This window comes from Stenotrophomonas sp., from assembly GCF_032099025.1.
Classification (GTDB): Bacteria; Pseudomonadota; Gammaproteobacteria; order Xanthomonadales; family Xanthomonadaceae; genus Stenotrophomonas.
This window is the reverse complement of the sequence record NZ_DAMCID010000009.1, coordinates 1,699-57,105: the sequence shown is the minus strand read 5'-3', so window position 1 is coordinate 57,105 and position 55,407 is coordinate 1,699. Positions and strand designations below refer to the sequence as shown.

50 protein-coding genes are annotated in these 55,407 nt (G+C 69.1%); 28 read left to right on the top strand and 22 right to left on the bottom strand.

Annotation, left to right across the window (positions count from 1 at the left end; translation table 11 throughout):
* The first annotated feature begins 421 nt into the window (after positions 1 to 421).
* Positions 422 to 1,471, top strand: a complete 1,050-nt coding sequence (locus tag RT456_RS08360; RefSeq protein ID WP_313345257.1) for a glycerophosphodiester phosphodiesterase — start codon at positions 422 to 424, stop codon at positions 1,469 to 1,471.
* A gap of 179 nt (positions 1,472 to 1,650) precedes the next feature.
* Here RT456_RS08360 and RT456_RS08355 read toward each other — a convergent pair whose 3' ends face one another.
* Both RT456_RS08355 and RT456_RS08350 read right to left on the bottom strand, forming a co-directional pair.
* Positions 1,651 to 2,421 carry a rhomboid family intramembrane serine protease gene (locus RT456_RS08355; RefSeq protein WP_313345031.1) on the bottom strand — a complete coding sequence of 257 codons (771 nt, stop codon included), beginning with the start codon at positions 2,419 to 2,421 and terminating at the stop codon, positions 1,651 to 1,653.
* 97 nt (positions 2,422 to 2,518) lie between these two features.
* Complete coding sequence (locus RT456_RS08350) at positions 2,519 to 3,478, bottom strand: TerC family protein (RefSeq protein WP_313345028.1); 960 nt, start codon at positions 3,476 to 3,478, stop codon at positions 2,519 to 2,521.
* Between the two features lie 277 nt (positions 3,479 to 3,755).
* Between RT456_RS08350 and RT456_RS08345 the strand changes: the two genes are divergently transcribed.
* Both RT456_RS08345 and RT456_RS08340 read left to right on the top strand, forming a co-directional pair.
* Entirely contained in the window at positions 3,756 to 4,928 is a 1,173-nt protein-coding gene (locus RT456_RS08345) for a class I SAM-dependent rRNA methyltransferase (RefSeq protein ID WP_313345025.1), read from the top strand.
* A gap of 136 nt (positions 4,929 to 5,064) precedes the next feature.
* Positions 5,065 to 6,297, top strand: a complete 1,233-nt coding sequence (locus RT456_RS08340) for a dipeptidase (RefSeq protein ID WP_313345022.1) — start codon at positions 5,065 to 5,067, stop codon at positions 6,295 to 6,297.
* Between the two features lie 130 nt (positions 6,298 to 6,427).
* Here RT456_RS08340 and RT456_RS08335 read toward each other — a convergent pair whose 3' ends face one another.
* The 3 genes from RT456_RS08335 to RT456_RS08325 all read right to left on the bottom strand — a co-directional run bounded on the left by RT456_RS08335 (position 6,428) and on the right by RT456_RS08325 (position 9,710).
* The gene (locus RT456_RS08335) at positions 6,428 to 7,840 is read right to left on the bottom strand and encodes an amino acid permease (protein ID WP_313345020.1); all 1,413 of its coding nucleotides are present in this window, start codon (positions 7,838 to 7,840) and stop codon (positions 6,428 to 6,430) included.
* A gap of 259 nt (positions 7,841 to 8,099) precedes the next feature.
* Positions 8,100 to 8,726 (bottom strand): leucine efflux protein LeuE, encoded by a 627-nt coding sequence (gene leuE, locus RT456_RS08330; protein WP_313345254.1) that lies wholly within the window; start codon positions 8,724 to 8,726, stop codon positions 8,100 to 8,102.
* A 60-nt stretch (positions 8,727 to 8,786) separates the two neighbouring features.
* On the bottom strand, positions 8,787 to 9,710 hold the full coding sequence (locus RT456_RS08325; protein ID WP_313345018.1) for a LysR family transcriptional regulator: 924 nt from the start codon (positions 9,708 to 9,710) through the stop codon (positions 8,787 to 8,789).
* An 87-nt stretch (positions 9,711 to 9,797) separates the two neighbouring features.
* On the opposite strand from RT456_RS08325, the gene RT456_RS08320 reads away from it, so the two are divergent.
* From RT456_RS08320 to RT456_RS08295, 6 genes are all read left to right on the top strand, one after another.
* Positions 9,798 to 10,805 (top strand): zinc-binding alcohol dehydrogenase family protein, encoded by a 1,008-nt coding sequence (locus tag RT456_RS08320; RefSeq protein ID WP_313345015.1) that lies wholly within the window; start codon positions 9,798 to 9,800, stop codon positions 10,803 to 10,805.
* Between the two features lie 72 nt (positions 10,806 to 10,877).
* A complete protein-coding gene (gene rmuC, locus RT456_RS08315; protein WP_313345013.1) occupies positions 10,878 to 12,428 on the top strand; it encodes a DNA recombination protein RmuC in 1,551 nt (516 codons plus the stop codon).
* Positions 12,429 to 12,520: 92 nt separating this feature from the next.
* The gene (locus RT456_RS08310) at positions 12,521 to 12,904 is read left to right on the top strand and encodes a hypothetical protein (protein ID WP_313345011.1); all 384 of its coding nucleotides are present in this window, start codon (positions 12,521 to 12,523) and stop codon (positions 12,902 to 12,904) included.
* Positions 12,905 to 12,962: 58 nt separating this feature from the next.
* A complete protein-coding gene (locus tag RT456_RS08305) occupies positions 12,963 to 13,523 on the top strand; it encodes a glutathione peroxidase (protein WP_313345009.1) in 561 nt (186 codons plus the stop codon).
* A gap of 160 nt (positions 13,524 to 13,683) precedes the next feature.
* On the top strand, positions 13,684 to 14,070 hold the full coding sequence (locus tag RT456_RS08300) for a type II toxin-antitoxin system RelE/ParE family toxin (protein ID WP_313345007.1): 387 nt from the start codon (positions 13,684 to 13,686) through the stop codon (positions 14,068 to 14,070).
* Positions 14,051 to 14,383, top strand: a complete 333-nt coding sequence (locus RT456_RS08295) for a helix-turn-helix domain-containing protein (RefSeq protein ID WP_313345004.1) — start codon at positions 14,051 to 14,053, stop codon at positions 14,381 to 14,383. The genes RT456_RS08300 and RT456_RS08295 overlap by 20 nt, the downstream gene beginning before the upstream one ends.
* 107 nt (positions 14,384 to 14,490) lie before the next feature.
* On the opposite strand, the gene RT456_RS08290 is transcribed toward RT456_RS08295, so the two are convergent.
* The 6 genes from RT456_RS08290 to RT456_RS08265 form a co-directional block, all read right to left on the bottom strand.
* Positions 14,491 to 15,489 carry a VacJ family lipoprotein gene (locus RT456_RS08290; protein WP_313345001.1) on the bottom strand — a complete coding sequence of 333 codons (999 nt, stop codon included), beginning with the start codon at positions 15,487 to 15,489 and terminating at the stop codon, positions 14,491 to 14,493.
* Position 15,490: 1 nt separating this feature from the next.
* Positions 15,491 to 15,802, bottom strand: coding sequence for an STAS domain-containing protein (locus tag RT456_RS08285; protein ID WP_313344998.1), 312 nt, complete (start codon positions 15,800 to 15,802; stop codon positions 15,491 to 15,493).
* Positions 15,792 to 16,457 carry an ABC transporter substrate-binding protein gene (locus tag RT456_RS08280; protein ID WP_313344996.1) on the bottom strand — a complete coding sequence of 222 codons (666 nt, stop codon included), beginning with the start codon at positions 16,455 to 16,457 and terminating at the stop codon, positions 15,792 to 15,794. The genes RT456_RS08285 and RT456_RS08280 overlap by 11 nt, the downstream gene beginning before the upstream one ends.
* Positions 16,454 to 16,978: an outer membrane lipid asymmetry maintenance protein MlaD gene (gene mlaD, locus RT456_RS08275; RefSeq protein ID WP_313344993.1), complete on the bottom strand. Its 525-nt coding sequence runs from the start codon at positions 16,976 to 16,978 to the stop codon at positions 16,454 to 16,456. Before mlaD ends, RT456_RS08280 begins: the two co-directional genes overlap by 4 nt.
* Positions 16,979 to 17,065: 87 nt before the next feature.
* On the bottom strand, positions 17,066 to 17,815 hold the full coding sequence (locus RT456_RS08270; RefSeq protein ID WP_313344990.1) for an MlaE family lipid ABC transporter permease subunit: 750 nt from the start codon (positions 17,813 to 17,815) through the stop codon (positions 17,066 to 17,068).
* Positions 17,815 to 18,603 (bottom strand): ATP-binding cassette domain-containing protein, encoded by a 789-nt coding sequence (locus RT456_RS08265; protein WP_313344987.1) that lies wholly within the window; start codon positions 18,601 to 18,603, stop codon positions 17,815 to 17,817. Before RT456_RS08265 ends, RT456_RS08270 begins: the two co-directional genes overlap by 1 nt.
* Positions 18,604 to 18,826: 223 nt before the next feature.
* Here RT456_RS08265 and recC point away from each other — a divergent pair, with 223 nt between their 5' ends.
* The 3 genes from recC to recD are packed head-to-tail and all read left to right on the top strand — an operon-like array spanning position 18,827 to position 27,728.
* A complete protein-coding gene (gene recC, locus RT456_RS08260) occupies positions 18,827 to 22,174 on the top strand; it encodes an exodeoxyribonuclease V subunit gamma (protein WP_313344986.1) in 3,348 nt (1,115 codons plus the stop codon).
* Entirely contained in the window at positions 22,171 to 25,824 is a 3,654-nt protein-coding gene (gene recB / locus RT456_RS08255) for an exodeoxyribonuclease V subunit beta (RefSeq protein ID WP_313344983.1), read from the top strand. The genes recC and recB overlap by 4 nt, the downstream gene beginning before the upstream one ends.
* The gene (recD, locus tag RT456_RS08250; protein ID WP_313344981.1) at positions 25,821 to 27,728 is read left to right on the top strand and encodes an exodeoxyribonuclease V subunit alpha; all 1,908 of its coding nucleotides are present in this window, start codon (positions 25,821 to 25,823) and stop codon (positions 27,726 to 27,728) included. The genes recB and recD overlap by 4 nt, the downstream gene beginning before the upstream one ends.
* A 13-nt stretch (positions 27,729 to 27,741) precedes the next feature.
* Here recD and RT456_RS08245 read toward each other — a convergent pair whose 3' ends face one another.
* The gene (locus RT456_RS08245; protein WP_313344979.1) at positions 27,742 to 28,137 is read right to left on the bottom strand and encodes a hypothetical protein; all 396 of its coding nucleotides are present in this window, start codon (positions 28,135 to 28,137) and stop codon (positions 27,742 to 27,744) included.
* 404 nt (positions 28,138 to 28,541) lie between these two features.
* Here RT456_RS08245 and RT456_RS08240 point away from each other — a divergent pair, with 404 nt between their 5' ends.
* From RT456_RS08240 to RT456_RS08210, 7 genes are all read left to right on the top strand, one after another.
* Positions 28,542 to 29,129, top strand: coding sequence for an AraC family transcriptional regulator (locus tag RT456_RS08240; RefSeq protein WP_313344976.1), 588 nt, complete (start codon positions 28,542 to 28,544; stop codon positions 29,127 to 29,129).
* A 135-nt stretch (positions 29,130 to 29,264) separates the two neighbouring features.
* A complete protein-coding gene (locus RT456_RS08235) occupies positions 29,265 to 29,759 on the top strand; it encodes a DUF2589 domain-containing protein (protein WP_313344973.1) in 495 nt (164 codons plus the stop codon).
* A gap of 74 nt (positions 29,760 to 29,833) precedes the next feature.
* Complete coding sequence (locus RT456_RS08230) at positions 29,834 to 30,478, top strand: DUF2589 domain-containing protein (RefSeq protein WP_313344971.1); 645 nt, start codon at positions 29,834 to 29,836, stop codon at positions 30,476 to 30,478.
* A gap of 99 nt (positions 30,479 to 30,577) precedes the next feature.
* Positions 30,578 to 30,835 carry a hypothetical protein gene (locus RT456_RS08225; RefSeq protein ID WP_313345251.1) on the top strand — a complete coding sequence of 86 codons (258 nt, stop codon included), beginning with the start codon at positions 30,578 to 30,580 and terminating at the stop codon, positions 30,833 to 30,835.
* A gap of 35 nt (positions 30,836 to 30,870) precedes the next feature.
* Positions 30,871 to 31,296, top strand: a complete 426-nt coding sequence (locus RT456_RS08220; RefSeq protein WP_313344968.1) for a hypothetical protein — start codon at positions 30,871 to 30,873, stop codon at positions 31,294 to 31,296.
* A 1-nt stretch (position 31,297) separates the two neighbouring features.
* A complete protein-coding gene (locus RT456_RS08215) occupies positions 31,298 to 31,489 on the top strand; it encodes a hypothetical protein (RefSeq protein ID WP_313344966.1) in 192 nt (63 codons plus the stop codon).
* A 54-nt stretch (positions 31,490 to 31,543) separates the two neighbouring features.
* Positions 31,544 to 32,302 (top strand): hypothetical protein, encoded by a 759-nt coding sequence (locus RT456_RS08210; RefSeq protein ID WP_313344963.1) that lies wholly within the window; start codon positions 31,544 to 31,546, stop codon positions 32,300 to 32,302.
* 57 nt (positions 32,303 to 32,359) lie between these two features.
* On the opposite strand, the gene RT456_RS08205 is transcribed toward RT456_RS08210, so the two are convergent.
* From RT456_RS08205 to RT456_RS08165, 9 genes are all read right to left on the bottom strand, one after another.
* Entirely contained in the window at positions 32,360 to 32,860 is a 501-nt protein-coding gene (locus tag RT456_RS08205) for a lysozyme (RefSeq protein ID WP_313344961.1), read from the bottom strand.
* Between the two features lie 65 nt (positions 32,861 to 32,925).
* Positions 32,926 to 34,146, bottom strand: coding sequence for a hypothetical protein (locus RT456_RS08200; protein WP_313344958.1), 1,221 nt, complete (start codon positions 34,144 to 34,146; stop codon positions 32,926 to 32,928).
* An 83-nt stretch (positions 34,147 to 34,229) separates the two neighbouring features.
* On the bottom strand, positions 34,230 to 34,967 hold the full coding sequence (locus RT456_RS08195; protein WP_313344956.1) for a hypothetical protein: 738 nt from the start codon (positions 34,965 to 34,967) through the stop codon (positions 34,230 to 34,232).
* Positions 34,968 to 35,041: 74 nt separating this feature from the next.
* Entirely contained in the window at positions 35,042 to 35,992 is a 951-nt protein-coding gene (locus RT456_RS08190; protein ID WP_313344953.1) for a 2OG-Fe dioxygenase family protein, read from the bottom strand.
* A gap of 141 nt (positions 35,993 to 36,133) precedes the next feature.
* Complete coding sequence (locus RT456_RS08185) at positions 36,134 to 38,179, bottom strand: FUSC family protein (protein ID WP_313344950.1); 2,046 nt, start codon at positions 38,177 to 38,179, stop codon at positions 36,134 to 36,136.
* Positions 38,180 to 38,182: 3 nt separating this feature from the next.
* The gene (locus RT456_RS08180) at positions 38,183 to 39,637 is read right to left on the bottom strand and encodes an efflux transporter outer membrane subunit (RefSeq protein WP_313345248.1); all 1,455 of its coding nucleotides are present in this window, start codon (positions 39,635 to 39,637) and stop codon (positions 38,183 to 38,185) included.
* Positions 39,638 to 39,648: 11 nt separating this feature from the next.
* Positions 39,649 to 40,557, bottom strand: coding sequence for an HlyD family secretion protein (locus RT456_RS08175; RefSeq protein ID WP_313344947.1), 909 nt, complete (start codon positions 40,555 to 40,557; stop codon positions 39,649 to 39,651).
* Positions 40,554 to 40,763 (bottom strand): DUF1656 domain-containing protein, encoded by a 210-nt coding sequence (locus RT456_RS08170; RefSeq protein WP_313344944.1) that lies wholly within the window; start codon positions 40,761 to 40,763, stop codon positions 40,554 to 40,556. Before RT456_RS08170 ends, RT456_RS08175 begins: the two co-directional genes overlap by 4 nt.
* An 83-nt stretch (positions 40,764 to 40,846) precedes the next feature.
* A complete protein-coding gene (locus tag RT456_RS08165; RefSeq protein ID WP_313344942.1) occupies positions 40,847 to 41,302 on the bottom strand; it encodes a MarR family transcriptional regulator in 456 nt (151 codons plus the stop codon).
* A gap of 159 nt (positions 41,303 to 41,461) precedes the next feature.
* On the opposite strand from RT456_RS08165, the gene folE reads away from it, so the two are divergent.
* From folE to RT456_RS08145, 4 genes are read left to right on the top strand one after another with little or no spacing between them, the layout of a single operon-like run.
* Complete coding sequence (gene folE / locus RT456_RS08160) at positions 41,462 to 42,064, top strand: GTP cyclohydrolase I FolE (protein ID WP_038691614.1); 603 nt, start codon at positions 41,462 to 41,464, stop codon at positions 42,062 to 42,064.
* Positions 42,065 to 42,077: 13 nt separating this feature from the next.
* The gene (locus tag RT456_RS08155; protein ID WP_313344939.1) at positions 42,078 to 43,547 is read left to right on the top strand and encodes a DUF3375 domain-containing protein; all 1,470 of its coding nucleotides are present in this window, start codon (positions 42,078 to 42,080) and stop codon (positions 43,545 to 43,547) included.
* On the top strand, positions 43,534 to 44,235 hold the full coding sequence (locus RT456_RS08150; protein ID WP_313344936.1) for a DUF4194 domain-containing protein: 702 nt from the start codon (positions 43,534 to 43,536) through the stop codon (positions 44,233 to 44,235). Before RT456_RS08155 ends, RT456_RS08150 begins: the two co-directional genes overlap by 14 nt.
* Positions 44,236 to 44,279: 44 nt before the next feature.
* Positions 44,280 to 47,897, top strand: a complete 3,618-nt coding sequence (locus RT456_RS08145) for an SbcC/MukB-like Walker B domain-containing protein (protein ID WP_313344934.1) — start codon at positions 44,280 to 44,282, stop codon at positions 47,895 to 47,897.
* Between the two features lie 37 nt (positions 47,898 to 47,934).
* Here the strand turns inward: RT456_RS08145 and RT456_RS08140 are convergent, their stop codons facing one another.
* Complete coding sequence (locus RT456_RS08140; protein WP_313344932.1) at positions 47,935 to 48,711, bottom strand: TSUP family transporter; 777 nt, start codon at positions 48,709 to 48,711, stop codon at positions 47,935 to 47,937.
* A 341-nt stretch (positions 48,712 to 49,052) separates the two neighbouring features.
* Between RT456_RS08140 and RT456_RS08135 the strand changes: the two genes are divergently transcribed.
* The 5 genes from RT456_RS08135 to RT456_RS08115 all read left to right on the top strand — a co-directional run bounded on the left by RT456_RS08135 (position 49,053) and on the right by RT456_RS08115 (position 55,310).
* Positions 49,053 to 49,442: a YchJ family metal-binding protein gene (locus tag RT456_RS08135; RefSeq protein WP_313344929.1), complete on the top strand. Its 390-nt coding sequence runs from the start codon at positions 49,053 to 49,055 to the stop codon at positions 49,440 to 49,442.
* A 242-nt stretch (positions 49,443 to 49,684) separates the two neighbouring features.
* A complete protein-coding gene (gene egtD / locus RT456_RS08130) occupies positions 49,685 to 50,659 on the top strand; it encodes an L-histidine N(alpha)-methyltransferase (protein ID WP_313344926.1) in 975 nt (324 codons plus the stop codon).
* Between the two features lie 151 nt (positions 50,660 to 50,810).
* Entirely contained in the window at positions 50,811 to 52,106 is a 1,296-nt protein-coding gene (gene egtB, locus RT456_RS08125; protein ID WP_313344923.1) for an ergothioneine biosynthesis protein EgtB, read from the top strand.
* Complete coding sequence (gene egtD, locus RT456_RS08120) at positions 52,103 to 53,077, top strand: L-histidine N(alpha)-methyltransferase (RefSeq protein ID WP_313344921.1); 975 nt, start codon at positions 52,103 to 52,105, stop codon at positions 53,075 to 53,077. The genes egtB and egtD (RT456_RS08120) overlap by 4 nt, the downstream gene beginning before the upstream one ends.
* 55 nt (positions 53,078 to 53,132) lie before the next feature.
* Entirely contained in the window at positions 53,133 to 55,310 is a 2,178-nt protein-coding gene (locus RT456_RS08115) for a lytic murein transglycosylase (RefSeq protein ID WP_313344919.1), read from the top strand.
* Positions 55,311 to 55,407 lie beyond the last annotated feature (97 nt).

The window sequence follows — 55,407 nt, the reverse complement described above, 5'->3', positions numbered from 1 at the left end:
AGGGACACGCCATGCGTGTCCAGGCCACCGGCGCAGGCGACCAGCGTAGGGACACACCATGCGTGTCCAGGCCACCGGCGCAGGCGACCAGCGTAGGGACACGCCATGCGTGTCCAGGCCACCGGCGCAGGCGACCAGCGTAGGGACACACCATGCGTGTCCAGGCCACCGGCGCAGGCGACCAGCGTAGGGACACGCCATGCGTGTCCAAGCTTCCCGCCTGCCGATGCCGTCACCTGAAAGACTGTGACACCGGTCTTCGTTTCTTGCCGCTGTAACACGGCAGCACCACAATACGCCCGTTCATTCCACGCCCCCGCCGCGTTGGCGCGGGCCGCCGTACCAACAGGGGTTTGCAGTGTCGAAGTCGTTGTGGGGTTGTGCGTTGCTGTTGTCGCTGGCCGTGGCACCATCGGTGGCCATGAGTGCCGAATCTTCCCCTCCCGCGCCGCGCAAGGCGGCGGTGTATGGCCATCGCGGGGCCAGCGCGCTGCTGCCCGAGCACACCCTGGCCGCCTACGCGCAAGCCATTGCCGATGGCGCCGACTACATCGAACCCGACCTGGTGATGACCAGGGATGGGGTGATGGTGTCGCGGCACGAGAACGAGATCAGTGGCACCACCGACGTCGCCGCCCACCCCGAGTTCGCCAGCCGCAAGACCACCAAAACCATTGATGGCGAGCGCGTCGAGGGCTGGTTCACCGAAGACTTCACCCTGGCCGAGCTGAAGACGCTGTACGCCCGCGAGCGCCTGCCACAGCTGCGCAGCACCGCCTATGACGGCCAGTTCCGCATCGCCACGCTCGACGAGATCATCGCCTTCGTCGTGCAGCAGGCCGGCCGCGCCAACCGCGGCATCGGGCTGGTGCCGGAGATCAAGCACGGCACCTACTTCAAGAGCATCGGCCTGCCGATGGAGGACGTGCTGGTCACGGCCCTGCAGGCCAACCCGTATACCAAGGTGGCCCCGGTGACCATCCAGTCCTTCGAGGTGGGCAACCTGCGCTACCTGCGCGCCAAGCTCGGCCGTGACAGCAACATCCGCCTGCTGCAGCTGCTGGGTGACCCGAAGCAGCAGCCGGGCGACGTGCTCGCGGCCAAGGGCAGCCAACGCTACGCGGACATGATCACTCCGGCCGGGCTGGACCAGATTGCCGGGTATGCCGACGGTATCGGTCCCAGCCTGCGCATGGTGATCCCCTTGGATGCCAATGGCCGCCTCGGCACGCCGACGTCGCTGGTGCGCGATGCGCATGCGGTCGGCTTGATGGTGGTGCCCTATACGTTCCGTCCGGAAAATCCGTTCCAGGCCGCTGAGTTCCGCAAGGGCGAGGCCAATGCGCGCAATGCCGAGGGCTCGGTGGCCGAGATGCGCGCCTACCTGGCAACCGGGATCGATGCGTTCTTCACCGACGATCCGGCGTTGGGGCGGCAGGCGGTGGATGGGCCGGCGACTGCCGGCAACTGATGCGTGGGCCGGCCAGCAGGTCAGCGTTGATGGGGGGTGCCGGTTTGGCGGTCAGGTCCACGGGGTAAGTGGGACACGCATGGGGTACGTGGGACACGTACGGGGTACGTGGGACACGCATGGCGTGTCGCTACGATGTCGGCCGCGTAGGGACACGCCATGCGTGTCTGCGCGGTGAGTCAGCGTTCGTCCGGCCTGCGGAACGGCAACACCACGAAGTCCTGCCCCTCTCGTGGCTGCCACAACACCGGCACGCGGGTGGGTGAGGGCGGTTCCAGGTCGCCGTCGCGCTGCAGTTCGAACTCTTCTTCGTCCTCATCCTCCCAGCTGTAGCGTTTGCGCGGTGCCATCGGGTCCGAGAGGCGGAACAGCAGCGCACTGACGATACCGGCCAGCGCGCCGCCCATGTGCGACTGCCAGGACACGCCCGGCTCGTGCGGGAGGATGGTGATCAGCATGCTGCCGTAGAACAGGAACCCGATCAGCCCGGCCGCGATGGCGGCACGGTCGCGTCGCAGCAGGCCGAGCACGAACACCAGGAACATCAGGCCATGGGTGATGCCGCTGGCACCCAGGTGACGGCTGCCGATGTCGCCCAGCAACCACGCGCCCAACCCGGACCCGATCCACAACAAGGGAAGCGCGCGCGCGGTGGCCTTCGGATAGACGCTGCCGGCCAGGGTGCCGAGGATCAGCAGGGCAATGCTGTTCGCGCCCAGATGCTGGACCGAACCGTGCAGCAGCGGCGCGCCGAGAATGCCGAGCAGGCCGGCCTTGTCCAGCGGCGCCACGGCCCATGGCCGCCAATCGAAGTGACCCTGGGCGGTGAAGATCGCCACCAGCACCAGCACGAAGGCCAGGCTCAGGTTGAACGCCCGCATCACACGACCACGGTCGGTACGGGGAGAGACCGGCGGCTCGCCGGCAGGCAGGGGCAGGTTGGCGTTCATACCCAAAGGAATTGCGTCGCGTCAGCCTGAACACAAGGGCAACGCGGCGGGAGAGAGTAGTGCCGCCGGCGGGACAATCCCGCCGGCGGCATGCAGGTCAGGCGTGACCGCCTTCTTTCGGCGGGTTCTTCAGGCTCAGCACCACGGTGGCCGCAATGATCAGCGCCACCACACCCAGCGAGATCGGGGTGGGGATCTTGAAGATGTCGATCAGCATCATCTTGGCGCCGATGAAGGCCAGCACCAGGGCCAGGCCGTACGGCAGCAGGTGGAAGCGGTCGGCCATGCCGGCCAGCAGGAAGAACATGGCACGCAGGCCCAGCACCGCGAACACGTTCGAGGTGAGCACGATGAACGGGTCGGTGGTGATGGCGAAGATGGCCGGGATGCTGTCCACCGCGAAGATCACGTCGGTCACCGCGATCAGGATCAGCACCACGAACAGCGGGGTGTACCAGCGCTTGCCGTCGCGCATCACGCTCATGGCATTGCCGGCGTAATCCGGCAGCAGGCGCAGGTGCTTACGCATCCAGCGCAGGGCAGGGTTGGCTTCCAGGTCCGGCTCCTGGCCGGCCGAGAACCACATCTTCCAGCCGGTGAAGAGCAGGAACGCACCGAACACGTAGAGCAGCCAGTGGAACTTGGTCAGCAGCACGCTGCCGGCGAAGATCATGATCGTACGCAGCACGATCGCACCCAGGATGCCGATGATCAGCACCTTCTGCCGCTGTTCCTCGGGCACCGCGAAGTAGCCCATGATCATCAGGAACACGAAGATGTTGTCCACCGCCAGGGCCTTCTCGACCAGGTAACCGGTCAGGAACTCCAGGCCCACCTTGTTGGCCACCACCTGGCCGGCGGTCTCGTTCAGGTAGTACCAGAGGCCACCGTTGAAGGCCAGGGCCAGGGCGACCCAGCCGATCGACCACCACAGGGCCTCCTTGAAGGTCACCTTGTGCGGGCCGCCGTGGCGCATCAATACCAGGTCGACCAGCAGCGCGATGATCACCACCGCGCCGAAGCCGCCCCACAACCATAAATTACCGATCGTCTGCATGAGTTTGTCCGTTGAATGAATGAAATGCCTCAAGCCGGACGGCGAGGATCTGCAACGGAGGATCGGAGGGGATCCGGGGACAGAGCTTCGCCATACGGCGAAGGTCTCGCTCGCAGTCCCACCGGGTGGGACTGCCGTTGCACCGGAGCCTGCGGGCTCGAATTGACGGCGACAACGTCTGGGAGCTACTCCCCTTCTGCGGCCGATTCTGCGGGCTGAATGGGCTGGCGTCAAATCCCCGGTCTGCCGGGCCGCGGCGCCCGTTTACAATAGGCAGATGAATACTGTCCCCACTCCCGTAGTCCGCCTCAAGAATGCCTGGCGCTCCAGCCACCCGTGGATCTTCCAGAAACTGGTCGAAAAGCCTGCCGTGCGGCCCAAGCCCGGTGCCATCGTCGACGTGATCGGCGTGGATGGGGAGTGGATCGGTCGTGGTTTCTACAATGGCCATTCGCGCATTGCCGTCCGCATCCTGGAAACCGATCAGAGCGTCCCCGTGGACGCCGGCTGGTTCTCGCGGAAGATCGCCCAGGCGGTGTCGCTGCGCCGTGACGTGCTGAAGCTGGACACCGTGTCCGATGCCTGGCGCGTGGTGCACAGCGAAGGCGACGGCCTGTCCGGCCTGGTGGTGGACCGCTATGCGGACCTGGTGGTGGTCGAGTTCTTCGCCGCCGGCATGTTCCGCCACCGCGAATGGATCTACGAGGCGCTGCGCGAGCAGTTCCCGGGCTGCCGTTTCCACAGCTTCGCCGACGAACACGTGCAGAAGCAGGAAAGCTTCGACTTCCACGGCAACACCACCACCGAAGCGGCGGTGATCACCGAGTACGGCGTGAAGTTCCGCGCCGACCCGGCCGGTGCGCACAAGACCGGCTTCTTCGCCGACCAGCGCGAAAACCGCGAGTGGCTCAGCCAGCAGGTGGAAGGCAAGAGCGTGCTCGACCTGTGCTGCAACACCGGTGGCTTCGCGGTGTATGCCGCCGTGCGCGGTGCGTCGGAGGTGGTCGGCATCGACATCGACGAAGACGTGATCAACATCGCCAAGGGCAACTCGCGCCTCAACAACGTGCGCCCGAAGTACATCCAGTCCGACGTCTTCCCGTGGCTGCGCGATGCGGCCAACCGCGGCGAGCAGTACGACGTGGTGATCCTGGATCCGGCCAAGATGACCCGCGACCGCGACCAGGTGATCAGCGCGTTGAAGAAGTACCTGGACATGAACAAGCTGGCGCTGGGCGTGGTCAAGCCGGGCGGCCTGTTCGCCACGTTCTCGTGCACCGGCCTGGTGGCCGAGGACCAGTTCCTGGACATGCTGCGTCGGGCGTCGTTCTATTCCGGCCGCACCATCCAGATCCTCAAGGTCTCCGGTGCCGGTCCGGATCACCCGTTCATGGCCCACGTGCAGGAATCGCGTTACCTCAAGGCCGTGTTCTGCCGCGTTCTGGATTGACCGCGTACCGGGCTTCGCCCGGCACGCGTGACCCGCCGTAGAGCCACGCCCTGCGTGGCTGCACGGAACGCATCGAAGCCCAGCCACGCAGGGCGTGGCTCTACGACGAACGACAACCCAACCAAAGAGAGGCGTCATGACGTTGCGCAGTCTGTCCCTGCTGGTGTCGCTGGCGCTCTGCGCGCCGTTGTCCGCCCATGCCATCGAGTTCACCGCGCAGGAGCTGGCGCGCGCGACCACGCTGCAGAAGAAGCTGCTCACCCTCGACAGCCACCTGGATACGCCGGCCAACTTCCATCGCGAAGGGTTCGACATCCTCCAGCGGCACGACCACAACGCGTTGTCGCAGGTGGATCTGCCGCGCATGCGCGAGGGCGCGCTGGACGGCGGCTTCTGGGCGATCTACACCGACCAGGGCGACCGCAGTCCCGGCGCGCACCAGCACGACCGCGATGCAGGCCTGCTGCGCTTGATGGAGATCCGCGAGATGCTGGCCGCGCATCCGGACACCTTCCAGCTTGCGCTGACCGCGGCCGATGCCGCGAAGATCAAGGCCGCCGGCAAGCGCGTGGTCTACATCAGCATGGAGAACGCCAGCCCGCTGGTGGACGATCCGTCGCTGCTCAGCTTCTACCACCTGGCCGGATTGCGGCTGCTCAGCACCGTGCACTTCGCCAACAACGAGTTCGCCGATTCGGCCACCGACAAGAAGGGCGCCGAGTGGAAGGGCCTGAGCCCGGCCGGCAAGGCGCTGGTGGATGAGGCCGTGCGGCTGGGCATCGTGATCGACCAGTCACATGCATCCGACGCGGTCTTCGATGACCTGATCAAGCGCATGCCGGTGCCGTTCGTGCTGTCGCACAGCTCGGCCAAGGCGATCTACAACCATCCGCGCAATCTGGACGATGCACGCCTGAAGCAGCTGGCGAAGGCCGGCGGCGTGATCCAGGTCAACGCTTACGGTGGCTACCTGATCGACATCGGCGAGACCGACGCGCGCAGGCAGGCCGAAGAGGCGCTGATGAAGCAGATCGGCGCCGACTACGATGACCTGAGCATCGCCCAGGGCGCGGCGCTGAAGCAGGGGCTGGCGGAGCTCGATACGCGTCTGCCGCTGCGCCGCGCCACCTTGGATGACTTCCTGGCGCACTTCGACCACATCCTGGCCGTGGTCGGCCCCGAGCACGTGGGCATCGGCCTGGACTGGGACGGGGGTGGCGGCCTGACCGACCTGGAGGATGTCAGCCAGTTGCCGAAGATCACCGCGTGGCTGCTGCGCAAGGGCTACAGCGAACAGCAGATCGCCAACATCTGGGGTGGCAACCTGCTGCGGGTCATGCAGCAGGCGCAGGCCTACGCCGATCGGTGAACCCGCACGACCAACGGTCGTGCGCTACCGGTTCCCGCATCGGTTTGCCGGCACACGACAGAGGCAGGTACCGACCGTTGGCCGGCACATGCCAGAGGTAGGTACCGACCGTTGGTCGGTACCACGCACCTCAGCGGCCCAGCACCGCGTTGCGACGGCCGTACGCGAAGTACGCGATCAGGCCCAGGATGTTCCAGCCCAGGAAGTACAACTGGGTCTTGCTCGGCAGGCTGAAGAACAGATACACGCAGCCGATGGCCGCCAACGGGCCGACGATGTAGGCCAGCGGCGTGCGGAACTTGCGCACCCGGTTCGGCTCGCGCTTGCGCAGCACCACCAGGCACAGGCCCACGGCCGTGAACGCGGCCAGCGTGCCGGCGTTGGCCAGGGCTGCAATCTCGTCCAGGCGTGCCACGCCGGCGAGTGCGGCCACCAGCACGGCGGTGAACAGGGTGGTGACCACCGGGGTACCGGTACGCGCGCTGACCTTGGACAGGCCACGCGGCAACAGGCCGTCGCGCGACATGACGAAGAAGATGCGGCTCTGCCCGTACAGGAAGGCCAGCAGCACGGTCGGCAGGGCGATCACCGCCGCCGCGCCGATCCACTTGGCCGCGCCGGGGCTGCCCAGCTCGCGCAGGATCAGCGCCAGCGGCTCGGCGCTCTGGCCGAAGATGGTGTAGCTCATCGCGCCGACAGCGGCCAGCGCCACCAGCACATAGATGATGGTGCAGCCCACCATCGAACCGATGATGCCGATCGCCAGGTCGCGGTCCGGCTTCTTGGTTTCCTCGGCCGCGGTGGAGATCGCATCGAAGCCGTAGAACGCGAAGAAGATGATCGCCGCCGCGGCCATGACGCCGCGTTCAACGCCATCGGCGCCCAGTGTCTTGGCGAAGCCGAACGGCATGAACGGGTCCATGTGCGCGGTATCGAAGTGGGGCAGGGCGATGACCACGAACACGGTCAGGGCGACGATCTTGACTATCACCAATACCGCGTTGAGGGTCGCGCTTTCCTTGGTGCCGGCCATCAGCATGGCGGCAACCACGAAGGTGATGATCACGGCGGGCAGGTTGATGAAGCCGCCGGCCACGTGCGGCCCGGCGGTCAGCATCAACGGCAGCTCCACGCCCCAGCCCTGCAGGAAGCCGACCGCGTAGCCGGACCACCCCACGGCCACCGTGCTGACCACCAGCGAGTACTCCAGGATCAGGCTCCAGCCCACCACCCAGGCCACCATCTCGCCGAGTGCGGCGTAACTGTAGGTGTAGGCACTGCCGGCGGCCGGCATCATCGTGGCCAGTTCGGCATAGGACAGCGCCGCGCAGGCACACACCGCGCCGGCGATGGCGAAGGAGATCAGCACCGCCGGACCGGCCAGGTTCGCGCCCACGCCAATCAGCGTGTAGATGCCGGTACCGACGATGGCACCGATGCCCAGGGCGATCAGGTGCGGCCAGCTCAGCGTGCGTACCAGCTGCCTGCCGGCTTCATGGACAGTGACGGAATCCAGCGACTTGCGCCGTAGCAACGATGACATGGGACCTCACGTGATGACTGGTATCGACAAGGTCCGGAGTGTGACCGAACGCGGCGCAGCAATACTACTGCCGGGCGTCGTGAATCCCCTGAAGATCATTTCAAACAATCGGGTTTGACGAATCCGGCACACATTGACCGCACCGGTTGTTCAGCCACGCAGGGCGTAGCTCTACCGCCGATGCATTCCATCCGGTTGAATGCCACCCCCACCCGCGCAGTCCCCCCAGTAGAGCCACGCCCTGCGTGGCTGCGCGACATCAGCCGCTCAACCCCAGCCTCACCCCGAAACCGATCAGGAAGACGCCCGCCACGCGCTTCAGCCAGAGGCCGACACGCGGATGCTGGATGATCCGGCGGCGCAGCAGGTTGCCCGCCCCGATCAGCATCGAGCAGTAGGCCAGGCTGAGCACGAAGATCAGCACCGCCATGGTCGCGAAGGTCACCACGCCCTGGTGGCGCGCCGGGTCGATGAACAGCGGCAGGAAGGCCATGTAGAAGATGATGGCCTTGGGATTGAGCAGGCTGATCAGCACGGCCTGGCGGAAGTAGTGCCCCGGCGCGAGGCGGATGCCGCCTTCCTCGCCCGGAGCGCGCGGCGGGCGCAACAGGCCGATGCCCACCCAGACCAGGTAGGCCGCACCCAGGTACTGCACCGCGTGGAAGACCAGCGGGTTGGCCTTGAGCAGGGCGGCCACGCCGGCCACCGCCAGCCACATCAGGATCTGGTCGCCGAGCAGCAGCCCGAACAGAGCGGTATAGCCGCCGCGTACCCCGCCGCGTCCCGTCGCGGTGAGCAGGGTGAACGTGCCGGGACCCGGCAGCGCCAGGAACACCAGCACGGCAGCGACAAAGGTCCACAGGTCCTGGATGCCCATCCACGGCATGGCGCTCACTCGAATACGGGGGGCCGCCATTGTCGGCTACCCGGCCCGGTGCCGACAGCGCTACAGCGCACGTCCCGGCAGATCGGCCAGCATGGGGTGCAGCCGCTGGACGCACAGCGCATGCAGCTGGCGGATCGCCGGCGAGAACTGCTTGCGGTGCGGGCACACCAGGTTCAACGGCAGGCTGTCGCCGGCGCCATCCAGCAGCACCTGCAGGCGGCCGTCGCGCACGTCCTCGCAGACGTCCAGCCACGACTTGAACACGATGCCTTCGCCGGCCACCGCCCAGCGCCGCACCACGTCGGCGTCATCGCAGACCAGCGGGCCGCGCACCGGCACCACCACGCGCCGGCCGTCCTGCTCGAAGCTCCAGCGGTCGTAGGGCCGCCCGGCCAGCTGGTAGAGCAGGCACGGGTGGTCCTTCAGCGCCTCCAGATGGTCAGGGGCGCCATGCCGGGCCAGGTACGACGGTGCGGCCACCAGCACCCGGCGGTTGCCCGGCAGCAGCGGCAGGGCCACATAGCTGGCGGTGTCGAAGCGGCCCAGCCGGAAGGCGACGTCCACCGGGTCGCGGAACACATCGGCCACCTGGTCCGACAGCAGCAGGCGCAGCTGCAGCCTGGGATGGGCGGCGCGGAACTCCGTCAGCCACGGCAGCAGCACGTTGCGGCCCAGGTCCGACGGCGCCGCCACCTGCAGCACCCCGCGCAGCTCGGCGTCTTCGCCGCGGACGCGCGCCTCGCCTTCGTGCAGGGTGGCCAGCATGTCCTGCGCGTAAGGCAGGTAGAGCACGCCCTCGGCGGTCAGGCGCAGGCTGCGGGTGGAGCGCACGAACAGGCGCAGGTCCAGCTCGCGTTCCAACCGGGCCACCGCCGCCGCCACCTGGCCGGGCAGCAGGTCGGCCTCGCGCGCGGCACTGGAGAAGCTGCCCAGCGCGGCCGTGCGGACGAACAGGACCAGATCCTCGAAGCGGACCATCTTCATTCCCGGAGTGAAAGTGCTGTTGCATTCTGCGCCTTTCCGGCAGGGAGCGGGCAGGCGACCCTGAGCGCCTCCCTAAAGGACTTCGCCATGAAAGCCATCGCCTATACCCAGCACGGCCTGCCGATCACCGATCCGACCGCCCTGGTCGACATCACCCTGCCGGTGCCCACCCCGGGCCCGCGCGACCTGCGGGTGCAGGTGCGGGCGATCTCGGTCAATCCGGTCGATACCAAGGTGCGCCGTGGCGCGGCCGTCGACGCCCCGCGCGTGCTGGGCTGGGACGCGGTGGGCATTGTCGATGCGGTGGGCAGCGACGTGAGCCTGTTCCAGCCCGGCGACGCGGTCTTCTACGCCGGCGACATCAACCGCCCGGGCAGCAATGCCGAGTACCAGCTGGTGGACGAGCGCATCGTCGGGCGCAAACCGGCCAGCCTGGACGATGCCGCCGCCGCGGCGCTGCCGCTGACCGCCATCACCGCGTGGGAACTGCTGTTCGACCGCCTGCGCATCGCCGAGGGCGGTGGCGAAGGCCAGACCCTGCTGGTGATCGGCGCGGCCGGTGGGGTGGGCTCGATCCTGGTGCAGCTGGCGCGCCAGCTGACCCGACTGACCGTAATCGGCACCGCCTCGCGTCCGGATACCCAGGACTGGGTGTATGCGTTGGGCGCCCACCACGTCATCGACCACAGCCAGCCGCTGACCGAGGGCCTGGCCCGGATCGGGATCGAGAGCGTGGACCACGTGGCCAGCCTCACCCACACCGACCAGCACTACACGCAGATCGTTGCCGCGCTGGCGCCGCAGGGCCAGCTCGCGCTGATCGACGACCTGGGCGCGCTGGATGTCATGGCGCTCAAGCGCAAGAGTCTGTCGCTGCATTGGGAATCGATGTTCACCCGCTCCAGCTTCAACACGCACGACCTGCAGCGGCAGCACGCGCTGCTCGACCGGGTGGCCGAGCTGGTTGACGCAGGCGTGCTGCGCACCACGCTGGGCGAAAACTTCGGCCGGATCGACGCCGCCAACCTGCGCCGCGCCCACGCCCACATCGAAAGCCACCGCGCGATGGGCAAGGTGGTGCTGGAAGGCTTCTGAGGGCGCGCGGTTCTGCATGCAGGGTCACACCGGGACGCAGCCAATGAGACCCGGGCGGCCTACACTTGCACCATGCAAACCGAATTCCTGATCTTCGGCGGCCTGCTGCTGGCCGTCCTTGTCCTGCAGCTGGTCGCCCTGCTGCGGCGTTCCGGCCATGGCGGCCTTGAACAGACCCTGCGCGAGGAAGCGCGCGTGGGGCGCAGCGAACTGCGCGAACAGCTCGAAGGACTCGGCCGCCAGCAGGACGCGCGGCTGGAGACCTTCGCGCGCGCGCTGACCGATCTCTCCACCCGCACCGACCAGCGCCTGGACCTGCTGCGCGATGCGCTGGGCGAAGACGCGCGCAAGTCGCGCGAGGAAAGCGCACTGGCCCAGCAGCGCACCGGCGAGCTGCTTGGGCAGCGCCTGCACGATATGCGCGCGCAGCTCGACGCCTTCGGCCAGCAGCAGCAGGACCTCGCTACCCGCACCGACGCGCACATGGCCGCACTGCGCCAGGCGTTGGCCGAAGACGCACGCCTGGGCCGCGAGGAAACCGGCCAATCGCAGCAGCGCCTCGGCGAATCGCTGGGCCTGCGCCTGCAGGAGCTGACCCAGCGCAACGAACAGCGCATCGGCGAGATGCGCGCCACGCTCGAGCAGCAGCTGCAGAACCTGCAGGCCGACAACGCACAGAAGCTCGACCAGATGCGGGTCACCGTGGACGAAAAGCTGCAGACCACCCTGGAAGCGCGCCTGGGTGCGTCGTTCCAGCTGGTCTCCGACCGCCTGGAACAGGTGCAGCGCGGCCTCGGCGAAATGCAGCAGCTGGCCACCGGCGTGGGCGACCTCAAGCGCGTGCTGACCAACGTCAAGAACCGCGGCAGCTGGGGCGAAGTGCAGCTGGACAACATTCTCGAACAGACCCTCACCCAGGAGCAGTACGCGCGTGGGGTGAAGGTGCGGCCCGACAGCGGCGAGATGGTCGATATCGCAGTGCGTCTGCCGGGTCGCGGTCATGAGGACACCCCGGTGTGGTTGCCGATCGACTCCAAGTTCCCGCGCGAAGATTACGAGCGCCTGCTCGACGCGCAGGAGCAGGGTGATGCGGACGGCGTTCGCGTGCAGGGCGCGCAGCTGGAGCGCGCGATCCGGATCCAGGCCAGGTCGATCAGCGACAAGTACATCGCGCCGCCACATACCACCGATTTCGCGGTGATGTTCCTGCCTACCGAGGGCCTGTATGCCGAAGTGATCCGGCGCCCCGGCCTGGTTGATGTGCTGCAGCGCGAGCACCGCGTGGTGGTGGCCGGACCGACCACGGTCACCGCGCTGCTCAACAGCCTGCAGATGGGCTTCCGCACCCTGGCCATCGAGCAGCGCTCCAGCGAAGTGTGGAGCCTGCTGGGCGCGGTGAAGAGCGAGTTCGGCAAGTTCGCCGGCATCCTGGAGAAGGCCGAAAAGCAGATCAGCACGGTCGGCCGCAGCCTGGGCGAGGCCAGCCGCAAGACGCGCACCATCGAGCGCCGCCTGCGTGGCGTGGAGACGCTGGGCAGCGAGCAGACCGATCTGCTGCTGGCCGACGCGGCTGGCGACGATGACGACACGAGCGCGGAAGAGACCCCGTCCGCGCAGGATTGAAATGTGCTGACGACACACTGCATGCATGCGATCGGCGATGCTTCATCGCGGCCGCGTGCCTGCTCCATGTTTCCTTCTCCAGGATTGAACCGATGCGTCTTACTTTGATGTTGTCCCTGTTGCTGGCGCTTGCCGGCTGCAGCACCGCCCCCACTGGGGCCGATGCCACCTCGACCGTGCCAGCCACGGGTTCGACCCAGGCCGACGCGGACGCAGCAGCCTGCACCGCCGCAGGCGGCGAACTGAAGCCGCTGGGCCGCCTGCAGCGCGTGCAGTGCGTGGTGCCCTATGCCGACGCCGGCAAGGTGTGCGGCGCCAAGGCCGACTGCACCGGGCAGTGCCTGGCCCAGGGTGAGGCCGAGCTGGTCCCCGGTGCCAAGGCGAGCGGTGTCTGCCAGCGCGATGTCAGCCAGAACTTCGGCTGCCGCCAGCGTATCGACAATGGCGTGGCGCAGGGCACGATCTGCGTCGATTGATTTCTCTTTCGCGGGGCACATATTCGATGAGCCCTTTCAACTCTGCACAGGATCACCCGTGAGCCAGACTGTCTACGACATTCCCGTCACCACCATCGAAGGCCAGCCGAGTTCGCTGTCCGACTACCGCGGCAAGGTGCTGCTGGTGGTCAACGTCGCCTCCAAATGCGGCCTGACCAAGCAGTACGAAGGCCTGCAGGCGCTGTACGCCGACAAGCAGGCCGCCGGCCTGGAAGTGCTGGGTTTCCCGGCCAACAACTTCCTGGCGCAGGAGCCGGGCAGCGACGCGGAGATCCAGCAGTTCTGCCAGCTGGAATACAACGTCAGCTTCCCGATGTTCGCCAAGATCAGCGTGGCGGGCGATGACATTCACCCGCTGTACCAGCAGCTCACCCAGGCCCAGCCGGCAGCCACCGGCGAAGGCCCGATGCGCGAGAAGCTGCAGGGCCTGGAAGCCAAGTACCCCGACCTGGCCGTCAACCCGGCCCCGGCGGTCCTGTGGAACTTCGAGAAGTTCCTGATCGGCCGCGACGGCCAGGTCATCGCCCGCTTCGCCCCGGACGTGCCGGCCGACGACGCCCGCCTGGTCGCCGCGATCGACGCCGCACTGGCGGCCTGAGTTCCCGGCATCCCCCGGACCGGCCAACGGCCGGCAGGTCGGTAGGCACCCACCGTTGGTGGGTACGCCTTCAGATGGGCCCCGCATCCGCCGGGGCCCATCTACATTCAGGTGACCCAGCGCCCAGATTGACCCTACCACCTAGTGGTATGGTAAGCTCATGCTACGAGTGTTCAAGACGCGTGTGTTCGTCCGGATGATGCGCAAGTCGGACCTGACCGACGCTGCGCTCTGTGCAGCGGTGCAGGAGATGACCCGAGGACTGATCGATGCGGATCTTGGCGGCGGCGTCCTTAAAAAGCGGGTTGCACTACCCGGGCGGGGCAAGCGCGGAAGTACGCGGACATTGCTTGCCAGCAATCGCGGCAACCGATGGTTCTTTCTGTTTGGCTACGAGAAGAACGTGCGTGCCGACATCACGCCCACCGAACGCGATGCGTTGCAGCTTCTGGCCGGGGATCTCCTTGGCATGGCAACGGCTGCACTGGATTCAGCGGTAGAACAAGGCGAACTGCAGGAGATCTGTCATGGCATCGAAAATGGCTAACGCCGGAACCGGAAGTGCGCTGCTCGACGCTGTGCATGACACCGCCCTCGGATTACGCGATCACGGCTTCATAGATCAGCGACGCATGCATCAGTACGAAGCGCTGTGCCTCACGCCGGTGCCCGAGTACAGCAGCACACAGATCCGCGCGCTGCGCGACGTGTTGAAGATCAGCCAGGCAGTACTGGCAAGTGTGCTCAATACGAGTGTTTCAACGGTTCGGAGCTGGGAGCAGGGCGACAAGAAACCCAGCGGACCATCGCTCAAGCTGCTGAATCTGCTGGACCGGAAAGGGCTGGAATCGATTCTGTAGGCACGGCGGCGATGGCACGTACCGCGTGCCGCCCATCCATCCGGCAGGCACCCACCGTTGGTGGCTACGCAACAAAAAACCCCGCCGAAGCGGGGTTTTTCCTGCACTCAATTGCCCCAGTTCGGCATCGGCATCGCATCGACCGGGATCGGTGCGTCATCGTCGTCGTTCCGACCGCGCTCGCGCTTGCCGCGCAGATCGTTCTGGATCTGGTAGTTGCGGCGCTGCAGCCACGCATCGCGGGTCAGCGCGTATTCGTCCACGGCATTGTCGCGGATATCGTCCAGTGCCATCAGCTGCGAGCGCATGTCCACCAGCTGCAGGCCCTGCAGGGTGATGCGGATCTTGTCTTCCTCGATCGTGCGGATCGGCGACAGCGGGATGTCGCCGGCCAGGCCGAACACATCACGCACGGTACGCGGGCCGAAGAACGGCAGTTCCACGTAACGCGAGCTGCGCCAGCCCCAGGCACCCAGGGTCTGGCCGAAGTCCTCACTGCGGCGCGGCACCAGCGCGCGGCTGGCCGGATCGAACAGACCGCCCACGCCCAGCGTGGAGTTCATGACGAACCGGCCCAGGCTGTCCCAGGCATCGCCGGGGCGACCCTGCAGCAGCTGGTTGGTGATGGTGACCGGTGCACGCAGGTTGCTGAAGAAGTTGGTCACGCCGGTACGTGCCACGCGCGGCACCACCTTGGTGTAGGCCGTCGCCAGCGGTCGTGCCACGGCGCGGTCGACCACGTCGTTGAACGCGTGCACGCGACGGTTGAAGCCTTCCCACGGATCGTACGGAGAGCGGCCGGGCTCGGCGCCCTCGGCGGTCGGTGCCGGACCGCCATACAACGCGGCGAAGTCGTCCTCCGCACCGGTCGGTGCGACGCCATTGCCGGCGGTCGGTGCCGCAGCGGCACCCTGCGCGGCCTCTGCGCCGGCCACGGGCGTGGCGGTGTCAGCGGGGGTGACCACGGTTGCCGTGGGGGCGGCGGGCGGTGCGGCCTCTGCTGCCACGGCGACGCTGGCGGGCGCGCTGTCGCGGGCAGGCTTGGCCGCACAGGCGCTCAGCGCCAGGGCCAGCAGGAGGAAGGAGGCGGTGCGTATGACGTTCATGTCAGCTCGCGGCAGTAGGGGCAGTGAAATCCAGGGACGGCGCCAGCCGATAGGCGGCGCTGAGTTCGTTGAAACCGGCAGGCGAGCCGTTGAGCACCAGCGTACGCCCGTCCGTGCGGGCGAGCGCGGCCAGTTCGGCCAGCAACGCCAGGCCGGCGCTGTCCAGCCGCGTCACCGCGTCCAGGTCCAGCGCCGTCACGGTGCGTGGCAGCGCCTTCAGCTGCGGCCACAGCGCCACCACCGCCTCGCGGTCGAGCACGCCGGTGAAGCAGGCGCGCGGACCGTCGATCTGCACGGTGGCGTTACTTGCCATTGCCGCCCGGCCCGGCCTGCAGGGTACCGCCACGCAGCTCCTTGGCCACTTCCTGGATGCCCTTCTGGCGAAGCGGGGCATCGAACTGGGTGCGGAAGGTCTGCACGTAGGAGATGCCTTCGATGTTCACGTCGAAGATCTTCCACTGCCCGTTGACGTTTCGCATCATGTAGTCGACCGGGGTCGATTCGCTACCGGATCGCAGCAGCTCGGTGGACACCTTGACGCCGCGGTTGCCCGGCAGCGACTGCTCGCCCTTGAGGCGGAAGCTGGGCTTGCCCTGGATGGTGAGCAGGGCCGAACCGTAGCGCTGCATCAGGTTGTCGGCCATGGCGTCGGCAAACAGCTTCACGTCGGCGTCGGAGGCGCCGCGCGCGTTGGCGCCCAGCACCAGGCGCGCCGCATAGTCGCGGTCGAAGGTGCGGTTGAGCTCGCTGTCGATGTAGCTGCGCAGTGCGGTCGGGTTCTTGCCGAATTCCGCCCGGCGCTGCTGCAGGGTGTTCAGGATGCGGGTGCTGGCGTCGAGCACGACCTTGCCGGCCTGGCCCTGCGCGGCGGCGGCCGGAGCGGCGGGTGCTGCCTGGGCAAACGACAGCGAGGGCAGGGAGGCAAGCAGGGCCGAGGCGAGCAGGGCCGGGATCAGGGTCTTTTTCATTTCTGCGGTTCCGTTGCCGGCGCGGCTGCGCCGGGAGCTTCCTGGGAAGCGGCACCGGTGTTGCCCGGACCGCTGAACATGTACTTGCCGACCATCTGGATCAGGTCCACGGCCGGCTGGGTGAAGACGATCTCGTCGCCGGACTTGAGCACCTCCGGGTCGCCGCCCGGCTGCAGTCCGATATAGCTTTCGCCGAGCAGACCGCTGGTGAAGATGCCGGCGGACGTGTCGCCCGGCAGATCCTTGAACTTCGGGTCCAGCTTCAGCGTCACGATGGAGTCGAAGCGGGTCGGGTCCAGTTCGATCGCGCCGACCTGGCCGACCACCACGCCGCCGATCTTGACCGGCGCCTGCTTGCGCAGCTGGCCGATCTGGGTGAAGCGTGCCTTGAGTTCGTAACCGTCGCTGCCGAAGCCCCAGCGTTGGTTGGTGGACGCCACGGCAAGCACCAGCAGCGAGGCCAGCGCCAGCAACAGGAAGGCGCCGACGGAAAATTCGAGTCTGGGACCGCGGATGGCCATGGTTGTCTCACCGTTCTTTGTCAGGTGCCTGGACAGGTATCCAGGCGGGATTCTTTACTGGGATGCGTACCGACCCACGGTCGACACCTACTGGAACATCATTGCCGACAGCACGAAGTTGAACATCAGCACCAGCAGCGAGGCATTCACGACCGCGCGCGTGGTGGCCACCGAGGTGCCTTCGATGGTCGGTTCGGCATGGAACCCGACATACGAAGCGACCAGGGCAGCCGTGCCGCCGAAGATCGCCGACTTCAGCATCGCCACGCCGAAGTCGTCCCAGAAGTCCACGCTGTTGCTCAGTGCCGACCAGAACACGCCGTTGTCCAGGCCCAGCACGTGCACGGCCTCGAAGTAGCTGGCGCTGATCGCCAGCGAACAGAAGATGCCGGTCAGCAGCGGCACGGTCAGCACCGCTGCCCAGAAGCGCGGCGCCACCACCTTGGCTACCGGGTCGATCGCCATCAGCTCCAGCGCCTTGATCTGGTCGGTGGCCCGCATCAGCCCCAGTTCGGCGGCGATCGAGCTGCCGGCGCGGCCGATGAACAGCAGCGCGGTCAACACCGGTGCCAGCTCGCGGTACAGCGACAGGCCCAGCAGCGTGGACAACGCATCGGCGGCGCCGAACGTGGTCAGCGTGCGGTAGCCCTGCAGGGTCAGCACCAGGCCGACAAACGCGCCGCCCACGGCGATGATCGGCAGCGAACGCGCGCCGATCTTGTAGATCTCGCGGGTCAGCTCGGCCAGGAAGTCGGCGGTGGGCAACGAGCCACGCAGCACCGTCAGCGAGAACAGGCCGGCGCGACCGAGCGAGCGGGTGGCTTCAACAAACGGCATCAGGCCACCTTCGCGCGGGGCGCGGCATCGAACGGGATCGGGCCGTCCGGCTGCCCGTGCAGGAACTGGCGCAGCAACGGGTCCGGGCTGGACTCGAGCGCCGCCGGGGTGCCCTGGAACACCACGCCGCCATTGGCAATGGCGATCACCTGGTCGCAGATGGGCAGGGTCTCGTGCACATGGTGGCTGACGATGATGCTGGTCAACCCCAGGCTGTGGTTGAGGCGCTGGATCAGGCTCATGATCACGCCACTGGCGATCGGGTCCAGGCCGGTCAGCGGCTCGTCGTAGATCATCAGCGGCGGGTCCAGCGCCAGCGCGCGGGCCAGCGCCACCCGCCGCGCCATGCCGCCCGACAGCTCGCGCGGCCAGGCATCGGCCGCGGCCAGCAGGCCCACCGCGTGCAGTTTCATGTCCACCAGCCGGCGCAGTACCGCGGCAGGCAGCTTGGTATGCGTGCGCAGCGGCAGCGCCACGTTCTCGGCCACGGTCAGGTCAGTGAGCAGGCCGTTGCCCTGCAGCAGCACGCCCACGCTGCGGCGCATCGCGCGCAATGCGCTGCTGCCGGTTGGAATGGGCTGCCCGAACAGGGTGACCTCACCGGCCACCGGGCGCAGTTCGCCGGTCAGCGCTGCCAGCATCGTCGACTTGCCGCTGCCGGAGGGCCCGAGCACGGCGGTGATGCTGCCGCGTGGAACCGACAGCGAAACGTCGCGCAGGATCGCCCGACCGCCGCGATCGATACGCACGTTGCTCAACTGGACCAGCGGTGCTTCGGAAGCCGTCATGGGTGCCATTAACAAAATTCCAACAGTCGTAAGATCGTGGTGAGCGGCTGAACAAAACCGAACTGGACCGTGCAGTATTGTCGCATGTCGCAGCGGGGGCCTCGGCGCGCCCTGTCGCAGACGCCTGCAACACAGCGTCCGCCCACCCCGACACAGGCCGGGCGCTGCGCGGCGGTGGATCCCCGCTCTACCTGCTTTGGGCGCGCTGCGGCACACTGCCGCGATGACAGACCCCGCTTCAGACTTCCGCCTGTACCACTCCAACTCACTCGACGTACTGGCCGCCCTGCTGGCCCGGACGCTGCGCGAGCCGGTGGCGGGGCAGTCGATCCTGGAGCCGGATGTCGTGCTGATTCCCCAGGTGGCGATGCGGCGCTGGCTGCAGTCCACCCTGGCCGCAGAGTACGGCATCGCGGCCAACCTGGCGTTCCTGACCCCGGGCGAGTTCGTCGCCCGCGCGTTGAATGCCAACGTACCGGGTGAGCATGACGACCTGACGGCCGCCGCCCTGCACTGGAAGCTGTACGCGGCGCTGACCGACCCGCAGCTGATGGCGCAGGCGCCCCTGCGCGCGCTGCAGGGCTATCTGGCGCAGCCCGATCCGCTCAAACCGTGGGCGCTGGCCGCCGAGCTCGCGTCGGTGTTCGAGAAGTACCAGGCCTGGCGGCGCGACTGGCTGCTGCGTTGGGAGGCCGGGGCCGACCCGCTCGATCCGCAGGCAATCCTGTGGCGACACATCGGCAGCGGCCACCACTACCGCGCGCGCCGCATCCACGCCTATCTGGAGCGGTTCGAAGGCGCCGGCCGCCCGCTGCCCGCCGGCCTGCCGCCGCGCCTGTTCGCCTTCGCCACCTTGAACGTGTCGCCCGACGTGCTGCGCGTGGTGGCCACCCAGGCACGGGTGGGCACGCTGCATTTCTACCTGCCCACGCCGACCCAGTCGTACTGGGGTGACCTGCAGACACTGGGCGGAAAGCTGCGCAGCGGCGCGCTCGATCCGTTCGGCGACGCCACCGGCGAGAACCGCCTGCTGCAGGCGTGGGGAGCGGCGGGGCGCGACTTCATGGCGGTGCTGGGCAGCTACGAGGTGGTGCATCCGTCCGGCGAGATTGCCGCCTACGACGATCCTGAAGATGACGCGCGAGCGGACATGGCGTCTGGCGGCTTGTCCGACAGCCTGCTGCACCGCCTGCAGCGCGATCTGTTCCACCGCCGCGCGCAGCCGGCCGGCCCGCTTCGTCCCGCGCTGCGCTACGACGACCCCAGCCTGCAGGTGCATGCCTGCCACACCCGGCTGCGCGAACTGCAGGTCCTGCATGACCAGTTGCGCGGCCTGCTGCAGGACCCGCGCTTCGATCCGCCGCTGCAGGCGCGCGACATCGCCGTGCTGGCCCCGGACATCGACCCCTACGTGCCGTACCTGGAAGCGGTGTTCGGCGGCCGCAGCGGCGGTGAAGACCACATTCCCTATGCGCTGGCCGATACCAGCCCGTTGGCCGGCGAACCGCTGGCCGATGTGTTCGTGCACCTGCTCGGCCTGCCGGTGTCGCGCTTCGGCTTGAACGAGGTGCTGGACCTGCTGGCCAGCGAACCGCTGGCCGAAGCGGCCGGGCTGGAAGCCGATGCGTTCGACCGCCTGCACACTTGGCTGCAGGCGGCAGGCGCGCGCTGGGGACTGGACGCCCAGCACCGTGCACAGCACCAGGCACCGGTGGACGATGCCTTCACCTGGCAGTTCGCACTGGACCGGTTGCTGCTGGGCCATGCCAGCGGCAGCGACGGCGAGATCGCCGGCGTCGCGCCTTGGCCGGAACTGGAGGGCAGTGCGCTGGATGCGCTGGACCGCCTGCTGGCCCTGCTGCGCGTGTTGGCCCGTTACCAGACCCTGCTGGGCGAACAACTGGCACCGGCGCACTGGCGGCAGCGGTTGCTGGCGCTGCTGGATGCGCTGCTGCCCGAGCCGCCGCAGGCGGCCAACGCCCAGCGCGCGTTGGAGCGCCTGCGCAAACTGATCAATGAATTTGCCCGCGATGCCGCCCAGGCCGCGTTCACCGGCGTGGTGCCGCCGGAGGTCGTGCGCGCGCACTTCGCCGGCGTGCTGGCCGAGGCCGACACCCGCGCGCCGTTGCTGACCGGCGGCGTCAGCTTCGGGCGCATGGTGCCGATGCGGCTGCTGCCGTTCCGGGTGATCTGCGTGCTGGGCCTGAACGATGGTGACTTCCCGCGCCGCGACCCGGCTGCCGGACTCAACCAGCTCACCGCCGAACTGGGCACCGACAAACGCCGCCACGGCGACCGTTCCCTGCGCGAGGACGACCGGTTCCTGTTCCTGCAGCTGTTCGCGTCGGCGCAGGATGTGTTCTACCTGAGCTACCTCGGTGCCGACCCACGCGATGGCAGCGTGCGCGAACCGTCGGTGCTGGTCAGCGAGCTGATCGATGCCGCCGCGGAGTACCACCTGTCCCCCGCAGACGTGGCGCGGCAGATGACGGTGCGGCATCCCCTGCAGCCGTTTGCTCCGGCGGCGTTCGGCGGCGGCGATGAGCCGCGCCGCTTCAGCTACCGCCAGCAATGGCACCCGGCCGCCGGTTCGATGGGCGCGGCGCGGCGCGCGCTCGCACCGTGGTTTGCCCAGCCCCTGCCGGCCCCCGACACCGTCACCGCCGACACCGAGCTGAGCCTGGATGCGCTGCGTCGTTTCCTGACCGATCCGGCCAGCCAGTTCCTCTCGCAGCGGCTCGGCCTGCGCCTGCCCGATGAGCTGGACAGCGCCGAGGACGTCGAACCGCTGGTGATGGCCGCCCGCGGCGGCGACAAGCTGCTGCTCCAGCAGGCGGTGATCGAGGCCACGCTGGGCGAGGACGACGCACCGCTGTACCCGCGCCTGCGCGCCCGCGCGCTGCTGCCGTCCGGTGCGCTCGGCGAGCGCCAGTTCGAGGTCCTGCAGGCGCAGACCCAGCCCTATGCGCAGGCGCTGGCGGGCTGGCAGGCCGGCAGCGTGGCCGACAGCCGCCGCTATGAGGTGGAGATCGATGGCGTGCGCCTGCATGGCCGCGTAGACGGTGTGCACCCGCACGGCCTGGTGCGGCTGCGCCCCGGTCCGCTCAACGGCCGCGCGGCGATCCGCCAGGGGCTGGACTGGCTGCTGGCCAGCGCGGCCGGCGACGGGCTGCCGCTGGTGCAGTTCCACGAGGCGGGCGATGACGGGCTGGGCCCGCACGTGCTGCCGCCGCTGGATCCCGGCCAGGCCCGGCAGGTCCTGCGGCGTCTGCTGCAGCTGCGCGGCGAAGGGCTGCGCGCGCCGCTGCTGTACGGGCCATCCACCGGCTGGGTGCTGTACACCAGCGCCGAGGCCAAACGCGAAACCGAGGGCTGGGCGCAGTGGCATGGCAGCGACCGACGCTGGGATGAATCCAGTGGTGCCGGCTACCAGCTCGCACTGCGCGGCCGCGATCCGTTCGCCAACGCCGACAGCTACCGGCAGCTCCTGCACAACAGCTTCGTGGTATTCACCGCGGTGCGCGAAGGCCGGGTGTTCGCGGGCTTCCCCAAGGAAGGAGACATGCAATGAACGGCCTTCCCCTGCCCGCAGACCCGTACCTCGACCTGCCGCTGGACGGCGTACGCCTGATCGAGGCCAGCGCCGGCACCGGCAAGACCTTCACCCTGGCCACGCTGTTCACCCGTCTGGTGGTGGAGAAGGGCTGGCGCATCGGGCAGATCCTGGCGGTGACCTTCACCGACGCCGCCACACAGGAACTGCGCAAGCGCATCCGCGAGCGGCTCGCGCTGGCGGCGCGGCTGGTCGAGCGCGCGCCAACCGACGACGACGCCCCCGAGGTGACGCTGACCCTGGCCATCCTGCAGCGCGAGCTTGCGCGTGGCCTTGAACGGCCCGCGGCCCTCGCCCGCCGGCTGCAGACCGCCGCCGATGAAATCGACCTGGCCTCGATCTTCACCATCCATGGCTTCTGCACCCGGGTGCTGCGCGAACATGCTCTGGAGAGCGGGCATACCTTCGATCCGCCCACCCTGCTGCCAAGCGAACGCGAACTGCTGGCCGCGCTGGCCGCCGACCTGTGGCGGGTGCATGCCAGCGACGCCGCAACGGTCGACGCACTCACCCTGCTGTGGTCCAGCCCCGAGGCGCTGGCCGCCGACCTCGCCACGCTGGTGAAACCGCTGCCGCTGCTGCCCGAGGTGCCGCGCGGCCAGCCGGATGATCCGCGCCCGGCGCATGAGGCGGCGGCACGCCAGTTCGCCCGTGATTACCGCGAGCACGGCGAGGCCTTCCTGGGGCAGGTCTGCGCCGCCGTGGAGAACAAGGTGCTCAACGGCAACAGTTACAAGCTGGCCTGGCTGGAGCCGCTTGCCGTGCAGCTGCATCGCTGGGCCGCCGGCGACGCGCCGGCCGCTGCGCTGGTGCCGGAGCTGGAGCGGTTGCGCCGGCTGGGCGTGGAGCCGCTCACCGCGCGCACCAACAAGGCGCATGCCGGCAAGACCCCGCAGTCGCCCGTGCAGCATGCGCTGGCGGTGTACCTGGCCACGGCCGATGCGGTAGCCGAGTGGCAGCGCGCGCAGGCCATCGCCTTCCTGCACGGGCTGCGCGAACAAGCCCGTGCGCGACTGGCCGAACTCAAGCGGATCGGCCGCGTGCAGACCTACGACGATCTGATCGACGGCGTGGCCGATGCGCTCGACGGCCCGCACCGCGCGGCCCTGGTGCAGCAGCTGCGCGCCCAGTACCGGATCGCGCTGGTCGATGAATTCCAGGATACCGACGACCGCCAGTGGAGCATCTTCCAGCGTGTCTTCGGCGATTCGGCGCAGACCCGCGAGGCCGGCCTGGCACCGGCGCTGTTCCTGATCGGCGACCCCAAGCAGGCCATCTACGGGTTCCGCGGCGGTGACATCCATACCTATCTGAAGGCCAAGCGGCAGGCGGACGTGGCACCGGCGCTGGACCGCAACTTCCGTTCCCGACCCGCGGTCCTTCACGCCATCGAAGCGCTGTACGCCAACGCGGGCGAGGCCGCCTTCCTCGAAGCGGACATCGCCTTCGAACCGGTCCATCCCGGCAACACCCGAGTGGATGCCGATTTCCTGCGCGATGGCCAGCCCGCTCCCGGCCTGACCGTGCGCGTGCTGCACAACCCCGACGGGGGCGCCTTCAAAGTGGACCCGTCGCGGCAGCAGGCCAGCGATGCCTGCGTGGCCGCGATCCACCAGGTGCTTGCCGAGGCCCGCGACGGCCGCGCGCTGCTGCGTGGCGTGCCGGTGCAGCCCGGCGACATCGCCGTGCTGGTGCGCTCGCACCGGGAAGCCACGCGGATCCAGCAGGCGCTGGGTGCGGTCGGCATTCCGGCCGTGGCCGCCGGCAAGCAGAGCCTGTACGCCACCGTCGAGGCGCATGACCTGCGCCTGCTGCTGCTGGCGCTGCTGCAGCCGGCCGACGAAGGACGGCTGCGCGCCGCGCTGTCCACCGTGCTGCTTGGCGAGGATGCACACGGCATCGATGCGATGGAGCGCGAGGGCGACGCACAGCGCGGGTTCCAGGTGCGCCTGCTGCTCTGGCGCGAGCGCTGGCAGCGCGGCGGGCCGTTCGCGGTGATCGCCGACCTGTGCGCCGAGCATGCCGAACGCCTGCTTGGCCTGCTCGACGGCGAGCGCCGGCTGACCAATTACCTGCAGCTGGGCGAGCTGCTGCAACAGGCCTCCACGCATACCCTGGGCATGCACGGCCTGCTGGACTGGCTGCAGGTGCAGATGGCGCATGCCGACCAGGACGACGAACAGCAGCTGCTGCGGCTGGAATCGGATGCACGCCGGGTGCAGATCATCACCCTGCACAAGAGCAAGGGCCTGGAATATCCGCTGGTGTTCCTGCCGTTCGTGGGGATCGACAGCGGGGGCGGCAGCGGCGACGCGCACTGCACCGTGTACGCCAATGGGCGCCGCGAGCTGCATTGGCGACTCGACAAGGACGAGGCCTGGAGCGCGGCCAGCGAGCGCAGCGCGCAGGAGCAGCGTGCCGAAGACGCGCGCCTGCTGTATGTCGGGCTGACACGTGCCGAGCACGCGGTGTGGATCGCTGCCGGCGACCTGGCCGGACTGGCCAAGACCCGGTTGGCCCCGATGCTGTTGGACCTGGAGGCGCTGCGCGCGCATGCCGACATCGCCGTGGTCGACGGTCCGCTGGCGCCGCGCCCGGCGCAACTGGCGCTGGAGCAGGAGGGCGAACTGCCGCCGGTGCGCGCGCTGACCCGCCGCGTCCCGCACGACTGGTGGGTATACAGCTTTACCCAGCTGGCCCACGCCGATGCGGGCCACGACACCGACGCTGCCGCGACCGAAGTGCCCGCGCCCGCCGCCGATGAGCCGGTGGGCACCGAGCCCGGCGCGGAACTGGAGCAGGCGGCACAGGCAGGAGATGCGGTGATCGATCCGCGCTTCATGGGCAGCCGCTTCGGCAACGTCCTGCACGATGCGCTGGAAAACACCGACTTCGCGCAGTGGACCGGTTGGCAGGCTGGACAACCGGCACCGGGCGAGCAGGCCCAGGTCCTGCGCACCGCGTTGGGCGATGAAGGCTATGCCGACGAGGACCTGGACGACGGCGTGGCGGTGCTGACCGCGCTGGTCGGGCAGACGCTCACCGTGCCGTTGCCGGAAGGCGGCGCGCTGTACACGCTGGCGGCCACGGCACGCCGTGCTGAAATCGAGTTCCACTTCGCGATGCAGCCCACCGCGGTGCCCGCACTGCTCGACCTGCTGCATGCACACGGTCTGGTCCGCGATCGCCGTGGCTTCGGCACCCGCCGCCGGCTCGAGGGGCTGATGACCGGCAAGATCGATCTGACCTACGTGCGTGGCGATCGCTGGTTCGTGCTCGACTACAAATCCAACCGCCTGCCCGGCTACGACGCGGCGCAGCTGGCCAGCGCCATGCAGCACAGCGAATACGACCTGCAGGCGCTCATCTACACCGTGGCGCTGCACCGCTGGCTGCGCTTCCGGCTGGGCCCGGGCTACGACTACACCCGCGACATGGGCGGCATCCGCTACCTGTTCTGCCGTGGCCTGGATGCGCGTCGCGACGACAGCCCGGGCGTGTACGCGCATCGCTTCGACCCCGCGCTGGTGGACGCGCTGGATGCGCTGTTCGCCGGTGGCGAAGCGGCGCAGGCGCGCATGGCCGCGCGGGCATGGGGTCACGCATGAGTCTGCTCACCACCCTTCACCGCAGCGGCGCGCTGCGTACCCTCGACCATGCGCTGGCGCAGAGCCTGCGCCGGCTGCGACCGGCCACACCCGATGCGGTGCTGGTCGCGGCGGCCCTGGCTTCGCTGGCCGTCTCGCAGGGGCATGCCGGACTGGACCCGGCCCAGCCCCAGCGCCTGGTCGAGATGCCGGTCGAGTGGCCGCCCGCCGACGCCTGGCAGGCGCAGCTGCAGGCCTCGCCGTGGGTGGCGTGCCCGGACGCAGTGACCGACGTGGCCGCCGATGCGCCGCTGGTCCTCGAGAACGGGCTGCTCTACCTGCGCCGCTACCGCGAGTACGAGCGCCGTCTGGCCGAGGGCCTGCAGCGCATCGCCACGCACGCGCTGGCCCAGCCCGATCCGGCGATGCTGCAGGCCTTGTTCGCCCAGTTGTTCCCACAGGCGCACGAGGGCATCGACCACCAGGCGCGCGCCGCCGCCGTCGCCCTGCGCCATCCGCTGGTGCTGGTGACCGGCGGGCCGGGCACCGGCAAGACCACCACCATCGCGCGGTTGCTGGTGCTGCTCGCGGCGCAGGCGGTGCAGGCCGAACAGCCGCTGCCACGGGTGGCCCTGGCCGCGCCAACCGGACGGGCCGCCGAGCGCATGGCCGAGAGTCTGCGCCTGGCCGTGCAGCGGCTGCGCCTGCTGGGCATCGCCCCGGCACTGTGCGACGCCATGCCCAGCACCGGCACCACCCTGCATCGCCTGCTCGGGGTGATTCCCGATTCACCCCGCTTCCGCCACCACGCCGACAACCCGCTGCCCTTCGACGTGGTGGTGGTGGACGAGGCCTCGATGATCGACCTGCCGCTGATGACCAAGCTGGTCGACGCGGTGGCCGCTGGCACCCGGCTGGTGCTGCTGGGCGATCCCGACCAGCTGCCGTCGGTGGAAGCCGGGGACGTGCTCAGTGCGATCCTGCGCGCCAGTGGCGATGGCCTGGGCACCCAGGCCGACGATGCGCATGCCCTGCAGGCGCTGTTGGCGCCTGCGGTGCTGCAACCCCGTGCGGCCGCGCGCGCCTTCGCCGGCCGGCGGGTGCAGCTGCAGCGCGGTTATCGGCAGACCGACGCGCTCGACCTGGCCCCGCTGGCGCAGGCCGTGCGGGCCGGTGACGGCGACAGCGCGCTGGCCCTGCTGCGTGGCGGCCGCCTGGCCGGTGTGCATTTCCATGAAGACCAGAGTGATCCGCTGCAGCAGCACCGCGACCCGCTGCTGGCGCACTGGCGTGGGCTGGGCGCGGCGTCGGACCCCGCGCAGGCGCTGGCCGAGGCCGGCCGGGTACGCCTGCTCACGGCCGTGCGCGAGGGCCCGCAGGGTGCGCGCGGCCTGAACGCCCGCATCGAAGCGATGCTGGCCGGCGTGCCGCGGCCGGGCATGGCACCCGGCTACTTCCATGGCCGGCTGCTGCTGGTCACGGAGAACAGCTACCGCCATCGCCTGTTCAACGGCGACATCGGCATCTGCCTGGCCGACCGCAACGGGGCGGTCACGGCCTGGTTCGCCGGTGACACGCCGGATCAACCACGCGGCTTCCACCCCGGTGCCTTGCCCGCACATGAAAGTGCGTTCGCCATGACCGTGCACAAGGCCCAGGGTTCGGAGTTCGATACGGTATGGCTGCAGTTGCCGCGTCGCGACAACCGCGTGCTGTCGCGTGAGTTGATCTACACCGGCATGACCCGCGCGCGGCAGTCGCTGCATGTGCTGGGCAGTGCGGATGTGTTGCAGGCCGCGCTGGCGCGGCATGCCAGCCGGTTGTCCGGGCTGGCGGTGCGCCTGGCCGGCAGTGCGGTGGCGCCCGATACGGCCGCGGAGGACGCAGCCGCAGAGCCGGCCCCTGCGCAGGGCCAGCTGTTCTAGCGTCGGCTGCGGCTTACTCGGGAATCAGCACGGTGCCGTCGGGGAAGACGATCGCACCGTCACCGCTGACATCGAAGAAGCCCAGCTGGTGGGTATTGGCGAGCACCTGCACCAGGCCATGCGCTTCCTCGGCCACGTCATCGGCGAAGGACGCATAGATCACGTGGTTGCCCACACTGTAGTCGGTGACCTGCGGCCGGTCATCCTCGTCATCGGCGAGCGGGCCGCTCAACGGCGGGAAGTGCTCGATGATCGCGCTGAACCACGCCTGCAGGGCCGGGCCGGACACGGCCGGATCGTCGTACTCGTGCGTCTCGTTCCATTCGGTCTGCGCGTCGTACCACTCCAGGAACGCGGCGGCGTCGCGCGGTGCCACGGCGGGGTCGAACACCATCAGGTCGTAACTCATCTTGGATCACCTTGTCCCATGCGCAAATGCATGCGGCAGGATACCGCTCACGCGGCTGTATCGGGCATGATGTGTGCTACATCTCGCTTCTCGAGTGAGATTCATCACACTTAATGGGCTGGCGCTGTACACCGCGCGCCACAGCCGATCCAGTATCACCCTCACGCTGCCGATACGAAAGCGCCCTGCAACGATCCGACAAGGATCTGCAACGCGGCGCCAAATCTGCACGCACCGCTCCGGTTACACCGGTACGCGTAGCACTGCGGCGACGCTATCCACCCTTTCCGCCGTAGGGGAATCCACGCTGTCGCCCTCCACCGGGGATTGAACGCCGTCGCGCGTCGGCGGGGAGCAAGCGGGTGCATCGGCGCGGCATTTCAGCAGAAGGAGGCGGCACGGCTATGGACGTACTGGAACGCGGTTTGGAGCTGTCCGCCCGTCACCGGCATGAGGTGGCGGGAGGACCGGGAAGCACAGACGATGGCGACGGTCGGTTGCTTGCATGGAGCCTGGCGCTGCTCTCGCGCATGGGCCATTGCAGTTGTCAGGGATGCGTGGAGGTCGATGCGGACACGGCATGGGACGCGTTGCTGGCACGCACCCGGATCCGTCCGCATGGCACGGCCGCCACGCGGCTGGTCGAACGCGCACGCGACTGGATCGAGCACCACGCCGATGACGAAGACCTCTCGGTGGACCGGCTGGCGTCGGCGTTGAACATGTCGCGCACCAGCCTGCACCGCAAGCTGGTGGCCAGCATTGGCCATCCACCGGGCGAACTGATCCGCACCGTGCGCCTGCAGCTGGCGCAGCGCCTGCTGCGCGAAGGCGAGGGCAATGTGTCGGAGGTGGCGTATGCGGTGGGGTTTGTCAGCCTGTCCGGCTTCAGCCGCGCCTACCGGCACCACTACGGCGAGCCACCCTCGAGCATGCGCGGTGCGTGCGCCGCGATCACGCCGCCGCGCACCCCCCGTGCAACGCGCGGATAACACCGCGCAACACCCCGCCGTACGCCGGTACGGGGCGGCGGCTATCAATGAACACGTGGACCACGACCAACGATCTGCGCCTCTCGCGCATCGCAGGTATCCACGAACCGGAGCGAGGGCGAGATGAGCGGAACCATGTCATTCCACACGTTGATCGAAGCGCTGGCCGGGGCCGTCATCGAGGCCCAGGACAGCATCGAGATGCACCAGATTTCCCACCTGCGCGATTACTTCGACGAAGACAACCGACCCAGGAGCGTCACCATCCGCATGCCCTCCCTGCACCCGCAGGCCGAGGACGGCGATGAGGACCTCTACCGCGCGCCGCTGTTGCCGCTGGTCTCCACCAACAACCTGCGCATCCGGGAGGTGGAGATCAGCTTCAACGCGGACCTGGCGGAACTGGGCGCCGAGGATCCGTACCCACCTGCGCCGGGTGCGACGGACGCCTGGGAGTCGCCGCGGCCGGCGGCGCGACATGTAGGACTGGATACCGGCCGCGGCAAGGGCGTGGGCAACGTACACGTGCAGCTGCGCGTGGAAGGAACCGAGCCGACCGATGGTGCGGCGCGGCTGATGAACCACCTGGCGCAGAGCCAGGGGGTGTTCAAGACCATCAAAGCAACGTGATCCAGCAGCACATGCAACGACCCGGTCGCGTGATGCGGCCGGTGTTGTCCACCTCTCTTCTGGAGTGAACTGCAATGTCCAACGAACTGGTCAACATCTCCAGTCAGTTCAAGGGACTGCCGATGAGCGACCTCATCGGCGGCCCACTGACTGCCGCCTGCGATTCGCAGATCAAACTGGCCCAGGCCACCGCCAGCTTCATCCGCTCGGTCGGCTTCCTGCCGCCCACCGACCCGGCCAACACCGATCCGAATGCGGTCGGCGGTACGCGCACCGCGTTGTTCCGCTTCAAGCGTCCGGTCGACAACCTGGATCCGGCCACCAAGGCCGCGCAACCATTCTCCGAGGAAGAAGTCGAACTCGAAGTGCCGTTGCTGGCCATCGTCAAGGTGCCCAACCTGAGCATCTACACCGTGGACATCAACTTCGAGATGGAAGTGAAGTCGTCGTTCTCGGCCAAGGAAAGCCAGGACTACTCGGCCGGCATGCAGGCGGAAATGAAAGTGGGCTGGGGCATCTTCTCGGCGAAGGTGAACATCCAGGGTTCGGTGGCCTCGCACAAGGAGAACACCCGCACCTCGGACAACTCGGCCAAGTACACGGTGGCCGTGCACGCCGAGGACAAGGGCATGCCTGAAGGCCTGGCACGCGTGCTGGACATCCTCCAGACCGCCGCCGCGCCGCGGAAGATCGGGCCGCCGGTGCCGGTGCCGGCCTGATCGGCAGGTACACGGGTGGCGTCCAGCACCACCGCGGAATGACCCGTCGCGTCCCTCGGGCGCGGCGGTTCCGGCATGTCCAGCGCAGGGAAGACCCGCATGTTCGATCTCAATGACGTGAAGTACGTGAAGCGCATCGTCGTCGGCAGCAACAACCCGACCCAGATGTTGACCGACGCCGACCTGGCCCAGGCCCAGGACCTCTTGAACCGTTGCCTGAGCGACACGCCGAAGGGCTCCATCCTCGGCATCGAGCGCAGTTTCACCATCCTGCAGATCGGTGAGCACCAGGTGGTGCTGCAGTGGCTGGCCTACCACGTGGGCTTCCCGCGACGCCCGGTCTGGATGGCCGACTGACATGGCCAGGCGCACGCCTCCCAGGAGCAGGGCCCATGGCCGACCACCGGCTTGACGATCTCATCCACACCCTGGCCTCGGCGCTGGTGCATGGCCGCACACAGGGTGCGCGCGCGCACCTGGCCCGGCTGCAGGCGCGGCTGGGCAGCGGCCAGACACTGGCGGTAAGCACGCTGGTGGATGGGTGCTGGCACTCGCACCCGGTACCGCTGGCCGAGCTGGTCATCCCGCGCGGGGTGCTGGCGACCTGCCTGGAAGTACAGATCGACTGCCGCCTGGAAGAACTCGACGGTCCCGACGGCGCGCCGCCAACGCTGGCGCTGTGCCCGTGCACGGCGCCGGCCGATCACCTGCTCACCATCTGCCTGCGTGGCGGCACGCCGGTCCACGGCGAGCTGCTGCTCGACGGGCAGCTGCTGCGCCACTTCAGCGTGGAACCCCACGCGATCGCGGAGAGATGACATGGCCCGACCCGAGCGCCTGCGCCTGCTGCTGTCCAGCGACGATGCCCGCCAGGTGCAGGAGTGGATGGCGCCGCTGCTGGCCCGCCGCCGTGCGCAGGCGGCCGCCCGCCGTCGCCGTCGCCGGCAGCGCCTGCTGGCCTGCCTGTGGCTGGTGGCGTTGGCCATCGCCCTGATGACCCGCTATTTCTGAGCGTCCGCCCGGCCGAGGGCCGGCGTGCGTGTCCTTTCCACCCAGGAGTACGCCATGAGCACCCATCCCGTTTCCTCCCGCTGGGGCCTGCTGGCCCTGTTCGCGCCGCTGCTGGCGCAGGCCCAGGCCCACCCCGATGCCGCCACGCCCACCCCATGGGCCGGTGCCGACATCGTTGACGCGCGTCCGTCGTCGGTACGCCTGCAGCCGCAGCCCGGCAGCGATACCGTGCAGATCGCCTTCGGCCAGCCGCGCCACTGCCGGCTGGAGGCGCGCCCCACCGACAGTGAGGCGGCCCCGCTCCGCTATGACGTCACCGGCAGCAGCGGTGGCCGCTACTGCAACCAGTGGGTCCCCGGGCGGATCACGCTCGACACCGCTGCATCCCCGGTCCGCCTGCTGCTGCGCAGCGGTGCGCGCGAGGTGACCGTGCCGCTGTGGAGCGTGGGGCAGGGGCTGGCCACCGATACGCTGAACCCCACGCTGGCAGGCCGCTGGATCACCACGGTGCAGGCCAGCGACGGCGCGGACGTGGACATGGCGGTGCAGCTGGTCGGTCGTGACCCCGGCGACACCGGCAGCAGCCTGGTCTACGCCAGTCCGCGCAACTGCCGCCTGCCGCTGCGCTTTGAAGGCAACGCTGCCGATGGCGCGTGGTTCGCGGTACTGCCCGGCAATGGCGGCGCGATCTGCGACCGCCTGGTGGGCCGCTGGCTGGTGGTGCAGGCCCGCGGTGAGGGCATCGCCGTCCGCATCGATCCGGCCAACGGCGAGTGCGCACCCGGCTGCCTGCTGGCGCGCGCGAAGCACTAGGGCAGCACGCGGCAACCGCGGCCCGCGCGTCCGTCCTGGACGCGCGGGCCGTTCGTTTTACCAATGCGTGTAGGCGCCGGTGCTGTACATGCGCCACTCTGCCGCACGCCGGTTCACCAGGCCCCTCATGACCTTGCCCTGCGAACGCGTCCACGCCATCCACGCCGCCTCCAGGCTGGCGAAGGTGGTGACCGCACGCGGGTTGTTGATCATCTTGACCACCGACGACCGCGCGAAATTGCCGCCGCCGATGTTGTAGCAGAGGATGACCAGTGCATCGAACTGGCATTGCGACACCGCGGCGGTGATGCCGCGCGCGACGGACTGCTCGAACGGCACCAGGTCCTGGCGCAGCAGCTGTTCGGCCTGTTCCAGGCTCACGCCGCCCGCCAGCCGGTCCCACTCGCCGCGACCGATCAGGTGCCCATAGCCGACGGTGGCGCCGGGCACCCAGGCCGTGATCGGCCGTCCGGTCTGGTCGTCATACGGCTGCAGCCGCTGTCCCTCCACATGTTTGAGCCATTCCACGCCCTGCGGGCTCAGTGTCATTGCGTTCATTGCGGATCCTCGTTGGTCTGGCGCATCCAGGAGAGGTCGCCACGCCGCGTCGCGGCGCGGGGTGTTCAGCGGCGGTCGGGCAGCTTGAAGCCGATGTAGGTGCCGGAACTGAGGCCCATCAGGCCGAGCAGGGTCGGGCTGAGCTCGGGCATGCTGAGGTTGTTGTAGACATCGGACAGGAAGATCACGCCGAGGATCAGGGTGAACGCGAAGATCTGGAAGCGATCGAAGCGGTAGCCCTGTGCATCCGACAACAGGTCATGCAGCAGGCCCTGCGATATCGCTTCCGGTGCCTGCGCATGCAGCGTGCGCAGCTGCTGGTCGATCTGTGCCACGCGCTGCCGTGCCGCCTGCTGGCGGGTGCGTGCGTCGACGTCGGCATCGGCGTCCTGCCACCGGCTCCGCGCGCCGAGCTGCGGCACCAGCTGCTCGCGTTCGGCCAGCAGGCCGCCTTCGCGCGCGTCCTGTGCGGGTGCCGCGCCGGCGTCGATCACCGCTTCGCTCAGCGCCGTGCCCGCGCTGATGCCGAGCAGGGCCAGCAGCGAGGGGTGGATGGTGTCGGTGGCGTCGGTGACCAGCCAGATCGCGGTGTAGGACAGGTAGATGAGGAAGAACCAGACCGCCATCTGGAAGCGGCCCAGGTCGTACGGCTGGGTCGCTCCGGGGCCGGGCTTGCGGATGATGCTGGTGGTGCGCGCCAGCTGCACGAACACCGCCAGCGTCACCACCACCAGCGCCAGCGCGATGCCGCCGTACACCGGCGAGATCACCGTCAGCTGCACGCGCTGGCCGCCGGTCAGTGCGGTATCGAACGGCGCGCCATCGGCCGGCCCGACGCTGAAGGTCACCGGGCGGCGCAGGCCTTCCGGCGCACCGAGCAGGTCCGTCCAGACCGCGCGGTTGTCGTCGCTGATGCGCAGGTGGAACATGAGCCGCCCGTGCACCAGGTCGATGGCCTCGGGCGTGTTGCCGGTGATCGCACGGCCGTCGATGAAGGGCACCAGCTGCCGGGGATCACCCTCCATCGCCCACTGCGCCAGCTGGTCCACCTGCACGGTCAGCGTGTAGTCCAGCTCGAGGTGGCCGTGCAGCGCGACCACCCGCGGCGGTGCCTCGGCGGCGTGTGCCGCCGGCGCGGGCGCGAACAGGGCCAGCAGCAGTGACAGCAGCATGGCCACCAGCACCGCCAGGCCGCGCAGCAGGGCGGCGATGCAGTGTTGCCGGTACGCGCGTGCGCGCTCGTCCGGGTCGGTGGGCGGCGGAGAACGGGAATCAGGGGTGTGCATGCAGCCTCCGTGGCAACGCGCAGCGGCAGCGCTGCGCAGCACAGGTATAGGGCGGCGGCGAAGATGCGATGCGGCGCGGTGTTTCAGGGAGTTGCCGGCTCGTTCCGGCGTTTCGCCCGCAGGCGCGCCGCCGGCGCCGGACGCGGTGCATGCGCCGGTTCGGCCGGCACCACCACCACGCTGGAGGCGGTGTACGGGAAGACGCCCAGGTCCGACACCTCGCCCTCGCCGGATTCGGGAAACACATGGCGGCGGTGCCCGGCGATCACCCGTTCGGTGGTGATCTGCTCGGCGAGTGCGGCCATCCGCAGCGGCTGGGCGAAGACCTCCACACCGATATCCAGATGCCCCTGGCCGCGCAGCGGCTGCACGAAGACCAGCTCCACGGTGCGACCGGGGTCCACCGCATGCCAGCCCGAGCGGCTGTCGTCGAACGCGAAGCGCGCGCTGGCCCCGTCGCGGGCGGGCTCCAGGTGAAACGGGCGCAGCCCGATGGGCAGTGGCACCGTCGCCTCGCGCAGCAGCGAGTTCTGCAGCCACGCGGCCTGCACGCCGTCTTCGGCGGCCATGCCGATCTGTACATCCAGCACCGCGAAACTGAGCTCGCCGACGTTGGTGATGGTGATGGTGCTGCGGCTGTCCACGCCGCCGTCGGCGCGGTGCTCCAGTTCGGTGGCGATCGACACCGAGGCCAGCGCGCGCTGCTGCTCCCACAGCACCGGGCGCGCCGACATCCAGGCATCGAGCGCGATCACGAACGACACCCCGGCAATGGTCAGCGGCAGGGCCTGCTCGGCCACCAGGTGCAGCAGCTTCAGCATCCGCCCGCGCCACGGCGATGGGGCGGGCCGCCGTGCGCCTGCCCCGCCCGCTGCAGGCCGCGTGACACGGGCCTTCATGCCGGCGCGTCCGCCAGCACGTGGGCGTCGATGCCCAGGATCATGCGCTGGCCGGACTGGCCCGCGGTGGTCGCGCGGATCGGTGACACCTCATGCCACAGCGGCGATCCGGCATCGGGCTGGAAGATGCCTTCGCCTTCCTCCAGCGCGTGCTCCAGCAGCACGGCGCCGGCACTACCGCGACGCACCCGCGACAGCCCGCCCTGGATGCCACGGCGTCGCACCACCAGCGCCGACACGATGTAATCCGCGCCGTCCTGGTGCAGTCCCTCCGGTGCCGGATCGGTCGCCGTGTCACCGTCGGCCAGGGTCAGCATCTGGTGCACCGCCATCTCCAGCGCAGTGGCACCGCACTGGGCGTGGATGGTTTCGGCAATGCCGGCGACAAAGCGCAGCATGTCCGGGTGGTAGGTCAGTGCCGTCGGGATCGCGGCGAAGTGGCGCACGGCGGTGCGCCCGGCGACGGCCGGCTGCTCGAAACGGGTATCGGCCAGGGGCTGCAGCTGCCAGCAGCGGGTGGCCTGGCGGCGGAGCCGGTACTTGCGCAGGCTGCGCCGCCGGTGCGGGCGGATCCGCAGCAGCGCCTCGCGCAGCACGCAGGGCAGGGCAGCCAGCAGCGCTGTCCACGACGGGTCGGTGGCGTCGCCGGCGCAGGCATCCAGCAGGCGGCGCTGGCCGCCGTCGAGGATGCTGCGGTAGCGCTCCAGCATCTGCCGGCGCCGTCGCGCCACATCCCAGGTATCCCACGGCAGGGAGTCGGCCTGCGCGGCCAGCACGTCGAGGAAGGCCGGCGGCAGGCCAAGCTGCTCCATCCGGAACAGGCGCGGTGCGCAGCGTCGCTGCGGCATGCGCGGCAGTGCAAGCCCCAGGCAGTGCACCGGGGGCAGGGGCGGCAGCGGATCGGTGGCGGGGGAAGCGGCGGCAACCGGGACGGCGGGGGCGTGCATGTGCGTTCTCCGTGGGAAAACACCACGGACCGCATCGGTGCCGGGTGCACCTGCTGTATAGCCACGGCGCCTCCCTGCCATCGCGCGTGCGGTTGCACGCGCTTGTCGCGATCAATCAACGCGGCGGCGAGCCGCCGTCGCTCACGGTGCGGCGGGCAGGGAGGCCGGCGTCAACGCGTCGCCGGCCGGCGCGCGTTCGGGGAACAGGCCGTAGCGCAGCCCCAGCACGCCCATCAATGCCTCGTCGCGGGCCTTGCCGGCATCCACCGTCTGCACGCGCGCGAGCGAGGCATCCAGCTTCGCCTGCAATGCCGGCGGCGCGGGCAGCGGACGGCGCTGGGCGACCTGGGCGCGGTAATGCGTGGCCACGTCGTCCAGGATCGCGTCGATGGCCTGCGAACTGGCGGGCGGCAGTCCATGCCGCGCCCGGCGCAGCTGCAGGATGTTCAGACCGATACGCGCTTCAGTGAGCATGTCCACCGAGGCGATGTCGCTGCCCTCGGGGGTGGCGGCCAGGCGCGGGGCCAGCAGGCCCAGCAGGTCCAGCATGCGCGCGGCGAACTGCTGGCGGTCCTGCTGGCCACGGCCCTCGGCGGCGTCGGCCAGCGTGGTCCAGCCCTGGCGTACCAGCCGGCGGGCGGTCCACTCGGCACCGACCGAGCGGAACAGCCGGGTCATCACCACCGCAAACCCGATCCCGATGAACATCGCCACCGAGGAGTTGATGAAACTCTGGATGTTGGCGCTGTAGGTGTTCTGCACGTTGAGCAGCGCCACCAGGTTGACCGTCAGCGGCAGCCCGATCAGCGCGGTCTTCGGCCGGTGCAGCAGCAGGCCCAGCGGCAGGAAGATCACCGCCAGTACCAGAGCCAGGCTGCCGAAGTCGTGCACCGCCGGGAATACGCCGAACAGGTACACCGCCGCCACCAGGCTGGCCACGATCGCCCACAGCAGGAACTGCAGCATGCTCGGCGCCGGGTCGTCCTGCGCGGCGAAGAACGCCGCGGCCACCGCGGCCATCATCGCGCCGTTGCCACCGCCCTCCCAGCCCAGCCCGATCCACAGCGCGCAGTAGGTCATCAACGCCACCCCGGCACTGGCCGCGGAGAACAGCGCCATGCCGTAATCCACGTGGCGGGCAGCGCCCAGGCGCTTGGCGTTGATCCGGTAGTGCGCGGTGTCGCGCGGCGCGCTGCCGTATTCGATGGCCTCATGCAGGGTGGCGCAGTCCTGCCACAGGTCCACCAGCTCCTCCAGCCGCAGCAGCAGGGTGACCAGCAGCAGGTGATCCAGCTCGCCATCCACGACCGGCTTCAAGGCCAGGATGCGTGCACGCAGCGTGGCGTACTCGCTGGCGGTGGAGCGGCCCGGCCGTTCCAGCCACTCGGCGATGTCCTCGACCAGCGCTTCCAGCCCGGGCGGCAGCGCACGGCCACCGGCACGCAGCGCACCCAGCCGGTCGGCAATGGACGACAGCACCGGCAGCATCAGCAGCATGCGCTCGCGCAGCCGCTCCATCGACACCGCCGCGCCGGCATGGCGCGGATCGTCGCGGCGCAGGAATTCGATCAGTGCCTCGAACTGCACCAGGTCGGCGGCCAGCCGGTTGCGCGGGCCATGCGCGTGGCCGCGCAGCAGGATCTGCCGGCACCACTGCGCCGCATCGCCCATCCAGCTGCTGATCCGCGCATTGAGCATCGGCCGCGCCGAGGTCGGGAAAAACAGCGAGGCGAACAGCACCGCCACCACCGTGCCGAGGATGATCTCCTCGCTGCGCGCCACCACCGTGTCGAAGATGGTGTCCGGCGAGGTCACCGCCGGGAAGCCGATGAACGCGGTGGTGTAGCCGGCCAGCAGGAACGCATAGCCGCGCGGGCCACGGTTGAGCAGCGCAATGAACAGACAGGCCGACAGCCACAGCGACATCGCCGCGCTCAACAGCAGCGGGGTCTCCACCAGGTGCGGCAGCATCCACAGCGTGGCCGCCCCCGCAATGAGCGTGCCGACGATGCGGTACACGCCCTTGGCGCGGGTCGGGCCCAGCATCGGCTGGGTGACGATGTAGACCGTGGCCATCGCCCAGTACGGGCGCGACAGGTTGCCGGCCAGGCCGATGTACAGCGCGGCGAGCGCGGCCAGGAAGGTCTTCACCGAGAACAGCCACGCCTGGCGGTCGAGCAGCAGCATGGGTCAGTCCTGCCGACCAACAGCGGGCGCCTGGGCCACCGCGTCGGCGTTCCAGCCCCCGCCGAGCACCAGGAACAGCTGGATCTGGTCGCGCGAGACCTGCGCCTGCTGCTGGGCCAGGGTGGCATCGGCCGAGACCAGGGTGCGGTCCGCGTCCAGGCTCGACAGGTACGGAGTGCGCCCACCCTGGTACAGCCGGCGGTTCTGCGCGGCGGCGAGTGCGGCCTGCGCCTGCGCCTCCTGCAGCGACTGCAGCCGTTGCAGGTCGTGCGCGTAGCGGCTCAGTGCAGTCTGGGTCTCGCGCAGGGCCTGCAGCACGCTGTGGTCGAATTCGGCCAGTGCGGCATCGGCCCCGGCCTCGGTGGCGTGGATGCGGGCATGGGTGGCCGAGGAGGGCAGCGTCCAGGAGATCAGCGGGCCGAACGACCATTGCTGGGTCAGCGGTTCGCCGATGTCGGCGAGCAGGCCCGCCGCGCCGAGCGAAGCGCCCAGGCGGATGTCCGGGTACAGCTCGGCGGTCGCCACGCCGATCCGGGCCGTGGCGGCGGCCAGCCTGCGTTCGGCCTGGCGGATGTCGGGGCGGCGCTGCAGCAGCGCGCGGCCATCGCCCACCGGCAGCGGTTGGGCCAGGGTCGGCGCCTGGCTGCAGGCATCCACGCCGTCGGGCAGCTGGCCCGGCGTGCGGCCGAGCAGGGCGGCCAGCTGGTATTCCGAGGCCTGGCGCTGCGCGCGCAGTGGCGGCAGCGCCGCCTCCAGCATCGCCACCTGGGCATTGGCGCGGGCCAGCTCCGGCGGCGTGCCGCGCCCGGCATTGATCAGGCGCTGGGTCACTTCGCGGCTGCGCTGCTGCAGCTGCAGGGAATGTTCGGCCACGTGCAGTTCGTGGTTGGCGTGGCAGATCTCCACGTAGCTGCCGGCCACCTGGGCCACCAGCGAAACCCGCGCCAGGTCCATGGCGGCAGCCACCGCCTGCTCGTCGGCGCGTGCGGCCTCGGAGGCGCGCTTGAGCTTGCCGAACAGGTCGAACTGGTAGGACACCGCGAACTTGCCGTCGGCCAGGTTGATCGGCGGCAGTTCGTGTTCCAGCAGGAACGACTCGGCCGACAGCTGCGCGCGGCTCACTCCGGCCTCGGCCTCGTACTCGAACCCGCCGGCATCCAGCGCCTGCTCGTAGACGGCGGCGGCGCGGCGCAGGTTGGCATCGGCCACCTTCAGTTCCACGTTGTCGCGCAGCGCCTGTTCCACCAGCCCGTTGAGCGTGGCGTCCTGGTACAGCTCCCACCAGCGCGCCGGCAGTTCGGCGCCGGGCGCCACCTGCGGGTTGGCGGTGTCGATGAAGGCGGCATTGGCGGCGGGGCGCTGGAAGGCCGCGACGGCCGGTACCGCGTAGTCCGGACCGACCGTGCGGCACGCCGCCAGGCTGCCGGCCAGGGCCAGGGCGGCGCAGATGCGGTGCAGCGGCGGGCGGTTCACAGCGCCGCCCGTGCCGGTTGCGCCGGCGTGGGGGCGGCGGCGTCCGGCTCGATGGTGACCGTGGCGGTACGCCCGGCGATCAGGTTCACGCCCTTGGGGACGGTGTCGATGTGGATGCGCACCGGGATGCGCTGGGCCAGCCGCACCCAGTCGAACGCCGGGGTCACGTTCGGCAGCAGGCTGGAGCCTTCACTGCGGTACCTATCCTCGATGCCGGCGGCGATGCTCTGCACATGGCCCTGCAGCGGCTGCGCCTCGCCCATCAGGCGGATGTCCACCTTCTGCCCGGCGTGCACGCCACGCAGGCGGGTCTCTTCGAAGTAGCCATCGACGCGGAACGAGCCGGTGTCCAGCACCGCCATCACGGGGCGCCCGGCCGTGACGTAGTCGCCGGCGCGCACGGTGCGGTCGTTGACGTGGCCGTCGCTGGGGCTGCGCACCTCGGTACGGGCCAGGTTGAGCTTGGCCAGGTCCACCGCCGCCTGCGCGGTGGCCATCGAGGCCTGGGCGGCCTGCAGCTTGGCGCGGCGCACTTCGGCATCTTCGGCGGCCACCAGGTCCTGCAGGCTGCGGTCGCGCGCGATCTCGCGGCGCAGCTGCTCCAGCGTGGCGCGGCGCTCGCCCAGTGCGGCCTGGGCCTGCTCCAGCGCGATCTGGTAACGCGCGCGGTCGACCACGAACAACACTTCGCCGCGCGTCACCGGCTGGTTGTCGGCCACCTTCACCGCCTCGACCAGCCCGGACACGTCCGGGGCGACCTGGACCACGTCGGCGCTGACGTGCGCGTCGCGCGTCCACGGCTCGTCCATGTAGTACGACCACAGGTGGCGCAGCACCAGCAGGGCGGCGATGACGGCGACCACGGTCAGGACGACCGGGACGGTGTGCTTGAGGATCTTGTTCACGATTGCATCCAACGCATCAGGGAAAACAACCCGCCGAGCACGATCACGTACGTGGCCAGGTTGAACAGGGCGGGGTGCCAGATGTGGCGGTAGGCGCCGGTGCGCTGCAGGACCAGGCGCAACCCGCTGTTGAGCAGGTAGGCCAGCAGCATCAGCCCGAGCAGGGTCGGGACGAACACACCATAGAGACTGAATTCACCGTACATCGGGCAGGAAGTTCGCAGGGAAGCGGAAAGGGGGGTGCCACGGCGTCGCAGGACAACACCGGGAGGGCGGGCAGGGCAGGGGCTTACGTCACGCGTTCGGACGCGTCGGCCAGCAGCGTCCAGAGTTTCAGCACGGTGCGCAGTTCATCGGTGCTCAGCGCCCCGAACACGTCCTGGCGCAAGGCGATCAGCGCGGTTTCCAGTTCGCTGACCAGCGCCTCCCCCTTGTCGGTGAGCCACAGCAGGTTGGCACGGCGGTCGCTGGCGTCGCATTCGCGGCGGACCAGGTCGCTGGCCGACAGCTTGTCCAGCAGGCGCACCAGCGAAGGGCCTTCCATGCCCAGCTGCTGGGCCAGCGTGACCTGGCGGATGCCCCCGCCGGCGCGGCCGATCAGCAGCAGCGGCATGGTGCACGCGGCTGAAATGCCATAGCTGCCCAGGGCCTGGTCGGCCAGGCGCTGCCATTGCCGCCCTGAGTGGAGCAGGCCGGAGCTGAGCTGCATCTGCAGCTGGGTATGTTCGTCGAGGGAGCGTTTCATGGCAGATAGATAGGATACTACTAATTACGATCCTATCAATACCCCCGGCCCAACGGCGGCCCAACGGACCCTCACCGGGCGGGGCCCGACACCGATGGCGGAGGACGCCCGAGGGGTCTGTCGGGTACGATGCTTGCCCCCCTTCGGGTGCTGTATGTAATGAGCAAGAAAGACAACGACGCGACCCCGGTCACCCAGGCCGATGCCGAATCGGCCGTGCGCACCCTGCTGCGCTGGGCCGGTGAAGATCCCACCCGTGAAGGCCTGCTGGACACCCCGCGGCGCGTTGCCGAAGCGTACGGCGACTGGTTCAGTGGCTACCGCGATGATCCGCGCGCCTACATGGAGCGCACCTTCGAGGAAGTGGCCGGCTACGACGAACTGATCGTGCTGCGCGACATCGAGTACGAAAGCCACTGCGAACACCACATGGCGCCGATCATCGGCCGCGTCCACGTCGGCTACCTGCCGGCCGGCAAGGTGGTGGGCATCAGCAAGCTGGCCCGCGTGGTCGAAGCCTATGCCCGCCGCTTCCAGGTCCAGGAAAAGATGACCGCGCAGATCGCGCAGTGCATCCAGGACGTGCTGCAGCCGGTCGGCGTGGGCGTGGTGGTCGAAGGCGCGCACGAGTGCATGACCACCCGCGGCATCCACAAGCGTGGCGTGAGCATGGTGACCTCCAAGATGCTGGGCAGCTTCCGCGAAGACGCCCGCACCCGTGCCGAGTTCCTGCGCTTCATCGAAGTGGGCGGCAAGCGCTGAACCCCCGGGCACCATGAAACATCGCGAGCGCATTACCCGTTATCGCCACCTGCGCGAGCAGTCACAGTGGAAGCTGCTGGCGGCCGACCACGCGCCGGAGATCATCGGCCTGCTGCAGAGCCTGCTGATGCAGGACGAGCGCACCCTGTCCACCGGGGTGCTGCACGAGCGCCTGCAGCGCGCGCTGGATGACCTCAAGGCCGACGAGCTCGCGCGGGATCTGCCGCGCACCGCGCAGGCGTACATCGCGCACTGGCTGGCCCAGGGCTGGCTGGAACGCCGCCTGCCGGAAGGCGCCGACCAGGAGCAGTACGAACTGTCCACCCAGGCCGCGCAGGCGATCCGCTTCGCCGACAGCCTGGAGCAGGCGCGCGCGGCCGCCACCGAAAGCCGCCTGGCACTGGTGATCGAGCAGCTCTCGCAGCTGGCCGCGCTGACCGAGTCCAATCCGGATGCACGCCTGTCCGCGTTGCGCGACGAGCGCGACCGCATCGATGCCGAGATCGCCCGCGTCAGCGGCGGCAAGGTATCGTCGCTGGATGGCAAGCGCGCGCTGGAGCGGACCCGCCAGATCATCGGACTGGCCGACGAGCTCACCGAAGACTTCCGCCGCGTGCGCGATGACTTCGAACGCCTCAACCGCGAGTTCCGCGAACGCATCATCGACGACGAGGGCGAGCGCGGCGACGTGCTGTCCAAGCTGTTCGAAGGCGTGGACGTGATCGGCGACAGCGACGCCGGGCGCAGTTTCGAGGCGTTCTGGCGGCTGCTCAACGACGCCGAGCAGAGCGCCCAGCTCGATGCCGCGCTGGAGACCGTGCTGGCCCGTGGCTTCGCGCGCAAGCTCGACCGTACCGAGCGCACTTTCCTGCGCGGCTTCACCACCACCATGCTCGAGCGCGGTGGCCAGGTCCACGACGTGCTGCAGCATTTCGCCCGCAGCCTGCGCGGCTTCGTGCAGAGCCGTGGCTACCTGGAGCAGCGCCGGCTCAACCAGCTGCTCAAGCAGGCACAGGGCGAGGCGCTGTCGCTGCGCGACCATGTGCCGGCGCAGCGCGCCATCGGCCACGACCTGCAGCTCAGCACCAGCCGCCTGCGCTCGCTGTCGCAATGGAAACTGCACGATCCGCGCCAGGCGCACGTCGACGGCAGCGTGCAGCGCAACGAGACCGCCGCGATCTCGCTGGAGAGCGTCGGCGACCTGGTGGCCGCCTCGGAAATCGACTTCCGCACCCTGCGCCGCGACCTGCACGACCTGCTCGGCGCGCAGCCGCGGCTGTCGATCGCGCAGGTGCTCGAACACCGCGAGGCCCCGCAGGGGCTGGGCAGCATCATCGGCTATCTCTCCCTCGGCACCCGCCACGGCGAGGTCGCCACCGATCAACAGGAGATCGCGCAATGGCGCGGCGGCGATGGCCAATGGCGTCGCGCCCGCATTCCGCTGATCTGGTTCACCGAGGAGAAACGCCATGAGCTGGCATGAACAATCCAATGACGCCGCGGTCGACGGCAGCGCGGACGCGCATGACGATGAGCCGGTCGTGGTCACGCCGCTGCCGCGGCGCAGCAATGACGTGTTCTACATGGGCGACACCGGGCGGCTCCCGCTGGATGGGCGCCGCGCGCTGTGCCAGCTGCTGATCGGCCCCAGCATCGACCAGCTGCGCCACGCCAAGCTGTGGCCCGCGCTGATCCGCAGCGAAGCGGCCATCCGCTCGGCGCTCGCCGACCTCTTCCTGGAGCTGGTGCTGGACCGCGAAAGCGGCGTGGCCTTCACCCGCCAGGCCGACACCGAAGACATCGACGCACCGGTGCTGCTGCGTACCTCGCCGCTGACCTTCATCGATTCGGTGCTGCTGCTGCACCTGCGCCAGCAGCTGGCCGAAGCCGATGCCCGCGGCGTGCGCGCGGTCGTTGAAGACGGCGGACTGGCCGAAGCGCTGGCCGTCTACGAGCGCCATCTCTCCACCGACCGCGCCGGCTTCAACCGTCGCGTCGCCAGTGCGGTGCAGAAGATGAAGGACAACCACATCCTCACCCGCCTCGGCGGTGACGATGCGCGTCATGAAGTGTCACCGGCACTGAAACTGATGTTCTCCGCCGAAGATGTCGCCGCCCTGGTGCAGGTGTACCGCCGCCTGCGCGAAGCGCCGGCCGACCTCGACGCCTGAGCGCGCCTGCGCGCCGCTGCCCTGCCTGGATTGCTAGCCCTGCCATGACCGTCCACATTCCCGCACCCGCCCTGTTCCCCGGCGACCAGCCCGACCCGCGCGCGCAGCAGTTCCGCATGCGCCGCCTGCAGGTCCACAACTGGGGCACGTTCTCCGGCCTGACCGAAGTGCCGATCGCCGAGCGTGGCTTCCTGTTCGTCGGCCGCTCCGGCTCGGGCAAGTCCACCCTGCTCGATGCGATGTCCGCGTTGCTGGTGCCGCCGGCGCTGGTCGACTTCAACGCCGCCGCGCGTGAAGCCGAACGCAGCGGCCGCGACCGCAACCTGGTCTCCTACGTGCGCGGCGCCTGGGCCGACCAGCAGGACAGCGGTACCGGCGAGATCGCCACGCAGTACCTGCGCAAGGGCGCCACCTGGACCGCGCTGGTGCTGGAATACCGCAGCAACGACGGCCGCATCGTCAGCCTGGTGCGGCTGTTCTGGATCGCCGGCAACGGGGCCGCCGCGGCCGATGTGCGCAAGCACTACATGGTGGCCGAGCGCAGCATCGACATCGCGCGCGATCTCGGCGGCTTCGACCTGGACCTGCGCAAGCTCAAGCAGCGCCTGGGCGATGTGCACCACTTCGACAGCTTCGCCAGCTACGCCGAACGCTTCCGCCACGTGCTCGGGATCGAGAACGAGATGGCGCTGCGCCTGCTGCACAAGACCCAGTCCGCCAAGAACCTCGGCGATCTGAACGTCTTCCTGCGCGACTTCATGCTCGACGCACCGCGCACCTTCGATGCCGCCGAGCGTCTGGTCGACGATTTCGCCGAGCTCGATGGCGCCCACCAGGCCGTGGTCACCGCGCGCCGCCAGGTCGAGACCCTGCTGCCGGCACGTGGCCACTACGCCGACCTGCAGGCGCTGCGCCGTCAACGCGCGGACCTGGACGAAATGAAGCTGGGCATCGACGGCGTGCGCGAGCAGCGCCGGCTGGCCCTGCTGGAGGCACGCCTGCTCGAACTGGACACCCGCGACCGCGGCCTGTCCGGCGAGGAGGGCCAGCGCCGCAGCGCGCTGGACAACCATGAAAGCCATCTGGCCGAGCTCGAGGCGCAGCGCCGGCAGCAGGGCGGCGAGCGTATCGAGGAGCTGGAACGCGAGCAGGGCCGTGTGGCCCAGGAACGCGACCGCCGCCTGGCCAAGCGCAGCCAGGCCACCCACGCCAGCCGCGAACTCGGCGAAACCCTGGCCGAGACCGCGCACGGCTTTGCCGAGCAGCTGGCCCGCGCGCAGACCCGCCTGGATGACGGCCAGCGTGCCGCTGCGGCACTGGACGAGGCCATCGCCGAACGCATGGGGGGCAAGCGCGACGACGAGCGGCGCTTCGCCGAGGTGCGCTCGGAGCTGGAGGCGCTCAAGCGCACCCCGTCCAGCATTCCCGCGCCGATGCAGCAGCTGCGCGCGCGCCTGAGCAGCGATACCGGCATTCCCGAAGCGGCCCTGCCGTTCGTGGGCGAACTGCTGCAGGTCCGCGACGAAGATGCCGCGTGGCAGGGCGCCATCGAACGCGTGCTGCACGGTTTCGCGCAGTCGCTGCTGGTCGACGAACGCCACCACGCCCAGGTTTCGGACTGGATCAACCAGACCCACCTTGGCACCCGCCTGGTGTACTACCGCGTGCGCCGCAACGACGACGCGCTGCACGGTCGCGAGCCCGGCGCGCGTTCGCTGCTCAACAAGCTGGTCCTGCGCGAACACGGCTACGCGTCGTGGCTGCGCCGCGAGCTGGCCAAACGCTTCGACTACGAATGCGTGGATGCGCGCCACCTGCGCGATACCGACCGCGGCATCACCAAGGAAGGCCAGGTCAAGCATCCCGGCGAGCGCTTCGAAAAAGACGACCGCCACAACATCAGCGACCGCCGTCGCTGGCTGCTCGGGTTCAACAACCGCGACAAGCTGGACCTGTACGAACGCGAGGCGATCGAGCTGGCCCAGCGCATCGCCGCGTGCGACAGCGATGTGGCCGCGCTGCGTGCGCAGCGCGAGCAGGACGGCAAGGCGCGCCTGGCGTGCCACCAGCTGTGCACGCTGGGCTGGGACGAAATCGACGTGGCCGCGCCGCTGCAGCGCCTGGACGACCTCGCCCAAGCCCTGCACGACCTGCGCGAAGGGAACGCCGACCTGCGCAAGCTGGGCGAGCAGATCGAAAAGACCCGCGCCGACGTGATCCAGGCCAAGCGCACCTATGAAGACGTGCGCGTGGAGCGCGGCCAGCTCGGCCGTGAGCGCGAGCGCCTGGATCGCCTGCACGAGCAGTGCGTGCCCTTGGCCAAGCGCGTGGTCACCCCGCTGCAGCAGCAGGGCCTCGGCGAGCGTCTGACCGCCCTGGGCGTGCTCAGCCTGGAGAACCTGGAGGCCCACTTCCGCCAGATCAGCAACGCGCTCAACGAACAGCTCGGCAGCTCGCAGGCCGAACACAACCGCTTGGAGAACCTGCTGCTGGGCTGCTTCCGCCGCTACTGCCAGGCCTGGCCGGAAGACAGCGGCGACTTCACCGTCAGCCTGTCCAGTGCCGAAGATTTCCTGGCCCGGCTGCAACGGCTGGAGAACGACGGCCTGCCCCAGCACGAGGCGCGCTTCTTCGACCTGCTGCAGAGCCAGAGCAAGAACAACCTGCTCGCACTGCAGCGCCATACCGCCGAGGCGCGCAAGTCCATCGCCCAGCGCCTGGACGAGGTCAATGCCTCGCTGGAACAGGTGCCGTTCAACCGCGGCACGCTGCTGACCATCGAACTCACCGACCGCCGCCTGCCCGAGGTGCTGGACTTCCACCAGCGCCTGCGCGACGTGCTGTCCCAGCAGCAGACCGACCAGCGCGAGCTGGCCGAAGCGCAGTTCGCGGTCCTGCGTGAGCTGGTCGCCAAGCTGGGCTCCCAGGAAGGCGAGGACAAGCGCTGGCGCGAACTGGTGCTGGACGTCCGCCTGCACGTGGAGTTCGTCGGCGTCGAGCTCGACGCCGCCACCCGCCAGCAGGTCGAGATCTATCGGAGCGGCGCGGGCAAGTCCGGCGGCCAGCGCCAGAAGCTGGCCACCACCTGCCTGGCCGCCGCGCTGCGTTACCAGCTCGGTGGCGCCGACGGCCAGCTGCCCAGCTACGCCGCCGTGGTGCTCGACGAGGCCTTCGACAAGGCCGACAACGAGTTCACCGCGCTGGCCATGAACATCTTCGACAACTTCGGTTTCCAGATGGTCGTGGCCACCCCGCTGAAGTCGGTGATGACGCTGGAGCCGTTCATTGGCGGCGCCTGCTTCGTGGAGATCAGCGGCCGCCATGACTCCGGCGTGCTGCTGATCGAGTATGACGACGAGGGCAAGCGGTTGAAGCTGCCCGAGCGTGCGCGTGCCGGCGAGACGGCGGCGGCACCTGCACCGGCGGTGATCGCGGCGCCTGACCTGATCGAGGCCCAGGAGGGAACGTCCAACGGCGTGATCGCCGCCCCGGGTGACGAGGATGCCAACGTCAAGGCCGAGCATGTGGAGGCACCGGCAGCAGTGCCGGCATCCCGCCGAACCAAGGCCACGACCAAGGCGCCGGCGAAGAAAGCGGCAAAGAAAGCCGTGAAGAAGGCCGCGCCCAAGGCGGCGAAGAAACCGGCCAAGCCCCGGCGCTGAGCCACGGACGGGTCAGCCTTCGGGCTGGCCCGCGCTGCTATCCGGCGAAGGTGTCCCAGCCCATCCGCGCGATCAGCACCACCACCAGGCCCACGAACAGCTTGCGGATGAACGGCGTACCGCCACGCAGCGCCAGCCGGGTGCCCACCACCGAACCGATGATGTTGGCCGTCGCCATCGGCACGGCGAACAGCCACAGGATGTTGCCGGTCGGCACGAAGAACGAGATCGCGGCGACGTTGGTGGCCAGGTTCACCACCTTCGACGCGGCCGAGGCGCGCAGGAAGTCCAGCCCGAAGAAGCGCACGAACAGGAATATCAGGAAGCTGCCCGTGCCGGGCCCGAAGAAGCCGTCGTAGAAGCCGATCACCGCGCCGATCGCCAGCGCCGTGGCCAGCTCCCTGCGGCCGATTTCGCGGGGGCGGTGCAGGGCACCGAAGTCCTTCTTCCACAACGTGTAGCCCAGCATCGCCACCAGCAGCACCAGCACCAGTGGCCGCACCGCATCCTTGGGCAGCAGGCTCACCGCCGTGGCCCCGGCAAACGAGAACACGAACGCCGTGGCTGCCGCGAACAGCACCGGTCGCCAGGGGAAGCGCACGTTGCGCGCATAGCGGAACGCCGCCGCCGCGGTGCCGAACATCGAACTGAACTTGTTGGTGCCAAACAGCATGGCGGGCGTGTGCTGCGGCAGCACCGTGAACAGCCCGGGCAGCTGCACCAGCCCACCGCCCCCCACGGCCGCATCGACCAGCCCGGCGATGAAGGCGATCGCCACCAACCACAACAGCTCAGGGGGAACCAGCTCGAACACGGCAGCGCATCGTGGCGGAAAGCGCGCCAGCATACGCCCAGGCCACCGGTAACGGGTAGAGCCGACGGGGTAGAGCCGACTGGGTAGAGCCGACTGGGTAGAGCCGACTGGGTAGAGCCGACTGTTAGTCGGCTGCTCTCCGCTCAAGGGTCATGACACCCCACGCACGGCTTCGTTCAACGCTAGACGCCGGAAGCACGGCGGTGGTCGTATGTACACAGGCTCCGGGCGGTTGGGCCGCGCGGCGCGCGGTCACCGGGCAGGGCCCGGCGCTACGCATTGCCACGGGCCTCCGTTGGGGGTCCTGCCATAAAGCCGGTGCGTCCGGGCACAATGTGCCCATGACCCCTGTTGACCCCTGTCCCTGCGGCCTTGCATCGGCTTACATCACCTGCTGCGGCCGCTACCACGCCGGCGATCCCGCCCCCGATGCCGAGGCCCTGATGCGCTCGCGCTACAGCGCCTACGTCAAGCAGCTGCCGGACTACCTGCTGGCCAGCTGGCATCCCGACACCCGTCCGGAAACCCTGTCGCTGGACGAACCGGCCGGGCAGCGCACCCGCTGGCTGGGCCTGACCGTGCACGAGCACATCCGCAGCGATGCCGACCACGCCGAGGTGCGTTTCACCGCGCGCTACCGGATCGGTGGCGGCAGCGCGGTAAAGATGAAGGAGCACAGTCGCTTCGTCCGCGCGCACGACCGCTGGTTCTATCTCGACGCGTTGCCCTGAACCCTCCCGGCGCCGCGTACCGCCAGCACGCGCTGCTGGCCGTGCGCACGCACGCAGTTGCGCCCTCCGGCGCATGTAGGACCGATGCCGACAGTCCATGGCTCGTGTCAACGCCACTGCGGTGGGGCACCGGAACGTATCGTCGTTCCAGCCAGCAGCGCGATGCTAGTTTCCTGAGCGAATGTCTCCGACATGCCATCAGGTGGGTGCCTGAACTGCCTGCCCCTTCGTCAGGACCCCGCATGCGCAAACCTCACACACGACGGCACGGCGAGGACGCCCAGTCGACCCCCTTTACGCAGATGCGCGCCGACGTCCTGCACGGTCTGGAGCAGTATCCGCGGCGGCTGCCCTCCAAGTACCTCTACGACGGGCGCGGCTCGGCGTTGTTCGAACACATCACCCATCAGCCGGAGTACTACCCGACCCGCACTGAGCTTGCCCTGCTGCGCGCGCATGCCGCCAGTATCGCCCGGTGGGTGGGGCCGCGCCTGCATATGGTGGAACTGGGCAGCGGCGATGGGCGCAAGACCGCCCTGCTGCTCAATGCGCTGGACGACCCGGTCGCCTACACCCCCGTGGAGATATCGCGCACGGCTTTGCAGGGCAGCATCCTGCGTTTGCGCGCCGCCTTGCCGGATGTCGAGATGCTGCCGCTATGTGCGGACTTCACCCAGCCGTTGGCGCTGCCCAAGCCGCAACGCGCACCACAGCGCCGGCTGCTCTTCTTCCCCGGTGCAACCCTGGGCAACTTCATGCGCGGCGACGCGGTCGCCCTGATGCGGCTGATGCACCATGCGATGGGACCTGACGGCATGGCCTTGATCGGTGTCGACCTGCACAAAGAACCGGCGATGATCGAGGCGGCGTACAACGATGCCGCCGGCGCTGTTGCCGCCCTCAGCCTCAACCTGCTACGTCGCCTCAACCGCGAGCTCGGCAGCGACTTTGATCTTCACGGGTTCGCCCATCGTGCCTGCTACCACGCATCAACGCGGCGCATCGAGGGTGAGCTGGTCAGCCTGCGTGCCCAGAACGTGTGTATTGGCGCGCACCGCTTCGCGTTCGACAACGGCCAGGCAATCAACGTGTTCTACAGCCACAAATACAGCGAAGCGGAATTCGCCACGATGGCCGAAATGGCCAATCTGCGCATCTGTGCCGATTGGTGCGCCACCGGTCCCGCCTTTGGCCTCTATCTGCTGCGCCGGGCGTGAATCCTTGGGAATGCGCGCCAGGCCGACCCCCAGACAGGTCAGCACCCGCGGCCCGTGCCTGTTCAACGCGCCTATTCAACTTGAGCGATGTAACAGGATGTGAGCCGGGCCATGACGTCGCGCTCACCAGCGGTCACCGATCCTGATCGCGATGAACGCCGTCGCTACCCCGTCCCGATCCGCCGCCAGTGCTGCAACCGTTGCACTGGCCGCCCGCTATGCCCAGGTGCGCGCACGCAGCGTGGCCCTGGCCGCGCCGCTCAGCGCTGAAGATGCCATGGTGCAGAGCATGCCCGATGCCAGCCCGGCCAAATGGCACCTGGCCCATACCACCTGGTTCTTCGAGCGCTTCGTGCTGGCCACCCAACCCGGCTACGCACCGTTCAATGCCGACTGGCACTACCTGTTCAACAGCTACTACCAGAGCATCGGCCCCGCCCATGCGCGGCCGCAGCGTGGCCTGCTCTCGCGCCCGGCGCTGCAGGAGGTGCTGCAGTTCCGCAGCGACGTCGACCAGCGCGTGATCGCGGCGCTGCAGGCCGATGCGCTCGACGAGCAGGCGCGGCGGCAACTGCTGCTCGGCCTGCATCATGAGCAGCAACACCAGGAGCTGCTGCTTACCGACATCAAACATGCGCTGTGGAGCAATCCCCTGCAGCCGGCGTACCGCGACGACCTGGTGCGCAGCCCGGGTCTCGCGTCGCCGCTGGCGTGGGTGCACAGCCCCGAGCAGATCATCGAGATCGGGGCGCCTGCATGGCCCGCCCATGCCGAGTTCGCCTACGACAACGAGTCGCCCGTGCACCGCGTGCTGGTGCCTGCCCATGCCCTGGCCCATCGACCGGTCAGCAATGCCGAATTCCGCCGGTTCGTCGAGGACGGCGGCTATGCCGTGCCGGGCCACTGGATGAGCGAGGGCTGGACCCTGTGCCAGCAGGAGCACTGGCAGCACCCGCTGTACTGGGACGATGCGCTTGAGCGTGAGTTCACCCTGGCCGGCTGGCGCGCACTCGACCCGGACGCGCCGGTATGCCACCTCAGCTACTTCGAGGCCGACGCCTACGCCCGTTGGGCGGGGGCGCGGCTGCCTACCGAGTTCGAGTGGGAGGCCGCCGCCGCCGGGCAGGCGCCGCGCGGCAACTTCGCCGACAGCGACCGTCTGCACCCGGCTGCCCCGGACGACGACGGTACCCCCGGGCCGCACGTGCAGCTGTTCGGCGATGTATGGGAATGGACCAGCAGTGCGTACGGCGCCTACCCGGGCTTCCGCACGTTCGAGGGCAACCTGGGCGAATACAACGGCAAGTTCATGTGTGGCCAATGGGTGCTGCGTGGCGGCAGCTGCGCCACCCCGGCCGACCACATCCGCCCCAGTTACCGCAATTTCTTCGCACCGTCGGCGCGCTGGCAGTTCGCCGGCCTGCGCCTGGCGAGGGACGCCGCATGAGTACTGTCAGTGATGCCCTGGACGCGTTGACCGACCTGCAGCCCGATCGCGCGCGGATCACCGCCGACATCCTGCAGGGCCTGTCGCAGTCACCAAAACAGCTACCCTCCAAGTATTTCTACGACGCGCGTGGCTCGGCCCTGTTCGAGCAGATCACGCGCCAGCCCGAGTACTACCCGACCCGCACCGAACTGCAGCTGCTGCAGTCCGTCTCGGCAGACATCGCGCGCGCCGTGGGTCCGCGCCTGCACGTGGTGGAGCTGGGCAGCGGCAGTGGCCGCAAAACCGAACACCTGCTGCATGCGCTGGCCGACCCGGTGGCCTATACACCGATTGAGATCTCGCGTGCGGCCCTGCTCGACAGCGTCGCACGGCTGGCCGAGGCGCTGCCGGAGATCGAAATGCTGCCGGTCTGCGCCGACTTCACCCGCCCGGTGGATCTGCCCGAACCGCAACGGGAGCCGGCGCGTCGACTGATCTTCTTCCCCGGGTCCACGCTCGGCAACTTCGCGCACGACGAGGCCGTCGCGCTGCTTGATGCCATGCGCCAGACCATGGGCCCCAACGGCCTGGCGCTGATCGGCATCGACCTGCACAAGGACCCGGCGCTCATCGAAGCGGCCTACAACGACGCCGCCGGCGTCACCGCCGCGTTCACCCTCAACCTGCTGCGCCGCCTCAACCGCGAGATCGGCAGCGATTTCGACCTCGACGGCTTCGATCACCGCGCCCGCTACAGCGTGCCGCGCCTGCGTATCGAAACCGAACTGGTCAGTCGCCGCGCACAGCGGGTGCATGTCGGCGGCCGCGTCTTCGATGTCGCCGAAGGCGAGGCGATGACCGTCGAATACAGCCACAAATACACCGATGCGACCTTCGCCGCGCTGGCCGCCGAAGCGGGCCTGCGGGTACGAACGCAGTGGAACGCGGCCGATCCAGCGTTTGGCCTGCGCCTGCTGCAGCGGGCCTGAAACGCGCGGCTTGCCGCTATGATGCAGGTCCACTTGGCTGCAAGGATTTCCGCCAATGAGGTCTTCAACAGGCTGGCTGCTGGGCATGCTGTGCCTGGTCAGCGCCCCGCTGGCCGCCGCGCCGCAGGACGACTTCGAGCGCTGCCTGGCCACGTTGCAGCCGCAGGCGCTCAAGCAGGGCGTCAGTGCCGAGGGTTTCACCCGCCTTACGACTGGGCTCACCCCTGACCTGAGCGTGCTCCCGCTGCTGGATGCGCAGCCGGAGTTCACCACGCCGCTGTGGGATTACCTGGCCGCGCTCGTGGATACGCAGCGGGTCGACGATGGACGTACCCGCCTGACCCAGCACCGCGACCTGCTGGCCACGGTTTCAGCGCAATACGGTGTCGATCCCGCCACCATCGTCGCCGTCTGGGGCGTGGAAAGTGACTACGGCCGCGTGTTCGGCAAGCGGCCGCTGCTGCAGTCACTGGCCACCCTGTCCTGCAACGGCCGCCGCCAGCCGTTCTTCCGTGGTGAGCTGCTGGCACTGCTGAAGCTGCTCGATGCCGGCGATCTCAGTGCCGATGGCCTCACCGGCTCCTGGGCCGGGGCCTTCGGCCATACCCAGTTCATGCCCTCCACCTATGCGCGCATCGCGGTGGACGGCGACGGCGATGGCCGTCGCGACCTGGTCGCCAGCATTCCCGATGCACTGGCTTCCACCGCGAACTATCTCAAGCAGGCCGGCTGGCGCACCGGCCAACCGTGGGGCATCGAGGTGAAGATTCCGCCGGGGTTCAACGCCGCCCTGGCTGGACGCACCCAGCGCAAGCCGCTGGCCGCCTGGCGCGCGCTGGGCATTGCCCCCGTTGCCGGCGGGCCGCTTGCACCTGCGGAGCTGCCGGCCGATGCCAACGCGGCGCTGCTGCTGCCCACCGGCGCCAAGGGCCCGGCCTGGCTGGTGTTCCGCAATTACGACGCGATCTACGCCTACAACGCTGCCGAAAGCTATGCCCTGGCCATCGCCACCCTGGCCGACCGCCTGCGCGGTGGCCCCGGCATCGTCGCGGCCTGGCCCACCGACGACCCTGGCATCGGCCGCACCGAACGACGTGAACTGCAGACCCTGCTGCTCGCCCGTGGTCATGACATCGGCGTTGCCGACGGCATGGTCGGCACCGCCACCCGGCGCGCCATCCAGATCGAGCAGCAGCGCCTGGGCTGGGCCACCCCCGACGGTCGCGCCGGCCAACGCATCCTCACCGCCCTGCGCACCGCCCCTCCACTTCCCATTACGTCGACCGCCATGCCTGCCAGCACCGTGTTCACCCTGCCGCCCAACCACGCCCGCTACGTGCAGTCGCCGGCCGCCCCCGCCGCCGCCCTGCCCAAGCTCGACGGGCTCAGCATCGTCAATGTCCAGGGCTTCCCAGCCTGGAAGGTGGAAACGCCGCTGGCCAGCGCCGCCATCTCCGTGTTCGGTGGGCAGCTGCTGTCGTTCGTCCCCAAGGGCGGCCAGGACGTGATGTGGCTGTCGCCCACCGCCCAGGCGCTGCCGACCCCCATCCGCGGCGGCAGCCCGGTGTGCTGGCCGTACTTCGGTCGCCAGGGGCAGGGCACGGATGTGCCGTCGCATGGGTTCGTGCGCAACGTGCCCTGGACGCTGCAGAGCGCACAACGCGAGGCGGATGGCACGGTGGTGCTGACCCTGGCGCCGCCGACCCTGGAGAACCTGGACCTGCGCCTGAGCATGCAGGTGCGGATCGGCCACACCCTCGAGCAGCGCCTGACCACCGAGAACACCGGCCGCCAACCGGTCACCTTCACCCAGGCCCTGCACAACTACTTCCGGGTGAGTGACGCCATGCAGGTCACTGTGTCCGGGCTGGACGGCCTGAGCTACCTCGACAAGTTCGAGAACTACGCCACCCCACGCACCCAGCAGGGCGACTGGTCGCTCAATGATCCGCGCGACCCCGGCCGCAGCGACCGCATCTATACCCAGGCCGGTGGCCGCTACCTGCTCAAGGACCCGGGCCTGAAGCGCAGCATCGAAATCACCACCCAGGGCAGCCGTTCCCTGGTGGCGTGGAACCCGGGCGAAGCGGGCGCGGCCAAGATGGCCGACGTCGGCCCCGGGTGGCGCAATTACGTCTGCCTTGAAGCGGCCAACGCCGGGCCGGATGTGGTCACCCTGGCGCCCGGCGCGCGGCATGTGCTGCAGCAGACCCTCAAAGCAACCCCGCTATGACGTAGTGCCGGCCGCTGGCCGGCTCCAAGGCAACCCACCGCGGTAGTGCCGGCCGCTGGCCGGCTCCAAGGCAACCCACCGCGGTAGTGCCGGCCGC

What these genes read in the sequence shown, in the direction of transcription:
- RT456_RS08270 (WP_313344990.1), bottom strand. Translation starts at nt 17,815, where the DNA reads ATGCCGTTTGTTGAAGCCACCCGCTCGCTCGGTCGCGCCGGCCTGTTC.
- RT456_RS08210 (WP_313344963.1), top strand. Translation starts at nt 31,544, where the DNA reads ATGAGCACCCATCCCGTTTCCTCCCGCTGGGGCCTGCTGGCCCTGTTC.
- egtD (WP_313344926.1), top strand. Translation starts at nt 49,685, where the DNA reads ATGCGCAAACCTCACACACGACGGCACGGCGAGGACGCCCAGTCGACC.
- RT456_RS08320 (WP_313345015.1), top strand. Translation starts at nt 9,798, where the DNA reads ATGAAAGCCATCGCCTATACCCAGCACGGCCTGCCGATCACCGATCCG.
- RT456_RS08295 (WP_313345004.1), top strand. Translation starts at nt 14,051, where the DNA reads ATGGCATCGAAAATGGCTAACGCCGGAACCGGAAGTGCGCTGCTCGAC.
- RT456_RS08170 (WP_313344944.1), bottom strand. Translation starts at nt 40,763, where the DNA reads ATGTACGGTGAATTCAGTCTCTATGGTGTGTTCGTCCCGACCCTGCTC.
- RT456_RS08310 (WP_313345011.1), top strand. Translation starts at nt 12,521, where the DNA reads ATGCGTCTTACTTTGATGTTGTCCCTGTTGCTGGCGCTTGCCGGCTGC.
- RT456_RS08325 (WP_313345018.1), bottom strand. Translation starts at nt 9,710, where the DNA reads ATGAAGATGGTCCGCTTCGAGGATCTGGTCCTGTTCGTCCGCACGGCC.
- rmuC (WP_313345013.1), top strand. Translation starts at nt 10,878, where the DNA reads ATGCAAACCGAATTCCTGATCTTCGGCGGCCTGCTGCTGGCCGTCCTT.
- RT456_RS08290 (WP_313345001.1), bottom strand. Translation starts at nt 15,489, where the DNA reads ATGAACGTCATACGCACCGCCTCCTTCCTCCTGCTGGCCCTGGCGCTG.
- RT456_RS08285 (WP_313344998.1), bottom strand. Translation starts at nt 15,802, where the DNA reads ATGGCAAGTAACGCCACCGTGCAGATCGACGGTCCGCGCGCCTGCTTC.
- egtB (WP_313344923.1), top strand. Translation starts at nt 50,811, where the DNA reads ATGAACGCCGTCGCTACCCCGTCCCGATCCGCCGCCAGTGCTGCAACC.
- RT456_RS08355 (WP_313345031.1), bottom strand. Translation starts at nt 2,421, where the DNA reads ATGAACGCCAACCTGCCCCTGCCTGCCGGCGAGCCGCCGGTCTCTCCC.
- RT456_RS08190 (WP_313344953.1), bottom strand. Translation starts at nt 35,992, where the DNA reads ATGCACGCCCCCGCCGTCCCGGTTGCCGCCGCTTCCCCCGCCACCGAT.
- RT456_RS08215 (WP_313344966.1), top strand. Translation starts at nt 31,298, where the DNA reads ATGGCCCGACCCGAGCGCCTGCGCCTGCTGCTGTCCAGCGACGATGCC.
- RT456_RS08265 (WP_313344987.1), bottom strand. Translation starts at nt 18,603, where the DNA reads ATGACGGCTTCCGAAGCACCGCTGGTCCAGTTGAGCAACGTGCGTATC.
- egtD (WP_313344921.1), top strand. Translation starts at nt 52,103, where the DNA reads ATGAGTACTGTCAGTGATGCCCTGGACGCGTTGACCGACCTGCAGCCC.
- recC (WP_313344986.1), top strand. Translation starts at nt 18,827, where the DNA reads ATGACAGACCCCGCTTCAGACTTCCGCCTGTACCACTCCAACTCACTC.
- RT456_RS08200 (WP_313344958.1), bottom strand. Translation starts at nt 34,146, where the DNA reads ATGCACACCCCTGATTCCCGTTCTCCGCCGCCCACCGACCCGGACGAG.
- RT456_RS08150 (WP_313344936.1), top strand. Translation starts at nt 43,534, where the DNA reads ATGAGCTGGCATGAACAATCCAATGACGCCGCGGTCGACGGCAGCGCG.
- RT456_RS08360 (WP_313345257.1), top strand. Translation starts at nt 422, where the DNA reads ATGAGTGCCGAATCTTCCCCTCCCGCGCCGCGCAAGGCGGCGGTGTAT.
- RT456_RS08205 (WP_313344961.1), bottom strand. Translation starts at nt 32,860, where the DNA reads ATGAACGCAATGACACTGAGCCCGCAGGGCGTGGAATGGCTCAAACAT.
- RT456_RS08235 (WP_313344973.1), top strand. Translation starts at nt 29,265, where the DNA reads ATGTCATTCCACACGTTGATCGAAGCGCTGGCCGGGGCCGTCATCGAG.
- recD (WP_313344981.1), top strand. Translation starts at nt 25,821, where the DNA reads ATGAGTCTGCTCACCACCCTTCACCGCAGCGGCGCGCTGCGTACCCTC.
- recB (WP_313344983.1), top strand. Translation starts at nt 22,171, where the DNA reads ATGAACGGCCTTCCCCTGCCCGCAGACCCGTACCTCGACCTGCCGCTG.
- RT456_RS08165 (WP_313344942.1), bottom strand. Translation starts at nt 41,302, where the DNA reads ATGAAACGCTCCCTCGACGAACATACCCAGCTGCAGATGCAGCTCAGC.
- RT456_RS08280 (WP_313344996.1), bottom strand. Translation starts at nt 16,457, where the DNA reads ATGAAAAAGACCCTGATCCCGGCCCTGCTCGCCTCGGCCCTGCTTGCC.
- RT456_RS08230 (WP_313344971.1), top strand. Translation starts at nt 29,834, where the DNA reads ATGTCCAACGAACTGGTCAACATCTCCAGTCAGTTCAAGGGACTGCCG.
- RT456_RS08350 (WP_313345028.1), bottom strand. Translation starts at nt 3,478, where the DNA reads ATGCAGACGATCGGTAATTTATGGTTGTGGGGCGGCTTCGGCGCGGTG.
- RT456_RS08340 (WP_313345022.1), top strand. Translation starts at nt 5,065, where the DNA reads ATGACGTTGCGCAGTCTGTCCCTGCTGGTGTCGCTGGCGCTCTGCGCG.
- RT456_RS08135 (WP_313344929.1), top strand. Translation starts at nt 49,053, where the DNA reads ATGACCCCTGTTGACCCCTGTCCCTGCGGCCTTGCATCGGCTTACATC.
- RT456_RS08185 (WP_313344950.1), bottom strand. Translation starts at nt 38,179, where the DNA reads ATGCTGCTGCTCGACCGCCAGGCGTGGCTGTTCTCGGTGAAGACCTTC.
- RT456_RS08195 (WP_313344956.1), bottom strand. Translation starts at nt 34,967, where the DNA reads ATGCTGAAGCTGCTGCACCTGGTGGCCGAGCAGGCCCTGCCGCTGACC.
- folE (WP_038691614.1), top strand. Translation starts at nt 41,462, where the DNA reads ATGAGCAAGAAAGACAACGACGCGACCCCGGTCACCCAGGCCGATGCC.
- mlaD (WP_313344993.1), bottom strand. Translation starts at nt 16,978, where the DNA reads ATGGCCATCCGCGGTCCCAGACTCGAATTTTCCGTCGGCGCCTTCCTG.
- RT456_RS08225 (WP_313345251.1), top strand. Translation starts at nt 30,578, where the DNA reads ATGTTCGATCTCAATGACGTGAAGTACGTGAAGCGCATCGTCGTCGGC.
- leuE (WP_313345254.1), bottom strand. Translation starts at nt 8,726, where the DNA reads ATGCCGTGGATGGGCATCCAGGACCTGTGGACCTTTGTCGCTGCCGTG.
- RT456_RS08300 (WP_313345007.1), top strand. Translation starts at nt 13,684, where the DNA reads ATGCTACGAGTGTTCAAGACGCGTGTGTTCGTCCGGATGATGCGCAAG.
- RT456_RS08345 (WP_313345025.1), top strand. Translation starts at nt 3,756, where the DNA reads ATGAATACTGTCCCCACTCCCGTAGTCCGCCTCAAGAATGCCTGGCGC.
- RT456_RS08115 (WP_313344919.1), top strand. Translation starts at nt 53,133, where the DNA reads ATGAGGTCTTCAACAGGCTGGCTGCTGGGCATGCTGTGCCTGGTCAGC.
- RT456_RS08240 (WP_313344976.1), top strand. Translation starts at nt 28,542, where the DNA reads ATGGACGTACTGGAACGCGGTTTGGAGCTGTCCGCCCGTCACCGGCAT.
- RT456_RS08145 (WP_313344934.1), top strand. Translation starts at nt 44,280, where the DNA reads ATGACCGTCCACATTCCCGCACCCGCCCTGTTCCCCGGCGACCAGCCC.
- RT456_RS08220 (WP_313344968.1), top strand. Translation starts at nt 30,871, where the DNA reads ATGGCCGACCACCGGCTTGACGATCTCATCCACACCCTGGCCTCGGCG.
- RT456_RS08335 (WP_313345020.1), bottom strand. Translation starts at nt 7,840, where the DNA reads ATGTCATCGTTGCTACGGCGCAAGTCGCTGGATTCCGTCACTGTCCAT.
- RT456_RS08155 (WP_313344939.1), top strand. Translation starts at nt 42,078, where the DNA reads ATGAAACATCGCGAGCGCATTACCCGTTATCGCCACCTGCGCGAGCAG.
- RT456_RS08245 (WP_313344979.1), bottom strand. Translation starts at nt 28,137, where the DNA reads ATGAGTTACGACCTGATGGTGTTCGACCCCGCCGTGGCACCGCGCGAC.